Source organism: Frankia sp. KB5 (assembly GCF_002099325.1).
GTDB lineage: Bacteria > Actinomycetota > Actinomycetes > Frankiales > Frankiaceae > Frankia > Frankia casuarinae.
Map to the genome: position 1 here is coordinate 1 of NZ_MRUJ01000081.1, position 57,671 is coordinate 57,671.

Consider the following 57,671-nt stretch of genomic DNA (forward strand, 5'->3'; position numbering starts at 1 on the left):
CCGCGCCCCGAAGCCCGCCGGCCCACCCGGCCGGATCCAGCCCGGCGCGGCGTGACCGGAGCGGAACCGGGGGACGGGAGGCTGGTCGTCGGTGTCGGCGCACGGCCCGGGGTGACGGCGGCGGAGATCCTGGAGCTGGTCGAGGCGGCGCTGCACGACCTCGCGGCGCCGGCGAGCGCGGTGCGCCGGATGGCGACGGTCGAGGCCCGCCGGGACGAACCGGGCGTCGTCGCCGCCGCCCGCCACCACGGCTGGCCGCTGGTGGGCCATCCCGCCGCCCTGCTCGCCACCGTCGACGTGCCCCATCCCGGTGCCGCCGCCCACGCCGCGCTCGGCACCCCGAGYGTCGCCGAGGCCGCCTGTCTGATTCCCTTCGCTGTCCCCCCGTCCCCGGAAACGGCCACCCTGCCCCCGGCAACGGCCATGCCACAGCCGGTCCTGCTCGTACCCAAACGCGCCGGCCGGCGGGCGACGGTCGCGATCGCCCGGCATGRCACGCCGGATCGGGATGGYGGCGCTTCCGCGTGACCGCGGACCAGGTCGGCTGGGTGGCCGAGCGGACCACCTTTGATCAGCATCGGCTCGCGCCGCTGGTGTTGTTGACGTACTACGCGGTCACCCCACTGCCCCTTTTTGCCGCATCTCAGCGTGACCCCTATAGATCTATACACGCGGACAATGGTACGGACGGCCGGTGTTTTTCGGCGTGGTGAGCTGTTGTAATCTGGCTGTGGCCGGTGAACGGGCCGTGTCAGGACAACCGTTCAGAGCAGCTGTTCAGAGCAGCTGTTCAGAACGACATAGCGTTGAACCCAAAACATGGTGGGTCATCGTCGCGGGGGCACCGACAAGGAGTCGCATGGATCACGCGCTCTACCATGTCCTCGAACCAAGTCGCGAGTATGACGTCGAGCTGACCACAACTACCGGGCAGTGGCCGGCCGGCCTGCGCGGACACGCCTTCGTCGTCGGTCCGTCCCAGCCGACCGCGCTCGATTTCTTCCTGACCGGGCCGGGCATGCTCACCCGGGTCGACCTGGCCACCCAGCGCTGGCAGACGCGCCGGGTCGTCACTCCGGACCTGGCCATTCTCGGCGCGCTGCGCTCGGTGCTGCCGCCGGCGGAGCTGGCCGGGTTGCTGGTGGGCGCGCGACCGGCGGTGAGCCACACCGCGCCGCATTTCTTCGGCGACCGGCTGCTGTTGACCTCCGATCGGCAGCGGCCGGTGGAGTTCGATCCGGTCACCTTTGATTTCAAGAGTTTTCTCGGTGGCGTGGACGAATACCCGCAGGTCGGCGCGCACCCGCTGTTCCCGGGTGTGCAGACGACGTCCCATCCGGTCGTCGACCTGGACGACGGTTGCCTGTGGTGGTGCAACATCCACCTACGCCCCCGGGGAAATTCGACGGCCGATGTCGAGGGGCCGCTGTGGGTGGTGCGCTGGGACGGCAGCGGCGCGTTGGAAAGCTGGCATGTACCGGGCGCCCGCATCGTGCAGGGCACCCACGAGGTGACGGTGACCAGGGACTACGTCATCTTCACCGAAATCGGTTTCCGGCCCGAGCCGGGCAGCGTCGCCGGCCGGAACCGGACCAGGCCGCACCAGCCGTTCACCGATATCTATCTGGTGGCGAAGAGGGATCTGACCACCAGGCGGGTGGGGGGCGCTGTCCCCGTGGCGCACGCCCGGGTGCCCTACGAGTCGTTCCACGAGTTCGCCGACTACGCCCAGGACGGCGACGACATCACCCTGTACGTCGCCCACTCGAACGGCTGGGACATCAACTACGCGATCACCGACACCGACACCGTCTGGGGGTCCGGGAAGCACTTCCCGGCCAGCCTGCGCGGATTTCTCCCGACGCCGGTCGACGCCTCACCGGTGGGTCGGTACGTCATCGCCGGACGCACCGGCGAGGTACGCGCCACCCGGTACTTCCTCGAGCCCCGGCGGCACTGGGGCACCCTGCTCTACGCCAGGGACCTGCGACGCCCGGCCCTGGAACGCGGCCGGTACCTGTGGCAGGCGTATTGGGGAGCACCGCCGGACAGCCTGGTCAGCCGGGTCGTCGAGATGTACCGCGACCACCCGCACCGGGTCGTGCCGGTGGATCAGCTGCCGGCCGGCGGGACTGCCTCGTCGGTGGTGTGCATCGACCTCGAGACGATGACGGAGAAGTGCTCGTGGTCGTTTCCGACCGGCACCATCGGCGAGTCGCCGGTGTACGTGCCGGTCACCGGCGACGGCGACGTCGCGCCCGGCGGAGAGAACGGCGATGGTAGCGGGGACGGATGGCTGCTGGTCTTCCTCAAGCACGCCGACCGCACCGAGATCCAGGTCTTCGACGCGCTCGCGCTCGATGCCGGCCCCGTCGCCGTCGCCACCGCGCCCGGGCTGAAGATTCCGGTTCTGTTCCATTCCGGGTATGCGGCGAGCATCCGGTCCGTCGACACCGGATATCGCCGGTTCTTCGCGGACGACCTCGGTACCGCCTGGAGAAGTCTCGGGCCGACCGTGCGCAGGGTCGTCGCCGACGTCCTGGACCGGCTCGGCTGACCGGTGGACGGGGCTGACCGGCACGGGTGTGCGACGCTCGTTCAGAAGGGTTGACTGGATGTACGACGCAATTGTGGTGGGTGCCCGGTGCGCCGGTTCCCCGCTGGCCATGCTGCTGGCCCGGCGCGGCCACCGGGTGCTGCTGGTCGACCGCGCGACCTTTCCGGCGGACACGCTGTCCACCCACTATCTGCCCCAGGCCGGGGCACACCAGCTGGCCGGTTGGGGGCTGCTTGACCGACTTGTCCGAACCGGGTGTCCGCCGATCACCGAGATGACGCTGTCCTGGGAGGACAGCGTCATCACCGGCGGCGTCGATCCGGTGGACGGCATCAGCGCGGCCTACGCACCCCGGCGCACCGTGCTGGACGCGATGCTGCTGGACGCCGCGCTCGACGCCGGCGTCGAGGTCCGCCTGGGCTACCCGGTGACCGACGTACTGGTAGCCGACGGCCGCGCGGTGGGTATCCGCGGTGGCACCCGGCGCTCCGGCGGCGCCGCGGCCGAGGATCGGGCCGCCATTGTCATCGGCGCGGACGGCCCCCGCTCCACGATCGCGGCGACGATGAACGCCGCCTTCTACAACGTCGTACCGGCCGCCAGCTTCATCTACTACTCGTACTGGAGCGGCCTCGACCGGCAGCACAGCGCCCGCTTCCGCAACGGGGCCCAGATCGGCTGCTGGCCGACTAACGACGGCCTGACCGTGGTTGCGGTTATGCGGCGGCGGGAGCGCCTGGCCGAGTTCCGGGCCGACGTGCCGGGAAACTTCCTCGGTGTCGTGCGTGCCGTCTTCCCCGAGTTGGCCGACGAGCTGGCCACCCGCGGCCGGCGCGAGGAACGCTTCCACGGCTCCCTCTACCCCGACAACTACTACCGCGCAGGCCACGGGCCGGGCTGGGCGCTGGTCGGCGACGCCGGTTACCACCGCGATCCCGTGACCGCCCAGGGCATGCTCGACGCCTTCACCCAGGCGGACCTGCTGGCGGCCGCGGTGGACCGCGGCCTGTCCGGGCAGCAGCCGATGAACGCCGCCCTGGCGGATTTCCAGCGGCATCGCGACGAGGCGACCGCCGCGTCCTACCGGCTTGCCTGCACGGTAGGCGAACTGGCGTTCCCCCCCGAACTGGCCGCGCTGCTGGTGGCCGCGGCGAACAGTCCAGAAACCCGGAAAAAGTTTCTCGGTATGGTTGCCGGCTTCGTTCCGCTGGYGGAGTTCTTCGCCCCGGCGCACCTGACCGAACCGAAATGCTCTCCAACGAATCCTGACCCTGAACCCTGAACCAACCCCCGCCCCCAGCCGGCAGGAATCGAGATCATCCAGTGCTCGACACCACGCTCGAAGTCAGCCTGCACATTCCACTGTCCGCAGCGGAGATTTACGCCTTCATGGCAACTCCCGACAACTGGGTCGGCACCTTCGCTGCGACGAAGGCGGTCCGCGGGGAGAACACCGACCGCCCGGTGCCGGTGGGGGCACGATTCGTCGACGTCATCGAGGTCGCCCCGGACACAACCGTCGAGGTCGAGTGGACGGTCACCCGCGACGAGCCCGGAGCCATCTGGCAGATGACCACCGACCCCGCCATAAGCGCCGACCCGGCCGACGGCACTGTCCACATCGTCATCACCTACACCTTCGCCGGCGGCACAGAAACGGAGCTCGCCGCCGACACCGTAGCCGCCGCGGCCGGCTCTGCCGGTGCCGGTGCCGGGACGCTGGTCACCCGTGCCCTACGCGCCACCTACCTCGGCAACTCGCCCATTCCCCTGGCCTACCGCGACAGCTGGACAGACCAGGCCGGCCCAGCCCACTTCCTGCAGACAGTCCGGGAAACTCTGCTCAATACCAGGTCCACCGGCCGGCGGCCTTGACGTCTCATCAGCTTTGACCTACCAGCGCCGGGGATCGCGTGTTCTCCGGGTGATACGCCCCGCGCCCACGGTCGTGCCGTGCGGCTCCCCGCCACCGGTAATCTTCAGCGACTCAGCCGAACGGAGGACAAACACGAATCTTTCTTCCCGAGGTTTCTCAGCCCCATGCGACGCCAGACGGGATCGCCGCATCGGCGCAGGCGTCGGCGATCAGGTCCAGGGACAGGCCGAGGACCCGCGCCAGCGCGGCGACGGTGAAGAACGCCGGGGTCGCGATCCGGCCCGTCTCGATCTTGCGCAGCGTCTCCGCCGACAGCCCGGCCGCCGCGGCGACCTCGACCATGCTGCGGTCCCCCCGGGCGGTGCGCAGCAGGGCGCCCAACCGCTCCCCGCGTTCGCGTTCCAGCCGGGTCAACGGCGTCCGCACCATGGCCATGATGGTAGTACCGGCATGCCCCTACCCGACTCCGCACCACAACCGTGATACTAATAACGGTATAAGAATTGGTCACGGGTGCGGGTCCGAGYCCGCCGGCCGAGCAGGGGCGGGTGAGGCCTGCGGTGGGGTCTGGGCCTCGTCGTGGAGAACCTGCTGATCCGACCGGTGAAACCGGCCCTTTTCCAGCTATCCTGTCGGGGTGGTGGTGCAGCTACGGCTGGAGCGGGACGCGCGGGCGTTGACCGAGGTCGTCACTCGACTTCGGCGGGTGCTGCGGACGAGTATCCGCAGCGACTACCCGTGGGAGGCCCTGCCGATGGCCCAGGTGGAGTTGTTGCAATGCCTGCAGGAACGCGATGGCGCGCGGGTGGGCGAGCTCGCCGGCCTGCTCCACCTGGCCCCGAATACGGTGAGCACCCTGGTGCAACAGATGTCGGACGCGGATCTTCTGCGGCGGGTCACCGACCCGGCCGACCGGCGCGCGGCCCGGGTGTCGTTGACCGAGACCGGTACCCGCCATCTGCAGGGGTGGCGCGAGGCCCACGAACGCAGGCTCGGCGACGCACTGGGCCGGCTCGCCGCCGCCGACCAGGCCGTTATTGTCGAAGCCTTGCCGGCCCTGTCACGCCTGGTCGAACAGCTCGATGACCGCCGCCCGGCCGACCCGTCCTCCGTCGCCACCGGCGGACCCTGACCGCAGGTTCCTCGGGAGGCGTGCCGAACCGGTTGCCGCCGCTGCGGGATCACGCCCGCCGGCTTCGCGGACGCCGCCGCGCCCGGGCTGGTGCTGGCGCAGGCGATCGGACGGTGGGTAACTACTTTCAGGACCTCGGCGTGCTGCTGCTCGCCGCCGACCGGCGCTGGGCCTTTCGCCGGGGAAGGCTGTTCGCCCTGTACGTCGCGGCCTACACCGCCGGCTGCCAACGCCGCGTGCCCACCTCCAGCGGCCGGCCTGGCATCCGCCCCCGCACCGGCCTACTCTGTCTGAAACAGAGTTTATCTGTCACAGACAGAGCTGGGGAGCCGCGCCCTGCCGTGAGCGGCTTCCGCTGGAGGAGCAGGTAGCCATGGACCCGGGCGTGCGTACCTCCGCATCCCGCAACACCCTGATGTCGCTGCTGGCCCACGAGCGGGCCCGCCCTCGCGCGGTCCGCGACCTGCCGGGCGGCTGGTGGCTGGCGGTCGCCACCGTGTGCTTCGGCGCGTTCATGGGCCAACTCGACGCCAGCATCGTCACCCTGGCCTACGGGCCGCTGTGCGCACAGTTCCACGCCCCGCTCGCTGCAGTCACCTGGGTCTCCCTGGCCTACCTGCTCACCCTGGTCGCCCTGCTGGTGCCCGTCGGCCGGCTCGCCGACGCCCACGGYCGCAAACAGTTCTACCTCTACGGACTCCTCGTCTTCACCGCCACCTCGGCCGCCTGTGGCCTGGCTCCCAGCCTCGCCGCTTTGATCGGTTCCCGCGTCGCGCAGGCCGTCGGCGCCGCGATGCTGCAGGCCAACAGCGTCGCCCTTGTCGCCACCAGCGCACCCCGCCCGAGGATGCGCGCCGCCCTGGGCGTCCAGGCCGCCGCCCAGGCCCTCGGCCTCGCTCTCGGCCCCACCCTCGGCGGAGCCCTGGTCACCACCCTCGGCTGGCRCTGGGTGTTCGCCATCAACGTCCCCGTCGGGACAATCGCTCTCATCGCCGGCTACTACCTGCTACCCCGCACCCGCCAGCGCACCGACCCTGCCCCCTTCGACTGGCCGGGCCTGGCCCTCCTCGCCACCGCCACCACCACCCTGCTGCTGGCCATCTCGGCCGTCTCCGGCCTGAACCTGCCCTCCGCGGCCACCGCCATCCTCGCCATCCTCGCCCCGCTCGCCGGCTACGGCCTCGTCCAACGGGAACGCCGCGCGCCGGCACCCCTGATCGACCTGCGCCTCCTTCGCATCCCTGCCCTCGCGGGGGGACTCGTCGGCGCGCTGTGCGGCTACCTCGTCCTGTTCGGCCCGCTCGTCCTGGTCCCCGTCGTCCTCACCGACCGCGGCACCTCCCCCCTGCACGCCGGGCTGGTCCTCACCGCCCTGCCCGGAGGCTTCGCGCTCGCCGCCAGCGGCGCCGGGGCGGTCCTACCCGACCGGTGGAGCGACCGCCGCCGCTACGCGCTCGGCGCCGTCACCTGCACGATGGCACTCGCCGCCGCACTCGCCGTGCCACTGTCCGCACCCTGGCTGATCCCCCCGATGGCCATGCTCGGCCTCGGCCTCGGCGTCTACACCCCCACCAACAACACCACGATCATGAGTGCGATCCCGGCCCACGCGTCGGGTACCGGCGGCGGACTGGTCAACATGACCCGCGGCCTGRGCACCGCCCTCGGCGTGGCCATGGTCACCCTCGCCGTCCACCTCGCCGCCGGCGCCACCGGACCCCGCCTGGCAATCGTCGGCCTCACCGCGGCATCCCTCCTCCTGTTCACCCCCCTCCTCACCCCTAGCCGGGGCATGAGGAACATCGGAACGGAAAACAGCGCCAGGTGCTGATCTAGTACTCCCGTGACAGTTCTAGTACTCCCGTGACAGTGATCCTTACGTGGTCGCGGCCCGGTGAGTCCGGGCTGAGCGGCTACCTGACCCGGATGCCGTACTGGGCGATCCGCCGGTAGAGCGTGGACCGGCTCAGGCCGACCCGCTCGGCTGCCTCGGCCATGGTGAGGGACGGGTCGTTCAGAGCCCGCACGATCTCGTCCCGCTCGAACGTCTCCAGTCGCGTCAGCCGGTGGCGGCCGTGCGAGAGCACCTCGGCCGGGAGGTGTCCGACGTCGATCGGGTCGTGGCGGCGAGCCAGTTTCTTGACGACCTGCATCAGCTGCTCGACGTTGCCCGGCCAACGATGGTCGGACAGGGCGCGTTCGGCCGCCGGGGTCAGATCCACCTCGCGGCCCCGTGCCCGCAGGGCCGCCACCCGCGCCAACGGCCCGATGTCCTCGGGCCGTTGGCGCAGCGGTGCGACCGGGACGATCCCGTCAACGATCGCGCGCAGTGCGGCCGGGATATCCTCGAACCGCTCCACCGTGATCACGAAGGGTAGGCAGCCCGCCGGGTCGGCTGCGCCCGATCGCGCCTCGACCCGGGCCCTGAGCACCCGGTCCCGCACCTGTTCGGCCACCCACAGGGGGAGCAGGTCGACGTCGCGCACGATGACCGCCGTGCTCGCCTTCGTCAGCTCCGGGGTCCACAGGGACAGCCACGGCTCGACGTCCGCCGCTGCCGGGTTGCTCGCGGCCAGGATGCGGTAGCGCGGAAAGGCCCGGCGCAGGGCCTGCGCGAGCGCCGTCGTACGGCCACTGCCCGGCTCGCCGACACAGGCCACGACCCGCCCGTCGCGCAGGCCCGCCTCTGCCAGTGACACCGCACGGCGCCAGGAGCCGGAGAGGTCGTGCAGACTGCCGGCCCCGGGCTCCGCGCGCGGGCTTTCCACCCGGAACACCTCGCCGCGTGGGCGCGGGCGGCCACCCGTGACGCCCCCGGACCGCAACCGCATCAGGTCCGTCGTGTGCTGCGCGGCGGACTCAGCCAGCGCGAGCAGCAGGTTGCTCGACGACTCCGACCAGGTCGTCAGGTTGACCGAGCCCTCGAGGCGTCCGGTCCCTGGGTGGAGCACCGGCGCCGCGGCGCAGGTGTAGCAGCACAGCCCGACGGCGTAGTGCTCCTCGGCCCGCACCAGGGACGGGGCGCGGTCCGCCAGCGCGAGCCCGAGTCCCGTCGTACCCACCACCCGCTCGGCGTAGGAGAAGCCCGGCGCGAGGTGGACCCGGTCCAGCGCGCGCAGGAGGCTGGTGTCCCCGCTGAGACGGTTGAGCACCAAGCCGTCCGCGTCGGTCAACATCAGGCTGACGGGCTCCGCGGCCAGCGTCCGGTGGAGGCTGGCCAGCACCTCGCGGCCGCTGTCGTAGAACAGCGAGCTCTGGTCGATCGTGCCGGAGAAGACCGGGTCGACGTCGTCGAGGGAGACGCCGTACTCCTCGCTGCGCTGCCAGGAGGCCATCAGCCGGCAGGAGACGTCCGACCGGGTGTGGTCGCGCCCCGCGCGCGCCTCGGCCGCGAACCCGCGGGCACGTGCCGGGATGACGTCGTCGGGCATGACACTCCCTGAAAGCCCCGCTGTGATCCAGGTCATAAGCGTAGGCGCCAGCCTCGTCCCTGGCACGGCCGCGCGTGTCTCAGTTTGGGACATTCGGTCATCCCACAATGAGACATCGACCCCGGGACCTCTCCCCCCACGTGGGCACTAGCCTCCCGACAGGCCCGCGATGGCCGTGGGCCGGAGGAGGACCAGGATGTACGCCAAGGACGGTGAGAACTACTTCATCGTGGACGCCCACATCGCGTTGTGGGACGGGCGCCCGGAGAACCAGCGCAACGTCCACGGCAAGCAGTTCATCGACTGCTTCTACGCCTACCACACGAGCTTTACCCCGGCGTCGGAGATGTGGGAGTACGACGAGTACCTCTACCAGGGCGGCGAGCGGCTGATGAAGGATGTGTTCGAGACCGGGTACGTCGACCACGCCATCTTCCAACCCGCCTACCTCGGGGAGTTCTACACCAACGGGTTCGGGCAGACCGAAGAGGCGTTCGCGCTCACCCAGGCCCACCCCGACAAGCTGACCTACAACCACAACTGGGATCCGCGCAACGGCGAGGCCGGCCTCGACCAGCTCCGCGCCGACGCCGAGAGGTTCGGTCTCAAGGGGGYCAAGCTCTACACCGCGGAGTGGAAAGGCGGCTCGCGCGGATGGAAGCTGACCGATCCCTGGRCTTATCGGTACCTGGAGGCCTGCCAGGAGTTAGGCATCAAGAACATCCACGTCCACAAGGGACCGACCATCAAGCCGCTGGACCGCGACGCGTTCGACGTCGCCGACATCGACCACGTCGCAAGCGATTTCGAAGACCTGAACTTCATTGTGGAGCACGTGGGGATGYCCCGGCTGGAGGACTTCTGCTGGATCGCGACCCAGGAGACCAACGTATACGGCGGACTCGCGGTGGTCATGCACTTCATGTACTCGAAGCCGCGCTACTTCGCCCAGGTCATGGGCGAACTTCTCTACTGGATCGGCGAGGACAAGATCCAGTTCTCCTCCGACTACGCGATCTGGACGCCCAAGTGGCTCATCGAGAGTTTCGTCGACTGGCAGTTCCCCGAGGACATGGGGTACGCACCCATCACCACGGAGCAGAAGAAGAAGATCCTCGGGCTCAACGCCGCCAAGATGTACGACCTCCCGGTGCCGGCCGAGCTGCGGCTGGCAGGCGCGTGATGACCGTCGCGTCAGCCGTCCTGACCGAGGCCGACGTACGACGGCAGCTGGACCAGGTCGTCGACCCGGAGCTGGGATCCGGATCAGCGCCCGCCGCGGCAGCAGCCRCCCACCCCGGGCCAGCAGCGCGTTGCGCCGGGTGATCTCGGCGGCGTTCGCGCGCAACCGGTCCTCGCCGCRCGCGACGAGCACGAGGTTGACGAGCACGAGGTCGGCGCCCCGGGCGGCGAACTCGCGGGCGAAGACGGCGCCGATGCCCGTCGACGCACCGATGATCAGTGCGGTCTGCCCGCGGAGATCCACTGCCTCTCCCTACCACAGTCTCTCCCTACCACAGTTCTCCCTATCGGCAGGGTGGCCCGGCCACGGGGAGGCGAGGCTTGCCCTGGCAGGTGAGTTGTCCGCCTGTGAGTTATCCGACGGATCGCGGATTGGCGGCGACGGCGGGGCGTCGAGGGAACAGGATCTGGACCGATGGCTCGACGACCGGGAACACCGCACCCCCCGACCTGCCTGACCTGCGCCGCGACCACCTCACCGGCGGGGGCGGGCACGGCGGGGACGGACCCCGAGCTCGATCATCGGGAACGTCCGAGCTGTCCGGGGCAGACCAGGAGCAGACTCTGATCAATCTGTCAAACCGCTGTACACAACCCCCCTCTTGCGCGGTAGCTTGCGACTGGTCACAGTGTTTGCCGGATCAGCTACGCACTGGGGTGAACCGTGCGGGTTCATCAGCATCATCGGCGTACGGCCGGCCGTGCCGACCGGCGGCGGCCCCAGYCACGGGACGACGCAACGAAGCATGGTCCCCGCCCGGTCGGACATCCGTCGCCGGGCTGTGACCGGTGYGCCACGAGGCGCCGGTGCGGAACGTGAGGGGATGGTCATGAACGGCCTGGAACTGTCGCCCACCCGGGCCTCGGACCGGCTCGGTCTGGCGTCCGCCGGACGGGCCGCGGCGGTACTCTCCCGGGAGATCACCTTCGCCGATCCCGATCCGGTGACGCTCACCGAACTCGACGACCGGCTGCACCGGTACGCCACGACCCTGTTCTCCGCCCCACACACGACGCTGGTGGGCCCGGTCATCGCCGACTGGCGGCGGGTCCAGGCCGCCCTGGGACGGCGGCTGTCCCCGACGGTGCACGCCGAACTGACCCGGGTCGCCGGCTACTTGTCGTTCTCCCTCGGGATGCTGGCCGTCGACACCGGCGACGACACCTCGGCGCGGCGGTTCGCGACCCTCACCGAGCAGTTCGCCGCCCAGCTCGACGACCGGCTGCTCACCGGCACCGCGCACAGCCTGGACGCGGCGATCGCCTTCGTCACCGGACGCTACGCCGCCGCCGGCAACGCCGCGGCCAAGGCGGCCGCCGTCGACCATCCCTACCTGCACGGCTGGGCGGCGGCGGTGCAGGTCACCGTCGCCGCGGCCACCGGCGACGAGGCAGCCCTCGACGCCGCCCTGAACCGACTGCGCCACCGGCCGACCGTGCTCGGCCTGCGCCATCCCGGCTGGCCCCCCTTCGACGAGGTCCGGGAGGCCTGCGTCGTCGCCGACGCGATGGCCCGCCTCGGGATGCCCGGGGCGCGGTCCGCCGCCTACACCGCGATCGACCTGACCACCCCGGCGACCCTCGACCGCGGCTGGGCGCTGGCGTCGCTCGCCGCCACCACGCTGCGCCGCGATCCCGCGGTGGCCCAAGCCGCCCTCCTCGAGGTGGAGGACATCCTCGACAAGCACCCGTCGCGGGTGCTCACCCTGAGGATGAACGAGATCCTGATGCTCACCTCGGCGCACGCCGAGCGCGCCTCGCGGCGGGCCGGCGCCGCCTGAGCCGAGCCCGGGGGAGCAGGTCACCGGGCCGGGCGGCCGGCCGCGGCGCGCAGCCGCGCACCGCGGCGCACGAGCAGCCGTTCGGCCAGCGCGTCGGCGCGTTCGATGTCCTCGAGGGTGGCCCGCGTGCGCCGCTCGACCTCCAGGATCGCCGCCAGCAGCTCGGCGGACAGCCGGGTGCGGGCGGCGACCCGGGCGACGCTGGGAGGCAGCGCGGGCGCGCTGCCCGGCACGGCGGGCACGGCGGGCCGGGCGGTGGTGGTCGGACGAGAAGTCAGATGCGCCAGAGCCATACTCCAGTGATATCGCGGCCGGTACGCACCGCAACATCTTGACTTCTCGGCGAATCCGGGATCAGCATCGCCCCACAGGACATCCACAGGGTCGCGGCAGGTTACCCACCGGCTTGTCGACAGGTTTATCCACATAACGATCTTTGTGTGGTGAATGTCACATTCCTGAAGGTTGGGGATGCCGATCGCGGTTCCGGTATTCCGGTCCATTCACGTAACCGGATGATCCTGTTACAGTGTGCACCGACAAGATCGGGGGTCACATGACAAGGTGGGACGATCCGCACCGGCAACCGCAGCAGCCCGGGCCGGCCGGATACTACGAGCCGTACGGACAGCCGCCGCCTCACGGCCAGGCCGGYGGGCCGGGTCCGACGCCGTATCCGATCGGCCCGCCGCAACCCTTCCCGGGTCCCGRCCCGGGCCAGGGCTACCCGCCGGTACCGCCGAAGTCGGTCGCGGTCGCGCTGCTGCTGACCTTCCTGTGGCTGGGCGTGGGCCACATCTACGCCGGCAAGACCACCACGGGTGTCGTGCTTCTGATCGCCGACCTGTTCCTGTGGATGTTCTCCTTCTTCATCATCACACTGATCATCACCGTTCCGGTGTGGTTCATCGTGTGGGTGATCRCCATGGTCAGCTCCGCCTCGGCGGTCCAGGAGTACAACACCCGGCTCGGCTACCCGCGCGGCTGACCACCGCCGCGGGCGAGTAGGGCGTCCACCAACCGGCGGGCGTCGGCGAGATCGACCGGGTCGGCGACGAACAGGATGCGGTACATCATCGGCGCCATGACTCCCTCGACGATCTCACCAACCCCGGGGGTGGGTTCACCGCGACGCGCGGCCCGTTCGACGATGACCCCGATCTGCTCGCGGATGTACAGGTCACAGCGGCACGCCGGCCGGTCGTCGCCGCAGGAAGCGACCAGGTCGCGCAGGAACGCCCGGCCCGCGGGGGAGGACATCTCCTCCAGGTACTGCTCGCAGTAGGCGGCGAGATCGCCGCGCAGCGACCCGGTGTCCACCGGCGGGGTCTCCGGGCGCAGCCGCTCGGCGGCGACGTCGGCGAGCAGCTCGGTCAGATCCCCCCAGCGCCGGTAGACGGTGGAGGCGGTCACCCCCGCCCGGGCGGCGACCAGCGGCACCGTGATCTCGTGCCGACCCCGCTCGGCCTGCAGCGCGCGCGCCGCGGCATGCACGGACTGCTGGACCCGCGCGCTACGCCCCCCGGGCCGCGGACCCTCGGACGGACTCACGCATCCAGCCTAACGCACATCCTTTGCGTTAACGTCGGGCCGAGGGTACCGTCGGGCGCTAACGCAAAATCTTAGCTTTAGCTGTCCGGTGAAGGGAAACCCGATGTCCTCCCAACCCATCGCCACCGGCCTTCCCGCCGACCAGACCGGCCAGACCGGCGCCGCCGGTTACGGGACCCCGTCCTCGGCCACCGCCCCGGTACCGGCGGTGGCCCTGCCGCGGCAGGCCGCGGCCCGCGACGCCCCGTCCGACCCGGGCGCGGCGCCCCACCGGGGCAGGCTGTCCCCGCGCGCCGGATTCCTCCTGCAGACGTCGATGATCGGCTCGTTCCTCGCCGCGTCCTCGGCCCCCACCCCCCTCTACCCGGTCTACCAGGCCCGCTGGGGGTTCTCCCCGATCACCGTGACCGTCGTGTTCGCCGTGTACGCCCTGGCCGTCCTCGCTGCGCTGCTCACCGTCGGAGCCCTCTCCGACCACATCGGGCGCCGTCCGGTGCTGCTCGCCTCCTCGCTGCTGCTCGCCGCCGCCCTGGCGGTGTTCGCCACCGCCGGCGGGGTGGGGGAACTGACCGTCGGCCGCGTTCTGCAGGGCCTGGCGACCGGCGCCGCCAGTGGCGCCCTCGGCGCCGGCCTGCTCGACCTCGACCGGGCCCGCGGCACCCTGGCCAACGGAGTCGGCCCGTTCACCGGCCTGGCCCTGGGCGCCCTCGGGTCCAGTCTGCTCGTGGCCTACCTGCCCGCTCCCACCCGTCTGGTCTACCTGGTGCTGTGCGCGATCGTGCTCGCCCAGGCGGTCGGGGTCGCGGCGATGCCCGAGACCGCACCGCGCATCCCCGGAGCGCTCGCGTCGCTGCGCCCGACCATCGGCGTACCCGCCGCCGCCCGCCGCGACCTGCTGATCGCCGCGCCCTGCCTGGTCGCATCCTGGGCCCTGAGCGGGTTCTACCTCTCCCTCGGCCCGAGCCTGGCCCGTCTCGTCGTCGACTCCCGCTGGGTCGTGCTGGGAGGTCTCGCGGTCTTCGCCCTCACCGTGACCGCGGCCCTGACGGTGCTGCTCCTGCGCGACACCGCTGCCCGTACCGTGATGTTCCTCGGTGCCCTGGGCCTGCTCGTCGGCGTCGGTGTCACCCTGCTCGGCGCGGACCTTCCCTCCACCCCGACGTTCTTCGTCGGCACCACGCTGGCCGGTATCGGTCTCGGCGCTGGTTTCCAGGGCGGCCTGCGCGTCCTGATCCCCCTGGTCGCCCCGCACGAACGCGCCGGCCTGCTCTCGACCGTCTACGTGCTGTGCTACCTCGCCTTCGGCGTCCCCGCGGTCGTCGCCGGCTACCTGGTCACCCACCACGGGCTGCTGCCCACCGCCCGCGGGTACGGCCTGGTCGTCATGGCCCTCGCCGCGCTGGCGCTTCTCGGCCTGCTCACCCGCGCCCGGCGCCCGGCGCCCGGCGCCTGACGGTCCGGCGGATCAGCCGCCGGTCTTCGGCCAGCGTCCCGACTACTGGGGATACGCCAGCAGCGTGAAGTGCGGGATGCGGCATGCAGGAGGCATGGGCGCGGCCCGAGGTTGCTGGTCCGGGTGAGCTGTTTGCGGTGGAGGGCAGGACCGCTGTGGTCACCGGTGCTGCCGGTGCGTGCCGGTGATCGGCGATCTGTCGACGGAGCGGGGTGTCGATGTTGGAGTGGCTGGGGCGCGTTGGCCGAGGTCGAGCTCAGGGCCGGTCGGTGGCGGYGGTTGTCCCTGACCGGTCGGGGATGAAGATCTCCTCGATGGCCAGGCTGAAGATGTCGGCGAGGGTGAATGCCAGGAGAAGACTGGGGTCGTACCGTTCGGTCTCGATCGCGTTGATGGTCTGCCGGGACACCCGGCATCGGTCGGCCAGGTAGGCCTGGCTCCACCGGCGTTCCGCCCGCAGCACGCGCAGCCGGTTCTTCATCGGCGTAGACGGGTGCGCAGGTCTGCGATCAGCAGCCACATCGCCACGCCGCCGATGGTGATTATCTGGGTGAGCTGGCGTAGCTGGACGATGCCGGCGGCGTCGAGCAGGGCGGCTAGCTGAAGCCCTACCAGGACTGCCGCGAAGGTAATCGCCATGCTCTCCACTTGGATCTTGCGCTGGTACTCGTCGGCGCGGCGGAAGGCGCGCAGCAGTACCCATGCCACGGCGAGCGTGAACGCGCCGCTGGCCCCCAGCCACCAGGCCTTCTGGGCGGCGGTCTGGTCGGGGCCGCTGCCCAGGGCCAGAGCGATCCCGCCGAGGGTGGCGACGGGGAGACCGTCCAGGAAGATCGCCCTGCGGGCGGCGCGTGTCACGTTGTCCCGCCGCGTCTCATCGGTCATGTCATCGGTCATGGCATGAATGTAAAGTCGACTTTCCATAAAGTCAAGTTTGCTTGTCATAGGCGGCCCTGGGCGTCAACGTAGGAGGAGTGAGAGGAGACCGGCGTGGTGTCCCCGCGCGCCTACCTGGCCCATCTCGCGCAGACCGGCCCCGCGCTCTGGCCATCCTCGACCTCGCCGGGCCAAGCCGCGGCCCGGTTCTAACGCCGCCAGGGGGAACGCGACCCGGGGCGCGGCGCCGGCTCGGTCGCCGCCCAGATCCGCCGCCACCGCGCCGTCGGGGTGTTCGGGGCGCCACGCAGCCGCGCGGAGACCGCCGCCGACCCCGCGGCCCCACCCGTCCCACCCGTCCCACCCGGTCGGGGGACCGCCCGCGGGCTGGTCCGACCGGGGAAGCCCCCACCACCGGCCGCACCGCCGGGGTCCCCGGCGGTGCGGCCCGCCGGCTCGGACCCCGCCGGGGTCGCTGCGACGTCCGGGGCCGAGCGCGCCGCCGGCACCTGCGCCGCATCCCCGACCCGCGCCTCCTCAGCCGTCCCAGCCGTATCGGGCAGACCAGCCGCACCGGGCAGACCCGAGGCGAAGGCCGCCCGCGTCGCCTCCCACCAGGAGGTCGCGTCCTCGGCGCAGAGCCGATCGACCTCGGCGGCCAGCCGCGCGGTGAACGCCCGCACATCCTCACCCGGCGCGGGGCGCATCGGCCGGCCGAACCGCACCGACACCGGCGGACGGCCCGCCACCGGCCAGGACCGTCCCCGCGGCATCGCCGCGTACGCACCCCGCAGCCCCACCGGAACCACCGGCACCCCCGCGTTGATCGCCAGATAGGCGGCCCCCAACCGGAACCGGCCCCGCGCCCCGTCCCGCGACCGCGTCCCCTCCGGGAAGATCACCAGGTTCCAGCCGTCCCCCAGCAGGTTCATCGGCGTCGCCGACGGCGCCCCACCGTGCCGTTCGATCGGCACCGTCGCGAACGCGAACGCACTCGACGCCCCCCGCCAGGCACTGTCGAAGAAATAGTCCGCCGCCGCCGTCACCACCGTACGCGCCCGCACCCACCCGGGCACCGTGCACAACAGCAGCGGGGCGTCCAGATGACTGCTGTGATTCGACACGATGATCACCGGGGTGTCGCGGACCCCGTCGAACGCCTCCGCACCGTGCACCGCCACCGTCAGCGTCGTCCGCAGCAGCGGGCGCATCACCCCACGCAGAAACACCCCCCGGGCGGCCCGCGCCGCCGGGCGACGCGCCCACGCGGTCGGGAACTCCCGCGGCACCTCGGGGACCCGATGCGCCTCGGCGCTGCCCGGGACCGGCCCGCGGCCCCCCGGCCGCCACCCGGCCAGCACCGCCCGCAGCCCCACACCCCGTCGCGGCCTACCCGCCATCCCGTTCACCTCTGCCCCTGCCGATCCGGTCCACCGCTGGCACCTGTGCTCCGCCGCGCATGGCCACCGCGTCCCAGCCGGCGACCGCACGATCCGTGACCCGCATCTCCCGCGGTCACCGTACTTCGGCGATCAGATGGGGTGGGGAGTGCAGATAGGTGATAGACGGATCACGGCCCACCGATCCCGACACCATCTCCAACGCATCCGCCAACGTCGACGCCGCCCGGAACCCCAGCCGCGCGCACGCCGCCCGATCACCGCCCACCCACACCACATCCCCCACATGGGCCATCGCCGGCGCCRCCTCATACCAGCGGTGGAACGGATGCACCCCGTGATGAGCAAGCGACGTCCGATACAGCGACGCATACCAGGGATCGGTGGCGTACTGCCGTTCGAACTTCGCCTCCACCGTCGCAGCCTCGGTCGACTCGGCGAGCACCTCCTCGTAGAAGTCCACGTAGGAGGGGTGATGCAGCTGGGAGAACCGTGGCGTCAGCGGATGGTAGACGATCAACGCCCCGTTCTCGCGGACCACCGGCCGCCCCCGGTACCGGCCGAAAACCTCCCCGAGCGCGCCGTGCGCCGCCAGCACCGGGTTGACCACCGCAYCCGCGTCGAACGGCCCGAACGGGCCCAGCCCGACGACAACGACGTCGCTTTGCCCATCGACGGTGACCCGCTGCTGGGCGTCGACCGCCGCCGCCGCGACCGCCGCGACCGCCGTAGGATCCCCCGCGCTCACCGAGGTGACCGCATAGTCGGCGGCGAAGTCACGCAGCAGCCGGCGGCGCGCCCGCGACCCCACCAGCTCCAGGCCACGGCCCAGCCCGACCGCCATCGCCTGATCGGCCAGCGACCACTCCCACTCCCGGCGGGTCAGGAACGGATAGTGCACCGGCGCCGTCGCGGCGTTCACCGTCACCGCGACGGCGAACACCCGCACCGCCTCGCACAGCAGCCGACCCATCCGCGCCGCCGGACCCGGCGGCGCACCAACCCCCCCATCCCCGACGCCGCCAGCRCCGTCCCCGGGCAGGCCGACGCGGCGGACCGCCGCGGCGACGCTGTGCACGTGACGCAGCGTCGCATACGACGACAGGCCGGTCACGAGCCCGCCCGCACCGACCGCCGCCGGGCTCTGCACGACCCCGACGTGCACCAGCAGGTCGGCGGTGGCGACCCGGCGGGAAACCTCCACCTGCTCGTCGGCGTCRGTCACCCCCACGACGGTGAGATTGTCAGGATCCTCCGCGTCATGGCTGCGCAACTGCCCGGGCCAGAACGAGCGGAACACCCGCTCCCCGACGATCCGCTCCACCTCGCCGGCGCTCAACCGCCGGTTCAACCCGTTCGCCACGACCAGCGCCACATCGTCGACACCGGCCGCCGCCGCCGCCGTCAGCACCGCCTCGATGATCCGCCCCCGCACATCCGGGCGACGCATCCGCGGCAACGGCGTCGACAGATCGTCAAAACTGATCGTCAGCCGCATCCCCGGACGCAGCAACGCCGCCAGCGGCTCGCTGCCCACCGGCGCCGCCAACGCCGCGGCGATCGCCGCATCGACGTCACCGACCCCGGGCAGCGACTCGGGCGGATACACCACCCGTGTCCCGAGCGGGAACTGCTCGAGCAGCACGCCCTCACCCTGGTGCACCAGCAGCGGGGGAGTCCGCTCGTCAACCTCGAGCACGAACCCCGGTCTCACCAGCATGATCCCTTCCACGTCCGGCACGAAGGGACAACCCCTCCGTGTTGGCGCCCCGCCCGGCGGCGCAGCCTCGCCATGACCCCACCCGCCCCGGCCCTCGGCCCGATCCCGGCACGCCCGCTCACAGCGCCACCGTCGGATCGAACGCAATCCGCACCGCACCGAGCCGACCCGCGCACAACGCGTGCTCCAACGCCTCCCGCCAGCGGGTCAGCGGATACGTCGCCGCGACCACCCCGTCCAACGGGGCGCCGGCGGCCAACGCGAACGCCCGGGCCAGCACCGAAGGCGCCGCGCCGCGCCGCGCCGCCCCCACCAACTCCAACCCCCGCGCCCACAGCGGCGTCAGATCCACCCGGCCCGTGGGCACACCCGAAAGCACCACCCGCCCCCCCGCCCGGGTCGTGCGCAGCGCCGTGGACAACGACGACGCCCGCCCCGCCGCGTCGAACGCGACATCCACCCCGCCGAGCAGGAACGCCCCACCCGCCCGCGGCGACACCCGCATCGCATGCGTGGCCCGACGCACCCCGGCGACCGCCCCGTCTGGGTCGAACACCACGTCCGCCCCGAACCGGCGCGCCAGCTCCGCCTGGCGGGGATACTTCGCCACCACCGCCACCTGCCCCGCCTCGGTATGGGCCCGCAACGCAAGCACCGTGCACAACCCGGCCGCCCCCGCCCCGACGACGAGGACCCGCTGCCCGGCGCCGACCCGCGCCCGGTCCACGGCATGCACCGCGGCGGCCAGCGGGTCGACGAGCACCGCCCGGGCATCCGGCAACGTCGCGGGCACCGGGCACAGCTGCCCACGGTGGGCGAGCATCACCCGGCTCCACCCACCGCCGCCCACCCCCCGCGCCCACCCGCCGTCACCGGCTCTGCCGTCACCGGCTCTGCCGTCACCGGTCCCGGGACCGCTGCCCGGCGCCGGATCGACAACGACCCGGTCCCCGGCCGCCAGCACCCGCCCGTCGTCCAACGTCACCGACTCCTGCACCTCGGCGACGACCTCCTGACCCGGCACGAACGGCAGACCCACCATCGCCGTCAGATAGGCCGACACCCGACCCGTCACCAACGCCAGATCCGACCCGCTGATCCCCGCCAGCCGCGGCCGCACCGTCACCCACCCCGGACCCGGCACCACCGGATCACCATGCTCGACATAGCGCAGCGGCGCCGCCACCCCGGCCAGCCCCGACCACCCCGACGGCCCCGCCCCGACCAGCCGCGACGCCGCCTGCCGCGACACCGACGCATACAGCTCCAACCCGCGGGTCACCGCCCACCCCCCGACACCACGACCCCCGCCGGCCCCGTGCCCGGGCCTGGCCTTGAGCTCAAGGCCGCCGCCCCCGCCCGCGCCGCCGCGGCCCGCAGGCCACGCTCCCGACGGTCCCCGACGACCAGACGCGGCTCCCCGGCCGCCGACGCCCACTCCTCGATCGGCCACCCCGCCCCCCGCGCCACCTGATGCAACGCGAGATCCGGGTTCACCGCCACCGGGTTACCGACCGCCCGCAGCAACGGCAGATCCGACTGGCTGTCCGCATACGCCCACGACACCCCCAGATCCGCCCCCAACACCCGCGCATGATGATCAATGAACGCCGCCCGCGCATCCCCGACCAGCGGCGAGGACTCCAACCGGCCGGTCAGCAGACCATCCGCACCCACCTCCAGCCGCGCGGCGACCACATCGTCGAACAACGGCGCGAACGGCCGCGTCAACACCTCCACCGCCCCGGTCAGCAGCACCGTGCGATGCCCCGCCGCCCGATGCTCACGCACCCGACGGATCCCCGCCGGTTTCACCCGCCGCAGCAGAATGTCCCCGGCGACCTCCACCACCAGCCGTTCCAACTCCGCCGGATCCACCCCCGCGTAGCGCGCGTACACCGACCGCATCAGATGCCCCCGGTCACGACGCTCCGCACGCACATACCGCGGCAACGCCACCGCCAGCGACGCAAGCTCCCGCACCCGCCGCGGCGCCGAGGCGTCCGCCAACCGCATCCACAGATACGACTCGATCACCGTCGCCGACGCCACCGCCCCATCCAGGTCGAACACCGCCAGCACCCCGTCACCGGCGGCCAGATGCCCCGACAGCCGCCGCGGCGGCGCGGGATCACGCGGCCGGCGCAGCACCGCCGTCACCGCCGGGCAGTGCACGTCCTGCAGATAGTGCCGCCAGTCGAAACACGCCGGATCAAACCCGAACTCCGCCTGATCGGCCGGATCCATCGCCGCGTGCAACGCACCCGTGGCGTCGTCGACATAGACCAGCTCCGCCTTCGTGTACGCCCGGTACACATCCGAGTAGCGGCGCAGAAACCCCACCCGGCTCTCCGCCCGCTCCAGCTCCCCGGCAAACCGGCGCACCCGATCCGAGGGCGGGGCATGCTCCAACGCCCGGCCCGCCAACCCCACCAGCCGCTCCGAGCGACGCAGCTTCGCCTCCACCGCCGCCGCCCCCGCGAACGGCCACTCCGGCACCGCGAACGTCCCCCGACCGCGCCGCGGCAACGGATCGGCCTGGAAATAGTCCCGCACATAGGCGTACAGATCCCGAAACAGCAACGGATTACGAAAACCCGAACACACCGTGTAATAGGCCGGGGTGTCCGCCGGCGGCACCACCGCCGCCGCCGCCAGGATCGCGTTGACAACCAGATCCACCGGGATGATGTCCACCACCGCGTCCGGGGAGGCGGGGAAGTCCGGCAGCTCACCGCGGCCATAGGCCAGGATCAGCGGCTCGGCCATCTTGAACCCCTCGATCCACCCCGGGAACGGCCGGCGCAGCGCACTCTCGATGATCGAGGGACGGACGACCGTCAACGGCAGATCCCCGTGATGATCCTCCAGATACCGCTCACCCAACGCCTTGGTGAACGTGTACGCATCCGTCCACCCCAGCACCTGCGCCCGCTCACCCCCGGCCGTCACCATCCGCCGCGCCACCCACGCCCGGCGCAGCCGCTCCGCCTCCGCCGACACCGTTTGCGCCCCGGCGGCGGCGAACCGCCGCGACGCCTGCGCCCGAAACCGCGCCGAACACTCCGGCGCCCGCGAGGCGTCCTCGGTCTGCTGGCGCACCCGCGACGCCGCATCCCACTCGACCCGCCAGTCCACGTCATGGGCCAGCGGCCCCTCGGCGATGTGCCCCGAACGCAACCCCGCCACATACGCCGTCGACACATGCACCAGATGAGGCCTGGCCCCCCCGGCCGCAAGCGCCCGCAGCAGCTCCGCCACCCCACCGACGTTCGTGGTGAACGCCTCGTCGACCGGCGGGTCGAACGACACCTCCCCGGCACAGTGGATGACCACGTCGAGGTCGGCGGGCAGATCCGGCATCGACGCCAGATCCCCCTCGATCACCTCCACCCGCTCGGCGAGCAGCGCCGCCACCCCCGCCGCACCCAACGCCTCCCGCAACCCGCGAAACGCCGRCTTCCGCATCATCCGCRCCAGYCGCGCCGCCCCGCTGTGACTGCCCCGCGGCCGCACCAGCGCCACCACCGCCGTGTCGGGGAAGTCCGACAGCAACCGTTCCAGCAGCGCCTCCCCGACGAACCCGGTCACCCCGGTCACCAGGACCCGCCTACCCGCGAGCCGCTCACGCAGCCCCACCCTGACCTCCGCTGCCGTCACCTGCACCGCCACCTGCTCGTCCGGTGAGCATCCGCTGCACCGCTGCGCCGCCTGGGCCCTGCTCGTCCGGGTGGGCACCCGCCCACCCGAAGCTCACCCGGAGGGCAACAGTAGGCGACGATCCGCCCCCGCGACGTCAACCGGCGCACCGCCTGCGTGTGCCCACGCCGAGGTACGCAGGGAAACCTACCGTCACCAGGGCAGCGCCATGACGGGCAGCCCCACCACCCACCCGCCGAGATGACCCTGCGCGTCACTGCGACAGCCGGACGAACACGCCCGCTCAAGCGGCAACCGGACGAACACGCCGGCTGAGGCCGTCCACGGCCTCAGCCACCCGCGGCCTCGGCCAGCGCCCGCACCAGCCGCGTGCACGAACCGGTCAGCCCCCACCGTTCGGCGAGCGCCCCCACCGCCGCCGGATCGACCGGCGCCGCCGGCAGCAGATCAGCGAAGGCACCCACCGGCACGTCCCGCACCACCGCCACCACCCCCACCGCGGCACGCACATAGTCCCGGGCGCCCCGCAACCGACGCCGCGCCCCGGCCGGCAGACCCGCGCCGCCGTCGGCGTCAACCGCGGCGAGCACCGCCGCGAGYGACCCGAACCGGGTCAGCAGCGCCGCGGCGGTCTTCGCCCCGATCCCCGCCACCCCCGGCAACCCGTCACTGGGATCACCGCGCAGCACCGCGAAATCGGCATAGGCCCGCCCCGGAACGCCGTAGCGTGCCGTCACCGCCGCCTCGTCCACCACCGCGAACTTCTCCACCGCGTACCGCACCCGCACCCCGGCCGCGTCGTCGACGAGCTGGAACAGGTCCCGGTCACCGGTCAGAATGTCCACCTCCCCCCGGTGACGGGTCGCCAGCGTCGCGATCACGTCGTCAGCCTCGAACCCGGCGGCCTCCGCCCGGGCGATCCCGAACGCGTCGAGGACCTCGTCGATGATCGGGAGTTGGGCGAGCAGGTCGCCGTCCACCCGCTCGACCTGCCCGCCCCCGCCGGCCTCGCCGGCCCCGACGTCGGCGACCCGGTGCGCCTTGTAGGACGCCAGCAGCGCCACCCGGAACGCCGGCCGCCAGTCGGCGTCGAAACACGCCACGACCCGCTTCGGGCGCACCTCGCCGATCTGCCGGGCCAGCACGTCGAGCAGTCCCCGCACCGCGTTCACCGGCGTGCCGTCGGGAGCCCGCACCGAACGCGGCACCCCGAAAAACGACCGGAAGTACAGCGACGGGGTGTCGACAAGCATCAGCCGACCGTCCGCCCCCGCCCGCTCACCCACAAACACCGTCCCACCCTCCCCGCACACAGCCGGTACCCATCCCAGCGGCTATCCCCACGGGACCAGACCACGGACCAGAAACATCCACATCATCCCCCGTCCTCCTGCATACGCTCCGAACGTGCTGGAAGATCTCGACCGTCAAATCGTGCAGATGCTGTGCCGAGATGGGCGTATGAGCTTCACCGACCTCGGCCGAGCCACCGGCCTGTCGGTCTCCGCCGTCCATCAGCGCGTCCGACGCCTGGAACAGCGTGGAGTGATCACCTCCTACACGGCGCTCGTCGACCCCGCCCAGGTCGGCCTGCCCCTGACCGCCTTCATCTCGATCACACCGATCGACCCGAGCCAACCCGACGACGCCGCCGACCGGCTCGCCCACATCGTCGAGATCGAGGCCTGCCACAGCGTCGCCGGCGACGAGAGCTACCTGCTCAAGGTGCGAGTCGCCACCCCCGGCGACCTCGAGACGCTGCTGCAGCAGATCCGCGCCGCCGCGAACGTCTCCACCCGCACCATGGTCGTGCTCTCCACCCCCTACGAAGGACGCCCCCCCGCCCTGTGAACACCCGCCGGACCAACCCCCGCCCCGGACCGCCCCCGGACCGGAGCGCCGCTCACCGCACCAGGGCACGGCCACCGCCCGGATCGAACAGATGGATCCGCGTCACGTCCAGGGCGGCAGACTCACCACCGTGACCGACGACGCCCCCCGACCCGCCCGCACCATCCTGTACCGGGGCGGGCGCATCCACACCCCGGCCGACCCGTTCGCCACCGCGATGCTCACCGACGGCGACACCATCGCCTGGGTCGGCTGCGACGCCGCCGCCACCCATCTCGACGCCGACACCGTCATCGACCTCGACGACGCCCTGATCACCCCCGCCTTCGTCGACGCCCACGTCCACACCACCGCCACCGGCCTGGCCCTGTCCGGCCTCGACCTCACCGGCACCCCCACCCGCGCCGCCGCCCTGTGCGCCCTCACCGCACACGCCCACCGCCACCCCACCACCACCCTGTTCGCCACCGGCTGGGACGAGACCACCTGGACCGACGACCCACGCCCACCCACCGCCACCGACCTCGACCGCGCCGCTGGCGGCGCGGTCGTCTACCTCGCCCGCGTCGACGGCCACAGCGCGGTGATCTCCTCCGCGCTCGCCGCCGCATCCGGCGCCCCCCACCACCCCGGCTGGCACCCCGACGGCACCGTCACCGGCCACGCCCACCACCTCGCCCGCCGGACCGCCGACGCCACCCTGACCCCCACCGGGCGCCGCGACGCCTGGAACACCACCCGCACCCGCGCCGCCGCCCTCGGCATCGTCGCCCTGCACGAGATGGCCGGACCCGACATCTCCTCCGCCGACGACCTCGCCGGCCTGCTCGCCCACGCCCGCGCCGTCCCCGGACCCGACATCGTCGGCTACTGGGCCGGGGACATCGCCACCGCCGTCGAACTCGGCACCGCCTGGGGCGGCGACGCCTTCGTCGACGGCTCCCTCGGCTCCCACACCGCCGCCCTGCACACCCCCTACGCCGACACCCCCCACATCCGCGCCACCACCCACCTCGACGCCGACACCATCCGCGACGCCGTCCTCGACTGCGCCGACGCCGGCCTACAGGCCGGCTTCCACGCCATCGGCGACGCCGCCATCACCACCGTGCTGGACGGCCTCGAAGCCGCCGCCACCACCCTCGGCCACAACCAGATCACCGCCGCCCGCCACCGCCTCGAACACGCCGAAATGACCACCCCCGACCACCTGCCCCGCATCGCCGCCCTCGGCCTCGTCGCCAGCGTCCAACCCGCCTTCGACGCCCGCTGGGGCGGCGAGAACGGCATGTACGCCACCCGCCTGGGCCCCACCCGTGCCGCCRCCATGAACCCCTTCGCCGCCATGAACCGCGCCGGCATCCCCCTGGCGTTCTCCTCCGACGCCCCCGTCACCCCCCTGGACCCCTGGGGCGCCATACGCGCCGCCGTCACCCACCACACCCCCACCGCCCGCCTCTCCGCCCGCGCCGCGTTCACCGCCGCGACCCGAGGCGGCTGGCGCGCCGCCCGCGCCGACACCGACGGCCACGGCACCCTCGCCCCCGGCGCCCCCGCCACCTACGCCGTCTGGGCCGTGCCCGGCGAACTCGTCGCCCAGGTCCCCGACGACCGCATCGCCGCCTGGTCCACCGACCCCCGCGGCGCCGTCGCCGCCCTGCCCGACCTGTCCGCGCCCGCCCCGACCTGCCTACGCACCGTCCTGCGCGGCCGCATCCTGCACGACACCCTCACCTGAACACCGGCCCCGCCCGACCTGCCCACGCACCGTCCTGCGCGGCCGCGTCCCCCTCGGCTTCGAGTCAGCTTCGAGCGTCAGGGCCGCCACACGCCCGCCGACCAGGACCGGCGTGCTCAGCACGACCCGTGTGACCGAAACTGGTCCAGTGACCCCACCGCCCGCCCGCCCGCCCCACCAAGCGGCCGGTGACACGGCCCCCATCCCACCAGCCGTCCCCGAACCGCGCGTGAACGGCGAACCACCCGTGAACGGCGAACCAGGCATGGGCCCGCGGCCAGACCCGGCGGACCCGCAACCCACCCTGAGATCCACCTTGAGATCCACCCTGATCCGCCACACCCGACGCCCACTCGCCGCGCTCCTCGGCGGCGCCCTGCTCTACCTCGCCACCCCACCGGTCGGCTGCTGGCCCCTGGCCCCCGTCGCGGTCACCCTGCTCACCCTCGCCGTCCGCAACCGGCGTCTGCGCGCCTCCTACGGCCTGGGACTGCTGTTCTCCCTCGCCTTCTGCATCCCCCTCCTGCGCTTCGTCTCCTTCGTCGGCRCAGACGGATGGCTCGTGCTCTCCCTCGCCGAAGCCGCCATCCTCGCCCTCGTCGCCCCCGCCACCACCCTCGTCTGGCGGCTACCCGGCGCCTGGCTGTGGACCGCCGCCGTCTGGGTCGCCCAGGAAGCGCTGCGCAGCCGAGCGCCCTTCGGCGGCTTCCCCTGGGGACGACTCGCCTTCACCCAGCCCGACAGCCCCTTCACCGCCCTGGCCGCCCTCGGCGGCGCCCCCGCCGTCACCGCCGCCGTCGCCGCCACCGGCGCCCTGACCGCCCTCACCATCGTCAGGATCACCACCCCCGCCCGCGGCACACCCACCCCCCGCACCCTCCCAACAGCCGCCACGGCCCGCCGCCTCGCCGCCCCCATCCTCGGCACTGCCGCCCTCACCCTCACCGGCCTGCTCGTACCCCTGCCCATCGCCCCCGAGCACGGCACCCTCACCGTCGCCGCCATCCAGGGAAACGTCCCCGCCGACGGCGGCTACCGCGCCCTCGGCCGCGCCTTCCAGGTCACCGCCAACCACGTCACCGTCACCAGGCACCTCGCCACCGACGTCACCACCGGAACACACCCACAACCCGACCTCGTCCTGTGGCCGGAGAACTCCTCCGACCTCGACCCCCTCACCAACCCCGCCGTCGCCACCGCCCTGCGCGCCGCCGCCCGCACCGCCGGCGCCCCCCTCCTCGTCGGCGCCGTCCTGGGYGGCCCCGGACCAGGCCACCTCCGCAACGCCGGCATGATCTGGACCGCTGACGGCTTCACCGGCCAGATGTACGTCAAACGCCACCCCGTCCCCTTCGCCGAATACCTCCCCGGCCGCGCCCTACTCGAAAAACTCATCCACCGCTTCGCCGACGAGATGCCCAGCGACTTCCTCGCCGGCACCACCCCCGGCGCGCTCCACGCCGCCGGCACCACCATCGGAGACATCATCTGCTTCGAAGTCGCCTACGACGGCCTCGTCCGCGACACCGTCAACCACGGCGCCGATATCCTCGTCATCCAGACAAACAACGCATCCTTCGGTCGCAAAGGTGAAAGCCAACAGCAACTCGCCATGTCACGTCTGCGCGCAGTCGAACACGGCCGGGCCACCGTCCAGGTCTCCACCAGCGGTGAAAGCGCCCTCATCACTCCCGACGGCACCCTGCTCGCCAAAACCGGCCTCTACGAAGCAGGCATCCTCACCGCCGCGCTACCCCGACGCACCACCCGCACCCTCGCCGACCAGGCCGGGATCCTCCCGGAGGCGGTTCTCATCGCCCTCGGCCTGACCGCCATGATGGCAGGGGTGATCCACGCCCGGCGAACCCGTCCCACGGCCCGGACCGTGACACCGCCAACACCGACATGACCGCCAACACCGACATGACCGCCACCCCGTAGCCGGCACACCACCAAACCCCATGACCCCGCGAAACGACACCGACAGCGCCACCCACCGTGACGCCACCCGGGCAGACACCACCGCGGACATGGTCCCTGACCAGGAGAGGAAGCGCGTGGATCCCAACCGCGTTGTCGTCTGCGTCCCGACCTACAACGAACGGGACAACCTACCGGACACCGCCCGCCGCCTGCGGACGGCCAACCCGACGGTCGACCTGCTCGTCATCGACGACGCCAGCCCCGACGGCACCGGGAAGATCGCCGACGAACTCGCCGCCTCCGACGACCACATCCACGTCCTGCACCGCGAAGGCAAATCCGGCCTCGGCACCGCCTACGTCGCCGGGTTCTCCTGGGCACTACACCACGGCTACACCGTCATCGTCGAAATGGACGCCGACGGCTCCCACCAACCCGAGCAGCTACCCCGCCTGCTCGCCGCCCTCGACCACGCCGACCTCGTCATCGGATCCCGCTGGATACCCGGGGGAGAGGTCCGCAACTGGCCGCGGCGCCGCTTCCTGCTCTCCCGCGGCGCCAACCTCTACGTCCGCGCCGCCCTCGGCATACCCCTACGCGACGCCACCGCCGGCTTCCGCGCCTACCGCGCCGACGTCCTCCGCGACCGCGACCTGCACCGCGTCACCTCCCAGGGCTACTGCTTCCAGGTCGACCTCGCCTGGCAGGCCTGGCGCCGCGGCTTCCGCGTCCGCGAAGTCCCCATCACCTTCGTCGAACGCGAACGCGGCACCTCCAAGATGAGCAACGCCGTCGTCGCCGAAGCCCTCTGGCGCGTCGCCTGGTGGGCCGCCACCACCCGACGCCACCGCCCCACCCCGAAGACAACCACCGACACCACACCCCACGAGCCCCTCCACACCCCCCAGGACCGCAACGTCACCCAGGACCGCAACGTCACCTCCGGCCACGCCTGAATCCGACGCCCACCGGCCGAACCGGCCCCCCACCACCGCCCAACACCCGACCGCCCAACACCCGACCCGAGGCCGCACGCAACCAGTCGGCACAACACGATGCGACACCCGGCCGGACCCGACGCGGCCACCACGGCCGCCCGGGCACGGCTCAACCCGCCCCGTGCCCGGCAGCCCACCCCACGAACACGACACAACGAACCGACCGCGGACACGGCGAAAGGTCGGACACGGCAACCACCCCGCGCCCGACCCCTACCGCACAACCACCCAAACGATCAGGCCGATCAGGCTGAACGCCTGTCCGTACCGGCACCCCGCAGAACGGCCAACCGCTCCGCCAGGACCTCTTCAAGGTCATCCGTCGTCCGACGCTCCATCAGCATGTCCCAGTGCGTACGCGGCGGCTTCGCCTTCTTCGGCTCAGGCCGCTCACCATCGACGATGACCGACGCCCCACCACAAACCCTGCACTCCCACACCGACGGCACCTCGGCCTCAGCCGCGAAGGGCATGGTGAACTGGTGGCCGTTCGGACAGTCGTAGGACGCGGACTGCCGTGGGGCAAGCTCGGTGCTGCGGTCAGTCTCGTAGGACACAGCACCGAGACGGCTTCCCCGCAGGATGCGCTCGCCCATATAACTCCTCCGAGCGTCGAGACGTGTGCAACTACCCCTCGATAACGTTCCAGCCAGCCCAGGCGTTCCCACCGACGAAGGACCACCAACACAACCATGAACACCCAACGCTCCCACTCCACCACAAAATACCGCACCGCCCACTCCCGAACCCTGCACACCACCACCCTCGGCATCACCCGCGCCACCATCGGCATCCTCRCCCTCAGCCGCCCCGTCGACATCATCCGCCTCACCGGCGTCGACCGCGTCACAGCCGGCAGACTCGCCTGGCTCGCCCGACTCGCCGGCATCCGCGACCTCGCCCTCGGCACCGGCCTCCTCCACGCCCTGATCACCCGCCGCGACACCACCACCTGGCTGTGGACCGGAATGATCGCCGACGCCGCGGACGTTGCCGTCCTTGCAACCGCCACCACCCGCGGCGAACTCCCACCCATGATCGGCACCGCCATGACCACCGCCGCCCTCGGCGGCGTCACCGCCGCCGTCCCCCTCGCCCTGCCCCGACACCACCCGAACACCGACCCACCACCGACCATCGACACCGGGGGAGAGCACCACCACCCCGCCCCACCCACTCCCACCCGCAGAAAGGCAGCCACGACACCATGACCGACCCCCACGACACCACCGGACCCGACAAAATCGTCAAGACCGACGAGCAGTGGCGCGCCGAACTCGACCCCGAGCGCTACGCCATCCTCCGCCGCGCCGCCACCGAACCCCCCTTCACCGGCGCCTACACCTACAGCAAAGAAAACGGCACCTACCGCTGCGGCGGCTGCGGCGCCGCCCTGTTCACCTCCGACACCAAATACGACTCCGGCTCCGGCTGGCCCAGCTTCACCCAACCTGCCGTCGCCGACGCCCTCGAACTCGTCGAAGACCACTCCCACGGCATGATCCGCACCGAAGTCCGCTGCGCCCGCTGCGGCGGACACCTCGGCCATGTCTTCGACGACGGACCCGGCCCCACCGGCCAGCGCTACTGCATGAACAGCCTCGCCCTCGACCTCGACCCCCACTGAAGCCGCCTCCAGGTAAACCGTTTCCCCCGCAGCCCGGGCTGCCAGGCACAGGGAAGCAGGGCCCACACCTCGGCGGGTTCACGCCGGGCCCTCCCCCACCCACCAAAAACGCCGATAATGAGCATTATGTCAAGTAGAGCTGGTCGCAGGGCCTCCCCTCCTCGGCCCCGGGCCGCTCAGCCGCAGTTGATTCACCGGCCCGGCTGAACGTGACACACCTCGACCGGTGGCGTCCCCGGCCAGCGATGTCCCCCATCCGGATGCCGCCGGTCAAACCCGGCCGTCACCGGCCATACGAGGCTTCCATGCCTACCAATGATCAACTTGGCTTGATCTGCCTTTACTCCCCCGGTGCTGGTTGGTGTTTTTGTTTTTGATCATGGCATGTGAGATGTCGTCAACACTGTTGATTATCTTGAAGTGAATGTGGGGGACCTGGGCACGGTCCGCGGTCCCCCAGCGGACCGTCACCGCCCATGCCTTGAACAGCTCGGCAGCCGCGCCCTGGATGACGGCGTTACGGGCGAACCTGCCCCGGGCCGCCTCCGGGACGGCGACGTTCGCCGCCGCGTCGGGATCGTCGGGATCGTCGGGCGGGTCGGCAGCGGATGCTGCGGCGACCTGGCGCTCCGAGCTACGAGCTGCTGATCGACGAGGCCGCGGTCCGGCGACCGTCCGCGCCGCCGCCGGTGATGCGCGAGCAGCTCGCGCATCTGGCGGCTCGGGCCGACGAGGAGAACGTCACGGTGCGGGTGCTGCCGATCGAGGCGGTGGTCCGCGACTACCAGACGTTGCCGGGAGCGCTGTCGCTCTACACCTATCCCGATCCGGGCGACCCGGTGGTGGCGGCGATCGAGTCCATCACCACCGACGTCATCGTGACGGATTCCGCGCAGGTCGCACGGTACGCCGAGCGGTACGACCTGCTGGCCGAGGTGGCGCTGTCCCCCGGCGACAGCGTCGAGTTCATCAGCCAGGCCGCGACGAAGCTGCCTGACCGTTAGGAAGCGACCACCATGAACAGTGCCGTGAGCACCCCCGCCTTCGCCTCCCTCGTCACCGCCTGGCGCAAGTCCAGCCGCAGCGAGCCGACCGCCAACTGTGTTCAGGTGGCCGCGGCCGGGGCTGGCGCGGCCCGCCGGATAGGCGTCCGCGACTCCAAATTCCCGTCAGGCCCTGATTTGTGGTTCACCCCGGCCGTCTGGGCGGCCTTCGTCGACCAGACCAGGCGGCAGCCCGGCGCGCAGATCCGGGACGGCGGCGTCATCACCGGGCACATTCCGGCCGAGCAGGTCCCAGCGGACTTCCACAGGGACGACAAGGTCTTCGAGCCGGGACGGCCGGCGATCACGATGCGCGGTACCGCCGGTTTGGATGGCCCGGTCCTCTACTTCACCGAGGTCGAGTGGGAGGCCTTCGTCGCCGGCGTGACGGCCGGCGAGTTCGACGACCTGCCCGGCGGCCTGGCGGAGGAGCCAGGGCGCCCCAGCCGGTAGCGTCACCGACGTCCCAGCCGTCAGGGGCCGCAGCCATTCAGAGGGCTGCGGCCCCTGACGCGTTCTCGCGTCCTTTCGCCCCGCCGCGCGGCGCCGAAACCCGTTGGGGCTTGTCACATTCGGTCCGAACTCGGATACTGCCCTCACGATGTGCGTTGCTGCACTGTGCAGAGCTGTGCGCAGTGATACGCACTGGCAGTCCGGGGAGGCCTGGCGTAAGCGGGCGTCACCGTCGTGGCAGAGGCCGCGTTCCAGGACCGGCTCTGGACCCCCATCTGGAACCGCTCACCGCCCACGCCGACGTGCGAATCATCCGCTGCACCGTCGACGCCGCCGTCGCCCACCAGCGGATCACCACCCGCGCCGGGCTCGATCCCCACCGCACTGCCCACGGCGACCGCGACCTCCTCGACGACATCGCCGCCGGCCGCCACTCTCTGGATGGCTTCGTCGACATCAGCCTGGACCTCCCGCGGCTCCCCGTCGACACCAGCGACGGCTACCGCCCCGGTCTCGACACCATCGCGGCGTTCCTCACCGAGTCCGTCCCGTGAGCGCTGAGCCGTCGGACGGGTCTGGCAGGCCGTGTCGACTCAGCCCGCGGCAGCTGCCGTCTCGGTGGCGCGCAGGTAGCTGTACACCGTCTCGCGGCTGACGCCGAACTCGCGGGCCAGATCGGACTTCTGCTCGCCGGCGGCGGCGCGCGCGACCAGATCCCGGGCCTGGCCCGGGGTCAGGGCGGGCTTGCGGCCGGTGTAGGCGCCGCGCTGCTTCGCGGCGGCGATGCCCTCGCGCCGGCGTTCGAGGATCAGTGCGCGCTCGAACTCGGCGAACGCGCCCATGACGGACAGCAGCAGGGTCGCCATCGGCGAGTCCTCGCCGATGAAGGTCAGGCCCTCCTTGACGAACTCGACCCGCACGCCCTTGGCCGTGAGGGTCCGCACGATGCGGCGCAGATCGTCAAGGTTGCGGGCGAGGCGGTCCATCGAGTGCACGAGCACGGTGTCGCCCTCGCGGACAAACGCGAGCATCTCGTCGAGCTTCGGCCGATCGGCATCCTTCCCGGACGCCTTGTCCGTGAACAGCCGCTCGGCCTCGACCCCGTCTAGGCGAGCGGCACGCGCGTCGCGGACCGCGCCGACCACCAGACCCAGCGGGGTGCCAGCAACGCCTCGATCCCGGCGAGCACCCGCGCGGCCTGGCCGGCCCCGGCCAGGGGAACCGCGAGCCGCACCACGCCCGGCGCCACCGCACCGCCCGCCCCACGCGGGCCGTCCCTACCCTTCAGACCCTCCGGGCTGTCCGCACCCTCCCGACCGTCCGTGTCCTCCCGACCGGTGCCACCGCTCACCGTGGGCGCGGACGCGGCCCGGGGCCGGTAGGCCACCCCGAGGCCGGCTCCGCCCAGCGGGACCAGGGCGAGCAGATCCCGGCGGACGAACCCGTCGGCCCGCAGCCGGGCGAGCAGGCCCGACTCCGGGTAGGACGGGGATGCCGACGTCACTGGTCGATTCTCACCGGCGGGTCCGACAGTTCGCGCCCCTCCGGGACGGTGCTCACGGCTGTCGGGCCAGTACTCACGGTCGCGGTGCCAGGGTCCACGGCACCCCCGGCGGCCAGTGGCAGCCCGGTGACGCGACGCGCCCGAAGAGCTAGAAAGCCGAAATGCCCACGTTGGAAACGTTGAGCGGCAAGAATCCGACGACGGGAGATCGGAACCTTCGCGGGAAGAGGCGGTTTCATGGCAGGACGGGACAGCGAGTACGAACGCCCCATCCTGCTCAGCTGCGGCGGCTGCGACGTGCGCTGGACGGCGCTGACCGCGGCGCACTGCCCGTCCTGCCACGAGACCTTCGCCGGCACCACCACCGGCTTCGACGCGCATCGGGTGAAGGGGGCCTGTCTTTCCCCGGAACGGGCCGGGTTACGCCGCGACCGCGGATACTGGCTCAGCGGAGACGAACAGCCGCCCGGCCGCATCCTGCGGGTCTCCGACCGGCAAGGCGGTTCGGCCGGCCCCGCGGGCGCCCGCGGTGGCGCCGGAGGCGGGGCCCGAGGTGGCGCCGGCACGGTACGGATGGCCGGCTGACCGAGCCCTCCCCCTTGTGTTCCCCGGCTGCGGTCCCGCAGCACCCGGACGCCGTCGCAGACCGCTCTCCCCCGTCCAGGGACGCTTCCGTTGGGGTAAAGGGGCCCGGCAGTGAAGATTCGACCGAGATGGCACGCTTAAAGCCCATGCCGGTTTTTTCCGGCCAAGCTATGACGTTCGACGTCGTTTCTCAACGCCCCGCGCCGGCGTCCACTCGGCGGGCGGCGATCCGTTTGGCGGTGGGCCACCGCACGTCGTGCGCCCAGCCGAGCTTCTCGAACAGGCGGATGAGTGCGGCGCTGGGATCGATCTGGCCGGGCAGGACGCCGTGGCGGGCGCTGGTGGGGTCGGCGTGGTGCAGGTTGTGCCACGACTYCCCCAGCGAGGGTATGGCCAGCCACCACACGTTGCTGGAGCGGTCCCGGGCCGCGAACGGTCGGGTGYCGATCGTGTGGCAGATCGAGTTGATGGAGAAGGTGACGTGGTGCAGCAGCGCGATACGGACCAGCGCTCCCCAGAACAACGCGGTCGCGGCCCCGGCCCAGGACATGCTCCACAGGCCGCCGACCAGCGGYGGCAGCAGCACCGAGGCGGCGACGAGCCAGGGGAAGCGGGCCGAGATCGCCGCGATGTCCCGATCGGCGAGCAGATCCGGGCAGAACGTCTCCGGCGCGGTCCGTTCCGGGTGGAAAAGCCATCCGACATGGGCGTGCAGGAACCCTTTCGCCAGGCCCCTGCCATGATGACCGAAACGCCACGGTGAATGCGGATCAGCTGCCTGGTCGGAGTATTTGTGATGCCGCCGGTGGGCCGCGACCCAGTCGGTCACCCCCATTTCGATGGCGAGGCTCCCGGCGACGGCGAGGATTATCCGCAGCGGCCGACCGGTCCGGAAGGAACCATGCGTGAACAGCCGGTGGTAGCCCACGGTGACACCGAATCCGGTGATCAGGTACATGACGGCACCGATGACCAGGTCGTGCCAGCCCAGCCCCCACCCCCAGGCCAGCGGGACCGCGGCGAGCAGGGCAAGCAGGGGCACGACGATGAAGAACGCGAGCAGAACCTGCTCGCCGAGGGTCTTCGACTGGTCCGCCACGTCGGGACGGGTCGACCGCCTCGGCCCGGTGGCCCTGGCCGGGAGCGGCGGCCCCGACGGCAGGGTCGGGTCGGGGCGGGACCGGCCCGGCGGACACCCGTCGTAGTCACCGGGCCGGGATGCTGCGACGCGCGCCGCGGCAGAACCGAGGGTGCCCGATCCGAGGGTGCCCGATCCGAGGGTGCCCGATCCGAGGGTGCCCGATCCGAGGGTGCCCGATCCGAGGGTGCCCGATCCGAGGGTGGTCGTGGGGATGGATTTGGCCGTACCGGACGTGGTAGCCGTACCGGACGTGGTGACGGTAGATTTTATGATAACGGAATCGGTGCTGCCGGATACAGCGGCAGAGGCGGCGATGGCCGACTGCAGTTCGGATTCACGGGACACGTGTTTCCCTCCGTGTCTGGGGGATTGTCAGTGCTACCTGTGGTCGGTTTTCCGGATCGGGGCGTTGGTGCTACCCGCCAGAACCGGGTTGGGTGTACCCCCGCATCGAGGCGCGGAAAGCGGACTTCACGAACACCGTCCGTCCCGGGTAGCAGAGCGTCACGGGCCGCCCACCCGAGAGCCGTGGGCGGCGTTCGTCAGGCACGATCGAACGACCATGACACTCACCGACCACCTTCCCCCGACTTCCGGCACCGGCCATGACGGCGAACGGGCCGCCCACCCGAAGGACCCCCACCCGAAGGACCCCGACTCGAAGAACCCGGACCTGACCGGCCCCGACGACGGGCCCGGCGGCGGGCCCGATCCCGACGCACTCTATGACGCGTTCACCAGGTGGGTCGCAGAGCAGGGGCTGGAGCTGTACCCGGCGCAGTCCGAGGCGCTGATCGAGATCGTCTCGGGGTCGAACGTGATCCTGGCGACGCCGACCGGGTCGGGCAAGAGCCTGGTCGCGGCGGGGGCGCACTTCGCGGCGCTGGCGGCGCGGCGGCGTACCTTCTACACCGCGCCGATCAAGGCGCTGGTGTCGGAGAAGTTCTTCGCGTTGTGCGCGATGTTCGGCGCGGCGCAGGTCGGGATGATGACCGGGGACGCCAGCGTGAACGACACGGCGCCGATCATCTGCTGCACGGCGGAGGTACTGGCGAACATCGCGCTGCGCGACGGGGTCGCCGCCGACGTCGGTCAGGTCGTCATGGACGAGTTCCACTACTACGCCGACCCCGACCGCGGCTGGGCCTGGCAGGTGCCGCTGCTGGAACTGCCGCACACCCAGTTCATCCTGATGTCGGCGACGCTCGGTGACGTGTCGCTGTTCGAGGCGGACCTGACGCGGCGCACCGGGCGCGAGACCACGGTGGTGCGCTCCGCGCAGCGTCCGGTGCCGCTGTTCTACCGGTTCGTCACCACGCCGATGCACGAGACGATCGGTGAGCTGCTGGAGACCCACCAGGCTCCCGTCTACGTCGTGCACTTCACCCAGGCGCAGGCGTTGGAACGGGCGCAGGCGCTGATGAGCGTGAACGTGTCGACCCGGGCGGAGAAGGACGCGATCGCGAGGACGATCGGGAACTTCCGGTTCACCGCCGGGTTCGGCAAGGTGCTGTCCCGGCTGGTCCGCCACGGCATCGGGGTGCATCACGCCGGAATGCTGCCGAAGTACCGCCGGCTGGTGGAGCAGCTCGCCCAGGCGGGGCTACTGAAAGTCATCTGCGGCACGGACACCCTGGGGGTGGGGATCAATGTGCCGATCCGCACGGTGGTGTTCACCTCCCTGTCGAAGTACGACGGGAGCAGGGTGCGGCTGCTGTCGGCACGGGAGTTCCATCAGATCGCCGGGCGGGCCGGGCGGGCCGGCTACGACCCGGTCGGCAACGTCGTCGTGCAGGCCCCCGAGCATGTGATCGAAAACGAACGCGCGTTGGCGAAGGCCGGGGACGATCCGAAGAAGCGGCGCAAGGTGGTCCGCAAGAAGCCCCCCGAGGGCAGCGTCGGGTACGGCCTGGCGACGTTCGAACGGCTCATCGCGGCCGAACCCGAGCCGTTGACCTCCCAGTTCACCGTGAACCACGCGATGCTGCTCAACGTGATCAACCGGCCGGGGGACGCGTTCGCGTCGATGCGCCACCTGCTCACCGACAACCATTCGGATCGCGCCACTCAGCGCCGGCTGATCCACCGGGCGATCGCGATCTACCGGGCGCTGCTGGCGGCCGGGGTGGTGGAGCGCCTCGACACCCCCGACGAGCTTGGCCGCGGCGTGCGGGTGACGGTGGACCTGCAGCTCKACTTCGCGCTCAATCAGCCGCTGTCCCCGTTCGCGCTGGCCGCGCTGGAGCTGCTCGACCCGGCCTCCCCCTCCTATGCGCTGGATGTGCTTTCGGTGCTGGAGGCGACCCTGGACAATCCCCGGCAGGTGCTGCACGCCCAGCTGTCGAAGGCGAAGGGGGAGGCGGTCGCGGCGATGAAGGCCGAGGGCGTCGACTACGACCGGCGGATGGAGCTGCTGGAGGAGGTCAGCTATCCCCAGCCGCTGGCGGAGCTGCTGGGCGCGGCGTTCGGCCTGTACCGGCGGGGGCATCCCTGGGTCGACGACTACGAGCTGGCGCCGAAGTCGGTGGCGCGGGAGCTCTACGAGCGGGCGATGACGTTCGCCGAGTACGTGGCGTTCTACGGGCTGGCCCGCTCCGAGGGGCTGCTGCTGCGCTACCTGGCCGACGCCTACAAGGCGCTGCGCCAGACGGTGCCCGAGGACGCCCGCACCGAGGAGGTCGTCGACCTGACCGAGTGGCTGGGGGAACTGGTCCGCCAGACCGACTCCAGCCTCCTCGACGAGTGGGAGCGGCTGAGCAACCCGGCCGGGGACGGCGCGGGCGCCACGGCGGGCACCACGGCGAGCGGTGGTGGCGTCGACGAGCGGCCACCGGCGGTCACGGGCAACATCCGGGCATTTCGGGTGTTGGTGCGCAACGCGCTGTTCCGCCGGGTCGAGCTTGMCGCGCTGCGCCGCTACGACACGCTCGGCGAGCTCGACGGCGGGTATGACGGCGGGTTCGACGCCGACGGGTGGCGGGCGGCGTTGGAGCCGTACTTCGCCGAGCATGGCGAGATCGGCACCGGTCCGGACGCGCGGGGGCCGGGTCTGCTCATCCTCGACGAGAAGCCGGGGACGCCGGGGACGTGGACGGCGCGACAGATCTTCGACGACCCGGCCGGGGACCATGACTGGGGCTTCAGCGCGGAGATCGACCTGACCGCCTCGGACGAGGCGGGGGTCGCGGTGGTCCGGGTCACCGCCGTCGACCGATTCTGACGCCCGTAAAGGAACACGAAATCCGCCCCCACTAGGGTATTTGGTAAGGATCGTCCAATTACCAAGGGGCTGATTGCGGTGACGAGCGCGGACCGACACGACCCAGAGGTCGGGCAGTGGTGGAAGAGCCTTGCGGAGGAACGCAGCCCGGTCGACCTCAGGACCGACCAGCCGCACGCGGCCCGGATGTACGACTACTTCCTGGGTGGCAAGGACAACTTCCCCGTTGATCGGGAGGCGGCCGAGCAGGCACGGGCCGCCTTCCCGGGCGCCAGCATCGCCGCGGTGGAGAACCGGGCGTTCCTGCGCCGGGCGACCCGGTTCCTGGCCACCGAGGTCGGGATCCGCCAGTTCCTCGACATCGGCACCGGCATCCCCACGTCCCCGAACCTGCACGAGGTCGCCCAGGGCATCGCCCCCGACGCCCGGATCGTCTACACCGACAACGACCCGATCGTGCTCGCCCACGCCCGGGCCCTGCTCGCCAGCACCCCCGAGGGCCGCACCGCCTACCTCGACGCGGATCTGCGCGACCCGGAGCGCATTCTGGCCGCCCCGGAACTGCGCGACACCCTCGACCTGACTCAGCCGGTCGCCCTGTCCATGATCGCGATCTTCCATTTCATCCCCGACGCGGATGACCCCTACGGCATCCTCGGCCGGCTGCTGGCGGCCCTGCCATCGGGCAGTTATCTGGCGCTCACCCACGCCACCGCCGACGTCAACCCCAGCATGGAGCAGCTCTTCATCACGTACCGCTCCCGGGGCATCCCCGGGCAGCAGCGCACCCGGGCCGAAGTGGAACGGTTCTTCGCCGGCCTGGAGCTCATCGATCCCGGGGTGGAGATGGTCCATCGGTGGCGGCCGGAGGAGCCCGCCGCCGAGGGCGAGGGGCCGACCGATGCCGAGGTCAGTGTCTACGGCGGCGTCGCCCGCCTCGGGTAACCATCTCGGGTAGCCGCCGGCTCTCACCGGTTGTGCGGTCGCCAGCCGCTGCGGGCCCCAGGCCGGGGGCGGTGCGCTCACGCGGGCGGGTTCACCCGGGTGAGCCGGACGGCTCGAACGGGCCCGCAACGGGCCCGCCCGCACCCGCGCACCCTCCCGGCACCATGCCGAACCGGTTCGGGCGACGACCATGGACGGTATCGTCGGCACCGTGAGTATCGTCGGCACCGTGAGCACCGTACGGGTCTTCCTCCTGGACGATCATGAGATCGTCCGGCGTGGCATCCGCGAGATGCTCTCCGAGAACGGTGACATCGAGGTCGTCGGAGAGGCGTCCACCGCGGCGGAGGCACTGCGCCGGATCCCGGCGACGAGGCCGGACGTGGCCGTGCTCGACGCCCGCCTCGAGGACGGCAACGGTATCGACGTCTGCCGGGATCTGCGCTCGGCGCACCCCGAGATCGGCTGCCTGATCCTCACCTCCTACGACGACGATGACGCCCTGTTCGCCGCCATCATGGCCGGGGCCGCCGGCTACCTGCTCAAGCAGATCAGGGGCACGGACCTGGTCGGGGCCATCCGGACGATCGCCGCGGGCCGTTCCCTGCTCGACCCGGCCGTCACCCAGCGGGTCCTCACCCGGTTGCGGGAGGGCCCGGCCGAGGACCGCAAGCTTGCCACCCTCGGCGAGCGGGAACGCCAGATCCTCGTCCTCATCGCGGAGGGGCTGACCAACCGGCAGATCGCCGGGCGGATCCACCTGTCCGAGAAGACGGTGAAGAACTACGTCTCGGCCATCCTGGAGAAGCTGGAGCTGTCCAGCCGCACCCAGGCCGCCGTGTACGCCACCCGCATCGAGAAGTGACGGCGCCCGGAGACGCGACGGCACCGCGCGGGGATGGTCGCGCCGGACCCGCCGAGCGACGTCAGTCGAGGTGGGCGAGGACCGTCTGCAGGGCCTCGGCGACCGGGACGGCGGTGCGTACCACCGTCGCCGACGGCCAGGGGTCGGCACGGGCAGCCATCGCCCGGTGGATGGCCATCGTCGCCTCCGACGGGTCGGTGCCCGCGGCGGCGCGGCGCCCGATCCGGGCGGCCGCCACCTCCGGTGCCGTCACGCAGTGCAGCTCCACCAGGTCGGCGCAGACGCTTGCGGCGAGCTCGGCGGCGGCCCGGCGGTGACGCGCGCTCGACCAGGATGCGTCCAGCACCACCCGTTCCCCGCGGGCGAGAGCCGCCTCGGCGCGGCGCAGCATCTCGGCGTACGTCGCGTCGGTGATCTCGGGGGCGTAGCGCCCGGTGCCGAACCGCGGGTCGGAGGTCGCGGGGTCGCCGTCCGCGGGGTCGGAGGTCGCGGGGTCGGAGGTCGCGGCCGCGCCGGTACCGGCGTCGCGGCGGGCCCCGGTTCTCGTGGCGGTGCCGCTGGCGTTGCGCAGGGCACTGGCATACCCGCCGGCGGTGGTGTCCGCGGCCGGCCCGCCCTCACGCAGGGGCATCCCGGTCAGCTCCTGGCGGATCACGTCGGAGCGCAGCAGCACCCAGCCGTCACCGACCCCGGCCAGCCGGCCGGCCAGGGTCGTCTTGCCCGTCCCGGGCAGCCCGCCGACCACGACGAGCTGGACCCGGCCAGCCCGCAGATGACGGTGGGCGACGGCCAGCAGCCGGCGGGCCTCCTCGGCCGCGTCGGGATCACCCTGCCCGCCCCGGATACAGGTCACCTTCGCCCGGACGAACGCCCGGTAGGCGACGTAGAGATGCTGCAACGACCGCGGGTGCACCTCGCCGCTGAACTCTCGGTAGGCGTCGAGGAACTCGGCGGCCTCCTCCGGCGCGCCGAGGCGTTCCAGATCCATCGCCAGGAACGCGACGTCGCCGAGGACGTCACCGAAGCGCAGCCGCGGGTCGAACTCGATGCAGTCGAGGATACGGGGTCCGTCGCCGAGGCAGTAGATGTCGTCGGCGAGCAGGTCGCCGTGCCCGTCGCGGATCCACCCGGCGCGCACCCGATCGCCGAGCAGGGTCTCCCGGCCGGCCAGGTAGCGCAGCGCCAGTTCGCCGATCTCGTCGACCACCGCCGCGTCCAGCAGGGTGCCGCGGTAGGGGGAGATGCCTTCCAGGCCCTCCCGCCACAGCCCCTCCAGGGTCGCCCGCTGCCCCGCCACCGCGATCTCCGGTGAGGTCTCGCACCGCTGGTGGAACACCGCCAGCGCCCGGGCGACCGTGCGCAGTGCCGGGCCGACCCGGCTGCGCCGGCGGACGAGGGTGGACAGCCGCCGGCTCGCCGGCATCCGCCGCATCACGACCAGGTGGTCGATCACCTCACCGGTGTCGTCGAGGAGATCGGCGACACCCAGGTAGACGTCGGGGGCCAGCCGGCGGTTGAGCGCGACCTCCGACCGGCAGACCGACTCCCGGGTGCGGCGGTCGGTGAAGTCGAGGAAGCCCAGGTTCACCGGCTTCTTGCGCTTGTACACGCGATCGGCGGCCAGGTGCAGCGTGGCGCTGTGCGTCTCGTAGGTCTCGAACGTCTCCAGCTCGGACAGGTACAGGGCGCGCAGCCGGGGCTGGGCCGGGGTTGAGGCGGGGGACGGCGGGTTCGTCGGGGACAACATCCCTCCGGCCGCGTGATGGTCGTCCGCCCCGGTGGAGGGCGTCGCATCCCGCACGTACTGGATGGTCATGGCCCCTCCAGGGGGTCGCGTGGCAGGTCTGGCGGGTCGGGACACGGCGGTCGACGCTCGTCGCACCGCGTCGGACGGTCGGACGGGTGACGCCGGCGGTGTGGACAGATGAACGCCGACGTCCGATGGCTCCGAACATCATCGTCGCCGCCGGCGAGCATCCTCGCGACCGCCAGAGGTTGCCTACCCGGGGGCCCTTCGGACCATTCGTGGTGGACGTCCGACCCGACCCGGGCCGCACCCGCCAGCGGGTCACCGGCCCGGTCTAGCCGGCCAGCTCGGAAACCCCGGTCACCGCACCCCCGCCCGGTACCGGCCCGGTCTAGCCGGCCAGCTCGGGAACCCCGGTCACCGCGGCCAGCTCGGCCAGCGTGTCCGCGACGCTGCGGTGATGGATCGCCGTCCAGCCGCGCCGGCGCGCTGCCTCACAGTTCGCGGCGGCGTCGTCGATGAGGACGCAGCCCGGGCCGGGCTGGCCGAACGTGCGTTCGGCGAGGTCGTAGACGGCCGGGTCGGGCTTGCCGATCCCGATCTCATGGGAGTTGATGATGGACTCGAAGACCGACCAGTCGGGCAGCAGCGCGCGGCGCAGCGGCTCCCACTCGGCCACGCTGTTGGTCAGCAGTCCCACCCGCAGGCCGGCGGCGCGGGCGCGCAGCAGCCCATCGACCATCACCGACTCCAGGGTGCGACCGGCATACCAATGGTCCCCGAACCGGGACAGGTCAATGCGCGGCGGGTGGGCTGTCCCGAGGGCGTCCGTGACGAGGATCCCCCAGTCGTGCTGGCTGACCACGCCCCGTTCGAGGGGGCCCAACGTGCGCAGGCCCCACGTCGCCGCCACCTGGTCGAACGCCCGGCGCAACTCGTGGGCGGGTACGCCCACGGCGGCGACCAGGTCGCGGAACGCCACAGCGATCGACGACGTCAGCACTCCGCCGAAATCGCACCAGATCGCCCACGGCGCCGCGCCGGCCGCCCGGGGCGCGGCCTCCCCTGGGGGCGCGGTCTCCCCCACGGGGGCGGGACGTCCCGCGGGCAGCGGTTCGGTCATGTCGGCTCGGCGTCGTGGGCGATCTCGTCGACGCGCTGCCCACTGACCGGGTCGAACAGGTGCAGTCGGCACGCGGGAACCCGGACCCGCAGCGGGGTGCCGACGGCCGGGACGCCGGCCTGGGCCGGGACGGTCACCGCCCACCGGGCCGGGCCGACCTCGTCCGGGCCGGCCTCGTCCGGGCCGGCGTCCCACTCGCCGGTCTCCCCCGCCGCGGCGGCCCCGCTCACGCAGTGGACGACGACCACGTCCCCGGTGAACTCGACCACGTCGACCAGCCCCTCCATGACCAGGCCGGCACCGGCCAGGCCCGCACCGGCCAGGCCGCCCGCTGCCGCGGCCCGATCGGGCCCGGCCTCGATGACGCCGTCCCCCGGCCGCCAGCCGAGCCAGGCCCGGGGCAGCGTCAGCGGTCCGGCCAGCCGCGCGGACAGCCCCGGTGCCGCGAGCGCCCCACCGCCGTTCGTCACCTCGACCAGGTGCAGGTTCATCGCCGGACTGCCGACGAACGCGGCGACGAAGACGTCGGCCGGCCGGCGGTAGACCTGCTCGGGCGTGCCGGCCTGCGCCACCCGTCCGCCGTTCATGACCACCAGATGGGTGCCCATGGACAGCGCCTCGAGCTGATCGTGGGTGACGAGAACGACGGTGTTGCCCAGCTCGCGGTGCAGGCGCACGAGTTCGGCCCGGGCCTGCTGGCGTAGCTGGGCGTCGAGCGCGGAGAGGGGCTCGTCGAGCAGGAGCACACTCGGGCGGCGCACGATCGCGCGGGCGAGGCCGACGCGCTGGCGCTCACCCCCGGAGAGCTGCCCAGGTCGGCGGTGCCGCAGGTCGGCGAGCCCCAGCAGGACGCAGGCCTCGGTGACCCGGCGGGAGATCTCGCCACGGCTCGGGCCCGCCCCGCCCGCCCCCCGGCGCAGAAATCCGAGGCGGCCGCGGTTGTGCTTCGCCTCGAGCCGCAGGCTGAAGGCGATGTTCTGCTCGACGGTGAGATGTGGGTAGAGCGCGAAGTCCTGGAAGACCATCGAGACCCCGCGCGCGCCCGGTGGCGTCGCCGTGACGTCCACCCCGTTGATCGTCAACCGGCCTTCGTCGGGGGTCTCCAGCCCGGTGATGACCCGCAGCGCGGTCGACTTCCCGCATCCCGACGGCCCGACGATCACCGTGAAGGACCGGTGCGGAAGATGCAGGTCGGCGACGTCGAGCGCGGGCCGCCCGGTGCCGCCGTACCGGCGCATGATCCCACGGAAGTGCACCCCCCCGCTGGGGGCGGGGAGCTCCGGCGGTGGGGCCTCGCCGAGGATCGGCCGGCTGGTCACGGTGGTGTCGGTCATCCGGTGCTCATCTCAGGCCAGCTTGGAGGAAAGCGTCGGTGATGCGGCGGGAGGCGAAGAGGTAGACGATGGTCACCGGGATCGAGGCGAGCATGGCCCCGGCGAGCAACGGGCCGTACTCCGGGCCCTCCTGGGTCTCGAACATCTGCAGGCCCGGCTGGATGGTCGTCGTGTCCCGGTGGGGCGCGACGAGGGTGGGCCAGAGATACTCGTTCCACGTCGTGATGAACACGACGACGGCCACCGCCGCGAGCGCGGGGCGCAGCAGCGGCAGGACGATGTGGCGCAGCGTCTCGGCGTGGCTGGCGCCATCGAGGGTCGCGGCGCCGAGCAGGGTCGGCGGGATGCCGCGGATGTGCTCGCGCAGCAGCAGCACCGCCAGCGAGCAGGTGGCCAGCTGCGGCACGATCAGCCCGGCGAAGGTGTTGCGCCAGCCCAGCCGGGAGACCAGCAGGAACTGTGGGATCATCAGGGCCTGCGGCGGGACGACGAGGGCGATGACCACCAGCGCGGAGACGAGCCGCTGCCCGGCGTGGGAGAAACGGACGAACGACCAGGCTGCGAGTACCCCGGCGACGAGGTGCAGGATGGTCACACCCGTCGCCATGACGAAGGTGTTCAGCAGCAGTCGGCCGATGGGGAACCCGTCGATGGCGTTGCGGTAGTTGCTCAGGCTGGCCGGGATGGGCAGCGGGTTGGCGCCGTAGATGTCCGCGGGCGGCTTGAACGAGGTGGTCAGCGCCCACAGCATCGGGAAGAGCATCGCGACGACCGCCACGGCGAGTACCACGTGCCGGCCGGCGGCGCGGGTGGCCTGGACATCAGAGCGCGGCACGGCGCCTCCTGGTCAGCGCGGTCAGCGGGGCGGCGAGGGCAGCCGCGAGCCGGGTGGTCGGCCGGTCCCGGTCCGGGGCGCCGAACGTGCCGGCGACGCGGCGGGCCAGCGTCGACAGGCCGAACAGGGCGCACAGGACCACCACGATCGTCAGCGCCGCCGCCGCGCCCGTCCCGGCGTCGAAGTAGGTGAACGCGTAGGTGTACAGACGGTAGTAGACGTTGTCGGTGGTGTTGTCGGGGCCGCCCTGGGTGAGCACGGCGATGTTGGTGAACGTCCACTGCCCGGCGAACACCGCGCACAGGAACGACAGCAGGATCGTGGTGCCACGCAGTTGGGGGACCACGAGACGGCGGGTGATCTCCCATTCGGTGGCGCCGTCGACGCGGGCGGCGTCGAGGCAGCGCCGGTCGATCGCGGCCAGTGCCGCGCCGTAGAGCAGCATGTTGAGCGCGACGAACCGGGCCGCGGTGACGAGCGAGATGGCGGCGAGGGCGGTCGAGGGATCACCGAGCCAGTCCCGCTCGCCCAGGCCCAGCCCGCCGGTGACGACGTTGACGATCCCGCCGAGCGGGTCGAGGACGAACCGCCAGGACAGCGCGTTCGCGACAGGGGCGAGCATCACCGGCAGGAACAGCAGGGCCCGGTAGATGTCGCTGGTCCGACCGGGTCGCTTCCACAACATGATCGCCAGCGCCATCGGGACGACCGTCGCGAAGGGCAACATCACCAGGACGTAGAGGCCGGTGCGGCTCAGCGCCCGGGGGAACTCTTCGCCCCCGAACAGGCCGCGGAAGTTGGCAAGCCCCACGAAGTCCTGGTCGGGTTTGATCAGGTCCCAGTTCGTCAGGCTCAGGTACGCCTCGAAGAGCAGCGGCCCGTAGACGAAGACCGCCAGCGACACCAGCACCGGCGTCTGGTAGAGCCACGGCACGGCGCGGCGTGCCACCGTGGCCGGGAGGACCCCGCGCGGGCGTGCCGCGCGGGGCCGGGTGCCGATCATCAGGAGGAGAGTGCGCGGATCTTCTCGGCGGCCTTGCTCAGGGTCGCCTGGGGATCGGCCCCGCGCAGGACGATCGGTTCGACGCCCTCGTCCTGCAGCACGACGACGGCCTGGTTGGCCTTCGCCCCGCGGAACGAGGTGTAGGGGGTGACGGTGTCGAGCTGGTCGAGGGCCGGTTCCAGCAGCTTCACGATCGGGGTGCCGGCGAGCTTCGTCGCCACRCTCTGTCGCAGCGGCAGGTAACCGATCTTCGAGGTGATGATCTCGAAGCCCTCGTCGGAGGTGAGGAACTTGATGAACTCCCAGGCGGCGCGCTGCTTGGCCGGGTCCTTGGCCAGCACCGCGAGCCCGGCGCCGGAGTAGGTCGGGCGGGCGGGTTTGGTGCCGAAGGACGGCAGACCCGCGGTGCGCAGCTCGAACTTGCCCGCCGCCGCCTTCTGGGCGCTGGCGAGCAGCGCCGTGCTGGTGACGAACATGCCGAGGTCACCCTTGGTGAACGCGGCCAGGGCCGCTTCGGCCTTGACTCCGGGCTGGGCACCCGAGGCGGTCAGGTCGGCGATCGTGGCCAGAGCCTCGACGGCCGGCTGCTTGTCGAGGGTGACGCCGCCGTTCTTGTCCACCAGCGAGCCGCCGTTGGAGTTGACGACCGACTGGGTCAGGTAGTCCGACTTCCCGCTGTCGACGACGCTGATGTAGACGCCCTGCTTACCGGTCGCCTTGATCTTCAAAGCGGCGGCCTTGACGTCGGCGAGGGTCGTCGGCGGGTGTTGCGGGTCCAGGCCGGCGGCGCGGAACAGGTCGGCGTTGTAGTACATGACCGGGATCGACATCGTGAACGGCATCGCCGCGACGACGCCGTTGGTGGAGACGGCCGACAGGATGCTCTTCGAGATGCCGGCGGTGGCCGACTCCCACTCGCTGCCGGCGACCTTCTGGACCGGGGTGATAGGCAGGGCGTCGACCGCCTCGGCCATCTTGCTCCAGCCGATCTGGGCGACGTCGGGCGGATCACCGGCGGCGGTGTCGGTGCGCAGCCGGGTGAGGACGTCCTTCACCGCGACGCCCTGCGGCTTGACCGTGATCTTCGGGTGCGCCTTGGCGAAGGCGTCGAGCAGTGCCTGGGTTCCCGTACCACCGAGACCCGGGGTGCCGTAGTTGTAGGACAGGAAGGTGATGGTCGCCGGGGTGTCACCTTGCGGTGTCGCGGCCGGGGTACCGGAGGCGGTGTCGCCGTCCGAGCCGCAGGCCGCCACGGCGAGCAGGCCGACCGCGGCGGACAACGCCGTGACGACCAGCCGGGCCCGGTGCCGCCGCGGACGGCGGCCCGGGCGTTCCTGTCCTGCGTCCCGTTCTTGTCCTGCGTCCCGTTCATGTCCAGCAGCATCGTCGTGCCGGGAAACGGCTGTCACACCAGTCGCCTTTCACGCGTCGGAGCGATTGCGTCACCCGAGGGGTGATCGCGTCCCGGGAACAGGTCGCAGCCCGGGAACAGGGTGCCCCCCAAGGGGGGCAGGACGTCGGCGGAGGTCATGCGACGTCGAACTTGCGGGCCGGGGCGGCCAGGTGCACCGGCCCGTCGAACACCCGCTCGGCCTCGGCGCGCCGCGCGGCCAGCCACTCGGGGTCGTCGGTGACGAAGTGGGTGAGCACGAGCTGACCCACCCCGGCGAGCCGGGCCGCCTCGGCCGCGTCGAGGGCGCTGAGGTGGCCGTGGTCGCTGTCGTCGGTCAGCTCGAGGGTGGCCTCGGCGAGAAAGAGATCGACGCCGCGGGCGAGGTCGACGAGGGCGTCGGTCACTCCGGTGTCGCCGGTGTAGGCGAGGCTGGCGTCCGCCGTCTCGATGCGGATCCCGCAGTTCGGTACCGCGTGGCGCAGCCCGTGCAGGCTGACCAGGCAGTCGCCGATCTTGAAGGTCTCCCCCGGGTCGTACTCGCGGACGTCGAAGGCGACCTCGAACGCCTTGTCCAGCAACGGGATCGTCGCGACCGGAAATAGTCCGGCCAATGTCCGGAAGGTGTCCAGGCCGCCCCGTGGAAGGTAAAGCGGAATCGGTTCGCTGCGCGTCGGAATGTCGCGTGCCGGCAGCGTCGGGAATCGCATGGGATACCGGGTCCGGCTGGCCAGCAATGCCTTCCCCACCGGCAGGAGATCATAGCAGTGATCGGAATGCAGATGACTGATCACAATACCGTCGAGCACCGCGGGATGCCCCAGCGCGCTCAGCGCCGTCGCGGCGCCGGGGCCGCAGTCCAGCAGCATCTTCGTCTCCGCGGTGCAGACGAGGTAGCTGGAGCTGCACTGACCGCCGGTCGGCATTCCCGACCGGCAGCCCAGGACGGTCAACCGCATACGTTCATCCGTTCATCTTGATGTTCCGCTCTTGGTGTTCCGTTGGGAACATTCCGTTGGGAACATGTGGAACATTCGGCGCCGGGGTGCGCGAGGATTTCCGCTGTCATCCGCGATGCTGCTGGGTGGCGCCGTCGCCGGCAATACGGAACTTTCGAACGGACGATTGCCCCAGCCAATCGTCATCTACACGCGCCGCCGTCGCCGAACGGCCCGTGACGAAGAACATCGGGTCGGTCCGGCGGCGGGGGCCCGAAGGTGCCGGGGGGTGCGGGCTCAACCACCGGAAGCCGGCTGCCCGTCGTGGGCGAGGACCGGCACCTGCGGCGCGGCAGGCGCGGGGACGGCGTCCTCCCCGAAGGGACCCGCGTTGTCCAAGCTGCGCAGGAACGCCTCGACGACGGGCGGCGGGTCGGGGTGCCAGACCACCTGCACCCCGACGGTGGGCACCGGCTCGACGAGCCGCACGGCCGCCAGGCCCTTGCCGGGCACGAAACCACTGCGGACGGACGAGGCGAATCCCACGACCGACTTCGTCGTGACGATGATCCCCGTGGCACCCGAGTCGTCGACCTCGTCGGCGACCGTCAGGCTGATGCCCGCCCGGCCGGCCGCGGCGAGGATCGCGTCGTGCATGGCGGGGCTCTGTTCCCGCCGGAACAACACACACCGTTGACGCGCGAGCTCCCGGAACGACGCCTGCTGGCGGTCGGCCCACGGATGGTGGTGGCCGACGATGGCGACCAGCGGCAGGGTGAGAATCCGTCGCGACTGCAGCCCGACGGCCGGCGCCCCGCCGAACACGAGCGCCACGTCCACCTTGCGGTCGTGCAGGGCGGCGAGCGTCGGTCCGCTGCGGGCCTCCCAGAGAACCGTGGAGATGCCAGGGTAGTCGGCGCCCAACCGGACGAGGGTCGGCTGGAGCACCCGCTGCCCGGCGGGGAAGTTGAAGCCGATGGTCAGCACGCCCACGCGGCCCGAGGCCGCCTCCCGGGCCGCCGACACGGCCCGGCGCGCGGTGTCGAGGACCCGCCGGGCCTCGACCTCGAACGCGCGGCCGGCCGCGGTGAGCCGCACCTCGTGGGAGGTCCGGCTAACCAGTTCGACACCGACCTCCCGTTCGAGGCGCTGGAGCTGCTGACTCAGCGACGGCTGGGCCAGGTGCAGCCGGGCCGCCGCCCGCCCGAAGTGCAGTTCCTCGGCGATTGCGAGGAACGAGACGAGATAGCGGAACTCCATGCGGGTCTCCACGGCACCTCCCCGCAGAAAAATATCGTTCCGGAATACCGGCGGCGAAATATAAAAAAAACGGACGGTGAAATTCCCGTGTTGATTGGCCGCCCAGCCGATCATGGATGATGGCCGCGGATCATCGCCAGCGGGCTGGGGCCATGGGTTACCGGCCCACCGGGCCCGCCGGACCCACCGATCTTTTGTTGATCATGATAGCCGAGTGGGCGTCAACACCGTTGATTATCTTGCTCGGGGTGAGGGAGGACCGGCCGGGCACCAGACGGCTGGCTCGGAATCGAACCGCCCGCGGCGGACTCTCCCCCGCCCGCCGCGGACCGCGTCACCGCCGGGGACGGGGACGCCGGCACCCCCGCGGGCGACCTCCTAGACCGCTGGTCCGGCTGCCCGAGAAGGTCTGCTGCCATGGGATGAGCGTGCGGCCCGCCGGGTTCATCGCGGTTTCACGGCAGTTTCAGGTGCCGGGTCCGTCCCGGCAATCGCCGGGGCGCCGCGTCTGGYAGCCTGGCGGTGTGTGGTCACCGTGGGGCGGGCTGCGCTCCATGGGCCGCTCCATGGGCCGGTCCGTGGAGCGGTCCGTGGRCCGGCTCGTCGACTCCACCCCGCCGTCCCGGGCGCGCGACGTCGACTTCCTGCGCCTGGCGAGCGTCTGTGTCGTGGTGCTGTGGCACTGGGCCCTGTCCATCGACCACTTTCGCGGGGGCGTCCTCGTGATGCCCAATCCGATCGCGCGGATACCGTTCGCCTGGCTCGCGACCTGGCTGCTCCAGGTGATGCCGGTGTTCTTCGTCATCGGTGGCTTCGCCCACCTGGCGGCCTGGGACGCGGCCGGTCGCGCCACGGGGTCCCCGCGCGATGATCCCGCGCGTCCCTGGGGCCCGCGGGCACGGCGCTTCCTGCGGGGGCGGCTGCGCCGCCTGTTGCCCCCGATGGCGGTGTTCGCCGTCGTCTGGGCGGCGGTCGACGCCGTCCTGCTGCTCGCGGTCCCCGACTACCCGGGTCTGCTGCGCTATGGACGGGCCGTGCTGGTGCCGCTGTGGTTTCTCGCGGCGTACCTGGGGGTCATCCTGGTCGTGCCGGTGACCGCGGCGGTCCATCGGCGGTTCGGCCGCCGGTTCATCCTGCTGTTGGGCGCGGTCGTGGCGCTCGTCGACCTGGCGCGGTTCGGCACCGGCAGCACGGTGTTCGGCTATGTCAACACCGGTCTCGTCTGGATTTTCGCCCACCAGCTCGGGTATTTCTGGCGGGACGGCGTCCTGCGCGGGCCGCGGCGGGCGCTGCTGACGGCGCTCTGCGGGCTGGCGGGGCTGGTGACGACGCTCGACGAGTATCCGCGATCGATGGTCGCCACCGAGGGAGCCAGACGCGGCAACATGTTCCCGACGACCGCTGCGATCGCCGTGCTCGCCGTCTTCCAGCTCGGTCTGATCCTGCTCGCCGCACCCGCCCTGAACCGGATGCTGGCCCGGCGCCGGCCGTGGACGGCGGTCGTCACGGGCAACGCCGTGATCATGACCGTGTTCCTGTGGCACATGACGGCCCTGCTGCTCGCGATGGTCACGATGCGGGCGGTCGGGCTGCCGATGCCCGACGAACCGACCGCGACCTGGTGGGCCGGGCGACCGCTGTGGGTGATCCTGCCCGCGCTCTTCCTGGCGCCGTTGATCGTCCTGTTCGCGCCGGTGGAGCGCGGGGCCGCGGCCCCGCGTGGACCGGCGCGCACCGGGCCGGACGACTGAAAACCTGGGTTAGCCAGTATTAACCAGGCGGGCACCGGCTGTCCCGGAAGGCGGTAATGTGCCGACCGTGTCCTTCAGCCTCGAAAAACCGCCGCCAGCAGGATCGCGCCGGGAGCGTATCCTCGCCGCCGCGGCCCGGTTGATGGCCGAGCGCGGGTACCACGGGGTGAGCATCAACGACATTGGCCGGGCCGCGGGCGTCTCCGGGCCGGCGTTGTACAAGCATTTCCCGAGTAAGCAGGCGATCCTCGGCGAACTGCTGATCGGCATCAGTGAACGCCTGCTCGCCGAGGGCACCCGTCGCGCGGCCGCGGCGCCCAGTCCGGACGGCACGCCCAGTCCGGACGGCACGCCCAGTCCGGACGGCACGCTGGACGCGCTCGTGCGCTGGCACGTCTCCTTCGCTCTCGACTCACCCGAACTGATCCGTATTCATGATCGCGACCTGACCAGTATGAACCCGGCCGACGCGCGCACCGTGCGCCGGCTGCAACGCGGCTACGTCGAGCTCTGGGTCGCCCAGCTGCGCGCCCGCAGCCCCGAACTCGCCGAGGGCACCRCCCGCGCCGCCGTCCACGCCACCTTCGGCCTGCTGAACTCCACCCCCTACAGCGCGGTGACGATGAGTCGGCCGCAGCTGGCGGACCTGCTGCACCGGCTCGGCCTGGCCGCCCTGCTCGCCGCGGGAGCGCGGCGCCCGGCACCCGGGCCGGCCGCCACCCGCTGATGATCTTTCGCGGGGTGCCGGCGGTGTTCTCGCGAGCCTCGTGACCTACAGACCCAGTTCGCGCGCGATCAGCATCTTCTGGACCTCGCTGGTGCCCTCGCCGATCTCCAGGATCTTGGCGTCCCGCCAGTGCCGGGCGACCGGGTATTCGTTCATGAACCCGTAGCCGCCGTGGATCTGCGTGGCCTCGCGGGCATTCGTCACCGCCGCCTCCGAGGAGAACAGCTTCGCCATCGCCGCCTCCTTCTTGACGGGCAGGCCGGCGAGCATCCGGGAGGCCGCGTCGTAGTAGGCGGCACGGGCCACGTACGTCCGCGCCTCCATCTCGGCAATCTTGAAGGCGATTGCCTGGTTGCGGCCGATCGGCGCGCCGAATGCCTCCCGCTGCTTCGCGTATTTCACGCTCTCGTCCACGCAGGCCTGCGCCAGCCCGACGGCCAGCGCGGAAATCGCGATCCGGCCCTCGTCCAGGATCTGCAGGAAGTTCGCAAAGCCGCGGCCGCGCGCACCGAGCAGATTCTCCGCGGGCACCCGCACGTCGTCGAAGGTCAGCGGATGGGTGTCGGAGGCATGCCAGCCGACCTTCGAATAGGCCGGACCGGCGGTGAAGCCGGGGGTGGGCACCGGCACCAGGACGGACGAGATCTCCTTGTGTCCGGCCGGGGTCCGCCCCGTGACAGCGGTGACGGTGACGAGCCGGGTGATGTCGGTACCCGAGTTGGTGATGAAGGCCTTCGAGCCGTTGATAATCCAGTCGCCGCCGTCGAGCCGGGCGGTGGTGCGGGTGCCGCCAGCGTCGCTGCCCGCGTCTGGTTCGGTCAGCCCGAACGCGGCCAACGCCCGCCCGCTGGCGAGCGACGGCAGCCACTCCTCCCGCTGCGCCGGCGTGCCGAACCGGTAGATCGGCATCGCGCCGAGGCCAACCCCGGCCTCCAGCGTGATCGCCACCGCTGAGTCGACCCGGGCCAGCTCCTCGATGGCCAGGCAGAGGGCGAAGAAGTCGGCGCCCTGCCCGCCGTACTCCGCCGGGAACGGCAGACCGAACAGGCCCATGTCGGCCATCTGCGCGACGACCTCGTACGGGAACGTCTTCTCCTCGTCGTGCCGCGCCGCCCCGGGGGCGACCACCTCGCGGGCGAACGCCTCCACGGCCTTGCGCAGGGCTTCCTGCTCCTCGCTGAGCCGGGTGTCAGGCATCGCTGTCCTCCCCGTCGTGGAAGCGGCACCCGCTACCAGGGCGTTCAGGGCCACCAGGGCATTCAGGCCAGGATCCGGCGCCGGCGGGCCTCCGAGACCGATTCCCCGCGCCGAGCGACCCCGAGCTTGGTGTAGATGCTCTTGAGATACCACTTGACGGTGTTGATGGTCAGACCGAGGTTACGCGCGATTTCCTTGTTCGACAGTCCGCGGTCCAGCAGACGGAGGATGTCGATCTCGCGGGCGTTGAGCGGCTCTTCGGGAGCGGGGTTCCGCTCGGCCGGGCGATCGATGATGGGGATCGCCGCCCGTTCCGCGTCCGCGTGGGCCGTGGCGAGCAGCTTGGACAGGTAGTCGGAGGGCACGGTGGGCAACTCCACCGGCCACCGGCGGCACCGGCTCGCGTCCCGCAGCTCGCCAATGATCTTCAGGAGTTCCGGGCCGGCGTCGGTAACGGTGCGCACCAGACCGCAGCGGGCCCCGGCGACGACGGCGGGCACGAGGGTGCGCAGCGCGGTGTCGGTGTCGCCGGTCAGCGAGTGCACCACCGCGAGGTCGATACGCGTGGCCGTTTCGGCGTACCGCCAGGCCACGGAGCTGCTCTCCTGGTGCATCTGGGACAGCAGCCGCAGGGCACCGTCGTAGTCGGCCTGGGCGGCCATGACCCGCGCGCGCATCGCGAGCTGGTAGTGGCGGGTGGCCATGGCGATGCCGTCGCCGCCGCGGGCGACGTCGTCGCTTTGGCGGGCGAGCACGTTCTGGGCGCGCCCGAGGTCCCCACGGGCCAGGTGCAGCCGCAGGCGTTCGTGATCGACGGCGGCCGACAACCGAGGCAGGACGAGCTGGCTCGCCGCCTCGCTGCCCTCGTCGAGCAGGTGCCAGACGTCCTCGATCTCACCGCGCAGGGTCTTGATGCGGGCCAGCGTGGAGTAGGTGGCGATCATGAGATCGGCGACGCCGCTTTCGGCACCGAGCTCGTGGCACTCCTCCAGCAGCCGCTCGGCGGCGTCGATGTCGCCCCGCTCGTAGTACAGCCGGCCCAGCAGCGCGCCGGCCAGCCGGGCGGCGTGCGAGCGCGGCCCGGCGGCTTCGCGGGCGAGGGCCACGGCTTCCCGGTACAGGCGTTCGGCGGTCACCAGGTCAAGCTGGGCGAACGCCGCGAGTCCGGCGAAGCAGCGCCCGTACACGCCGGCGAAAGGCCCGCGGGTGGTGTCGTGGAAGGCATTGGCCCACCGCTGCCGCGCCTGCGCGGTGTCGTAGGCGAAGGTGTGGATGTCGACGAAGGTCCGGATGTTGGACGACACTGCGACCAGCCACGGCCGGTAGCCGGAGTTCTTCGCAATGTAGGGGGCGATCAGGTCAGCGGCGCGGTAGATCCGGTCACCATAGACGTCGATGCAGGCCTGGACGACATCGGCCTCGCCGAGGATGTCCTTACCGGTGTCGCTGGTGTCGTCGGGTGTCAGGGCGGCACGCACGTGGTCGAGCGCGACCTGCGCGGGCTGYGCCCGTTGCAGCAGACAGTTGGCCCAGGCGATCGCGATCTGCAGCCGCGACCGGCCGGGCAGCAGCGCCGACGGCAACTTGTTGACCAGGCTGAGCAGGACGGCCATCCGGCTGTGCTCCACCAGGTGCATGGCCTGCCGCTCCACCAGGTCCACCGCCCCGGCGTCGTTACCGGCGGCCAGGGCATGGGTGAYCGCCTCACCGAGCAGACCGTGATCAGCGAACCAGGCCGACGCGGTCCGGTGCAGGGTCACCACCCGATCCGCATGATCACGCTCCAGGCGGCGGCGCAGGTAACCCACGAACAGATGGTGGTAGCGAAACCACTCCCGATTGTCGTCGAGCGGCCGCAGGAACAAGTCCCGCCGTTCCAGCTCCTCCAACAGCGCCTGCCCCCGCCGCTGCCCACTCACCGCCGCCGCCAGATCACCGCAGAGCCGATCACAGACGGAAGTCGTGAGCAGGAAGTCGAGCAGATCCGCGGGCAGCGCATCGAACACGTTCTCGGCGAGATAGTCACCCAGGGAGTGATGCCGCCCGGAGAAACCGCGGATCAACGCCGACGGGTCGGCGCTGTCACGCAGCGACAGGGTCGCCAGCTGCAACGCGGCGACCCAGCCATCGGTACTCGACCACAGCCGATGCACGTCCGTGCTGTCGAGATCCAACTCGTTGAGCTCAAGCAGGAAGGCCGCGGATTCCCGATGGTCGAACCGCAGCTGCGTGGCGTCGATCTCCGTCACCTGGTTACGCACCTTCAACCGGCCCACGGCCGGCGACCGGGTCCGGCTGGTGACGATCAGATGCAGGTTGGCCGGACCCGCTTCCAGCAGGAACTCCAACGCGGCAACAGCCTGCGGGGCGTCGATGAGATGCCAGTCGTCGAGCACGATCGCCAATGGCCGCCGATGCTCGGCAAGCTGGTTGACCAGCTCGGTGAGCACATACCGCTGCGCGTCGTCGGAATGCCCCTCCAGCACCTCGACCAGGTCACCGCCCAGGGTCGGTTCGACCCGGCGCACCGCTTCGATGAGATGGCTGAGGAACCACACCGCGTCGTTGTCGTCCCGGTCGAGGCTCAGCCACGCCACCGGCACCCCCTCGGCGCGCAGCACCCGCTGCCACTGCACCGCCAGCGTGGTCTTCCCGAACCCGGCCGGCGCGTGGATCAAAGCCAGCCGCCGGGCCCGGCCATCTCGCAACACGTCGAGAAGCCGGTCCCGGCCGACCAGCTGGGTGTCATAGGTGGGTGCCTGAAACTTCGTGGACACGGCCAGCGTGGGACGTGCCTTGGTGTCCATCCAGCTCGCCTCGCTTCCGAGGGCTCCCCGCCCGGCTCCCCTGCCACGCGTTCGTGACGATACTCACACACCCTCGGGCTGATTTTCGCACTGGCCGCCCAGGCCGCAACACTTTGGGCGTCACCAACCGGGCCAGCCGGCCCGCAGCGCCTTCTTGTCCAGCTTGCCGTACACGGTGGTCGGCAGGGCCTCRACGACCCGCACGGCCTTGGGCTGCTTGTACCGGGCAAGCTCGACCCGACAGTGCGCCAGCAGCTTGGCCTCGTCGAACGCACCGGTATCATCGGGCAYGACGAACGCCACGACCGCCTCACCCCAGTCCGGATGCGGCACCCCGACGACCGCGACCTGCCCAACCCCAGGACAGGCCGCCGCCGCGTTCTCCACCTCCGTGCTGTACACGTTCATCCCACCGGTGATGATCATATCGTTCTTGCGGTCCAGCAGATAGACGTACCCCTCGGCATCCATCCGCCCGATATCCCCAGTATGCAACCACCCGTCCCGCAGCGCCTTGGCGGTCTGCTCGGGCCGGCCCCGATACCCCACCATCGTGTACGGCGTGGCGGCGACGATCTCCCCGACCTGACCGCGGGGCAGCTCCCGGCCAGCCTCGTCGACCACCCTGACCGTGGCCATGACGACCGGCTGACCACAGCTGGCCAGCCGATGCTCCCCGTCAGGATCAAGACGATGATCCTCACGGCGAAGACGGGTGATGAAGTTCGGCGCCTCCGACTGCCCGTACAGCTGCATGAACACCGGGCCGAGCACCTCCAGGCCCTGCTCCAGCCGCTCCCGGGTGATCGGCGCGGCACCGTACAGGATGGTCCGCAGCGAGCTGAGGTCCAACGCGCGGCCCGCCGCCCGGTCAAGCACCCGGTAGATCATGGTAGGCACCATGAACGTGAAGGTCACCCGGTCGGCGGTGATCCGCTCAAGCACCAGCTCCGGGTCGAACCTGGTCTCCAGGAAGTGCCGGGCCCC

49 protein-coding genes and 3 pseudogenes (1 of these 52 running past the window's edge) are annotated in these 57,671 nt (G+C 71.6%); 26 read left to right on the forward strand and 26 right to left on the reverse strand.

Annotated elements, in window-relative coordinates:
• The 4 genes from KBI5_RS09215 to KBI5_RS09230 all read left to right on the forward strand — a co-directional run.
• On the forward strand, positions 1-528 hold a 528-nt coding region (locus KBI5_RS09215; RefSeq protein WP_347272489.1), incomplete at its 5' end, for a cobalamin biosynthesis protein.
• 331 nt (positions 529-859) lie between these two features.
• Positions 860-2,557, forward strand: coding sequence for a carotenoid oxygenase family protein (locus tag KBI5_RS09220; RefSeq protein WP_085015010.1), 1,698 nt, complete (start codon positions 860-862; stop codon positions 2,555-2,557).
• Positions 2,558-2,615: 58 nt separating this feature from the next.
• A complete protein-coding gene (locus KBI5_RS09225) occupies positions 2,616-3,839 on the forward strand; it encodes an NAD(P)/FAD-dependent oxidoreductase (RefSeq protein WP_085015011.1) in 1,224 nt (407 codons plus the stop codon).
• Positions 3,840-3,880: 41 nt separating this feature from the next.
• Entirely contained in the window at positions 3,881-4,432 is a 552-nt protein-coding gene (locus KBI5_RS09230; RefSeq protein ID WP_011436707.1) for a hypothetical protein, read from the forward strand.
• Between the two features lie 157 nt (positions 4,433-4,589).
• Here KBI5_RS09230 and KBI5_RS09235 read toward each other — a convergent pair whose 3' ends face one another.
• Positions 4,590-4,862, reverse strand: coding sequence for a helix-turn-helix transcriptional regulator (locus KBI5_RS09235; RefSeq protein ID WP_035941703.1), 273 nt, complete (start codon positions 4,860-4,862; stop codon positions 4,590-4,592).
• Between the two features lie 208 nt (positions 4,863-5,070).
• On the opposite strand from KBI5_RS09235, the gene KBI5_RS09240 reads away from it, so the two are divergent.
• The 3 genes and pseudogenes from KBI5_RS09240 (at position 5,071) to KBI5_RS09250 (ending at position 7,396) form a co-directional block, all read left to right on the forward strand.
• Positions 5,071-5,565 carry a MarR family transcriptional regulator gene (locus tag KBI5_RS09240; RefSeq protein WP_023841338.1) on the forward strand — a complete coding sequence of 165 codons (495 nt, stop codon included), beginning with the start codon at positions 5,071-5,073 and terminating at the stop codon, positions 5,563-5,565.
• 30 nt (positions 5,566-5,595) lie between these two features.
• A pseudogene (locus KBI5_RS27725) lies at positions 5,596-5,789 on the forward strand (prolipoprotein diacylglyceryl transferase); the annotation flags it as partial.
• 149 nt (positions 5,790-5,938) lie between these two features.
• Complete coding sequence (locus KBI5_RS09250; RefSeq protein WP_116289880.1) at positions 5,939-7,396, forward strand: MFS transporter; 1,458 nt, start codon at positions 5,939-5,941, stop codon at positions 7,394-7,396.
• Between the two features lie 82 nt (positions 7,397-7,478).
• Here the strand turns inward: KBI5_RS09250 and KBI5_RS09255 are convergent, their stop codons facing one another.
• Complete coding sequence (locus tag KBI5_RS09255) at positions 7,479-8,996, reverse strand: helix-turn-helix domain-containing protein (RefSeq protein WP_023841336.1); 1,518 nt, start codon at positions 8,994-8,996, stop codon at positions 7,479-7,481.
• Between the two features lie 196 nt (positions 8,997-9,192).
• Here KBI5_RS09255 and KBI5_RS09260 point away from each other — a divergent pair, with 196 nt between their 5' ends.
• Together KBI5_RS09260 and KBI5_RS09270 are read left to right on the forward strand one after the other, a co-directional pair.
• Positions 9,193-10,179 (forward strand): amidohydrolase family protein, encoded by a 987-nt coding sequence (locus KBI5_RS09260; RefSeq protein WP_085015012.1) that lies wholly within the window; start codon positions 9,193-9,195, stop codon positions 10,177-10,179.
• Positions 10,180-11,068: 889 nt separating this feature from the next.
• On the forward strand, positions 11,069-12,019 hold the full coding sequence (locus tag KBI5_RS09270; RefSeq protein ID WP_011436700.1) for a hypothetical protein: 951 nt from the start codon (positions 11,069-11,071) through the stop codon (positions 12,017-12,019).
• Between the two features lie 20 nt (positions 12,020-12,039).
• Here KBI5_RS09270 and KBI5_RS09275 read toward each other — a convergent pair whose 3' ends face one another.
• The gene (locus tag KBI5_RS09275) at positions 12,040-12,312 is read right to left on the reverse strand and encodes a hypothetical protein (RefSeq protein ID WP_049760904.1); all 273 of its coding nucleotides are present in this window, start codon (positions 12,310-12,312) and stop codon (positions 12,040-12,042) included.
• Positions 12,313-12,575: 263 nt separating this feature from the next.
• Between KBI5_RS09275 and KBI5_RS09280 the strand changes: the two genes are divergently transcribed.
• Positions 12,576-13,007, forward strand: a complete 432-nt coding sequence (locus KBI5_RS09280) for a TM2 domain-containing protein (RefSeq protein ID WP_241882775.1) — start codon at positions 12,576-12,578, stop codon at positions 13,005-13,007.
• Here KBI5_RS09280 and KBI5_RS09285 read toward each other — a convergent pair.
• Positions 12,992-13,570, reverse strand: coding sequence for a TetR/AcrR family transcriptional regulator (locus KBI5_RS09285; protein WP_023841334.1), 579 nt, complete (start codon positions 13,568-13,570; stop codon positions 12,992-12,994). The two genes, KBI5_RS09280 and KBI5_RS09285, sit on opposite strands and share 16 nt — an antisense overlap.
• Before the next feature lie 103 nt (positions 13,571-13,673).
• Between KBI5_RS09285 and KBI5_RS09290 the strand changes: the two genes are divergently transcribed.
• Complete coding sequence (locus tag KBI5_RS09290) at positions 13,674-15,023, forward strand: MFS transporter (RefSeq protein ID WP_011436696.1); 1,350 nt, start codon at positions 13,674-13,676, stop codon at positions 15,021-15,023.
• 256 nt (positions 15,024-15,279) lie between these two features.
• Here KBI5_RS09290 and KBI5_RS09295 read toward each other — a convergent pair whose 3' ends face one another.
• The 7 genes from KBI5_RS09295 to KBI5_RS09325 all read right to left on the reverse strand — a co-directional run bounded on the left by KBI5_RS09295 (position 15,280) and on the right by KBI5_RS09325 (position 23,932).
• Positions 15,280-15,504, reverse strand: a complete 225-nt coding sequence (locus tag KBI5_RS09295) for a helix-turn-helix transcriptional regulator (protein WP_035911469.1) — start codon at positions 15,502-15,504, stop codon at positions 15,280-15,282.
• Positions 15,501-15,908, reverse strand: coding sequence for a hypothetical protein (locus KBI5_RS09300; protein WP_235463112.1), 408 nt, complete (start codon positions 15,906-15,908; stop codon positions 15,501-15,503). The genes KBI5_RS09295 and KBI5_RS09300 overlap by 4 nt, the downstream gene beginning before the upstream one ends.
• A 200-nt stretch (positions 15,909-16,108) precedes the next feature.
• Positions 16,109-17,299 (reverse strand): lysophospholipid acyltransferase family protein, encoded by a 1,191-nt coding sequence (locus KBI5_RS09305; protein ID WP_023841333.1) that lies wholly within the window; start codon positions 17,297-17,299, stop codon positions 16,109-16,111.
• 115 nt (positions 17,300-17,414) lie between these two features.
• On the reverse strand, positions 17,415-19,019 hold the full coding sequence (locus tag KBI5_RS09310; RefSeq protein WP_085015013.1) for a lactate racemase domain-containing protein: 1,605 nt from the start codon (positions 19,017-19,019) through the stop codon (positions 17,415-17,417).
• A 118-nt stretch (positions 19,020-19,137) separates the two neighbouring features.
• A complete protein-coding gene (locus tag KBI5_RS09315) occupies positions 19,138-20,301 on the reverse strand; it encodes a zinc-binding dehydrogenase (RefSeq protein WP_085015025.1) in 1,164 nt (387 codons plus the stop codon).
• The gene (locus tag KBI5_RS09320; RefSeq protein ID WP_085015024.1) at positions 20,298-22,658 is read right to left on the reverse strand and encodes an HAD-IB family phosphatase; all 2,361 of its coding nucleotides are present in this window, start codon (positions 22,656-22,658) and stop codon (positions 20,298-20,300) included. The genes KBI5_RS09315 and KBI5_RS09320 overlap by 4 nt, the downstream gene beginning before the upstream one ends.
• A gap of 350 nt (positions 22,659-23,008) precedes the next feature.
• The gene (locus tag KBI5_RS09325; protein ID WP_082456744.1) at positions 23,009-23,932 is read right to left on the reverse strand and encodes a 5'-3' exonuclease; all 924 of its coding nucleotides are present in this window, start codon (positions 23,930-23,932) and stop codon (positions 23,009-23,011) included.
• Between the two features lie 157 nt (positions 23,933-24,089).
• Between KBI5_RS09325 and KBI5_RS09330 the strand changes: the two genes are divergently transcribed.
• The 4 genes from KBI5_RS09330 (at position 24,090) to KBI5_RS09345 (ending at position 29,147) form a co-directional block, all read left to right on the forward strand.
• Positions 24,090-24,530, forward strand: a complete 441-nt coding sequence (locus tag KBI5_RS09330) for an Lrp/AsnC family transcriptional regulator (protein ID WP_193359376.1) — start codon at positions 24,090-24,092, stop codon at positions 24,528-24,530.
• 91 nt (positions 24,531-24,621) lie between these two features.
• Positions 24,622-26,268 (forward strand): amidohydrolase family protein, encoded by a 1,647-nt coding sequence (locus KBI5_RS09335; RefSeq protein ID WP_085015014.1) that lies wholly within the window; start codon positions 24,622-24,624, stop codon positions 26,266-26,268.
• A gap of 316 nt (positions 26,269-26,584) precedes the next feature.
• Complete coding sequence (gene lnt / locus KBI5_RS09340) at positions 26,585-28,177, forward strand: apolipoprotein N-acyltransferase (RefSeq protein ID WP_241882776.1); 1,593 nt, start codon at positions 26,585-26,587, stop codon at positions 28,175-28,177.
• A gap of 52 nt (positions 28,178-28,229) precedes the next feature.
• Positions 28,230-29,147 carry a polyprenol monophosphomannose synthase gene (locus KBI5_RS09345; RefSeq protein WP_011436685.1) on the forward strand — a complete coding sequence of 306 codons (918 nt, stop codon included), beginning with the start codon at positions 28,230-28,232 and terminating at the stop codon, positions 29,145-29,147.
• Positions 29,148-29,434: 287 nt separating this feature from the next.
• Here KBI5_RS09345 and KBI5_RS09350 read toward each other — a convergent pair whose 3' ends face one another.
• On the reverse strand, positions 29,435-29,785 hold the full coding sequence (locus KBI5_RS09350; protein WP_011436684.1) for an RNA polymerase-binding protein RbpA: 351 nt from the start codon (positions 29,783-29,785) through the stop codon (positions 29,435-29,437).
• 96 nt (positions 29,786-29,881) lie between these two features.
• Here KBI5_RS09350 and KBI5_RS09355 point away from each other — a divergent pair, with 96 nt between their 5' ends.
• The 5 genes and pseudogenes from KBI5_RS09355 (at position 29,882) to KBI5_RS09375 (ending at position 32,866) form a co-directional block, all read left to right on the forward strand.
• Positions 29,882-30,400 (forward strand): hypothetical protein, encoded by a 519-nt coding sequence (locus KBI5_RS09355; RefSeq protein WP_085015015.1) that lies wholly within the window; start codon positions 29,882-29,884, stop codon positions 30,398-30,400.
• Entirely contained in the window at positions 30,397-30,816 is a 420-nt protein-coding gene (msrB, locus tag KBI5_RS09360; RefSeq protein ID WP_011436682.1) for a peptide-methionine (R)-S-oxide reductase MsrB, read from the forward strand. Before KBI5_RS09355 ends, msrB begins: the two co-directional genes overlap by 4 nt.
• A 581-nt stretch (positions 30,817-31,397) precedes the next feature.
• A pseudogene (locus tag KBI5_RS09365) lies at positions 31,398-31,820 on the forward strand (DUF5753 domain-containing protein); the annotation flags it as partial.
• A gap of 12 nt (positions 31,821-31,832) precedes the next feature.
• Positions 31,833-32,051: pseudogene (locus KBI5_RS25175) on the forward strand (DUF397 domain-containing protein); the annotation flags it as partial.
• A 563-nt stretch (positions 32,052-32,614) separates the two neighbouring features.
• Positions 32,615-32,866, forward strand: a complete 252-nt coding sequence (locus KBI5_RS09375; RefSeq protein ID WP_023841324.1) for a hypothetical protein — start codon at positions 32,615-32,617, stop codon at positions 32,864-32,866.
• Between the two features lie 39 nt (positions 32,867-32,905).
• Here the strand turns inward: KBI5_RS09375 and KBI5_RS09380 are convergent, their stop codons facing one another.
• Positions 32,906-33,457 (reverse strand): recombinase family protein, encoded by a 552-nt coding sequence (locus tag KBI5_RS09380; protein ID WP_011436678.1) that lies wholly within the window; start codon positions 33,455-33,457, stop codon positions 32,906-32,908.
• Positions 33,418-33,816: a hypothetical protein gene (locus KBI5_RS09385; RefSeq protein WP_011436677.1), complete on the reverse strand. Its 399-nt coding sequence runs from the start codon at positions 33,814-33,816 to the stop codon at positions 33,418-33,420. The genes KBI5_RS09380 and KBI5_RS09385 overlap by 40 nt, the downstream gene beginning before the upstream one ends.
• A 237-nt stretch (positions 33,817-34,053) precedes the next feature.
• Between KBI5_RS09385 and KBI5_RS09390 the strand changes: the two genes are divergently transcribed.
• Entirely contained in the window at positions 34,054-34,401 is a 348-nt protein-coding gene (locus KBI5_RS09390) for a hypothetical protein (RefSeq protein WP_011436676.1), read from the forward strand.
• A 190-nt stretch (positions 34,402-34,591) separates the two neighbouring features.
• Here KBI5_RS09390 and KBI5_RS09395 read toward each other — a convergent pair whose 3' ends face one another.
• Complete coding sequence (locus KBI5_RS09395; RefSeq protein WP_116289882.1) at positions 34,592-35,500, reverse strand: acyl-CoA desaturase; 909 nt, start codon at positions 35,498-35,500, stop codon at positions 34,592-34,594.
• A gap of 604 nt (positions 35,501-36,104) precedes the next feature.
• On the opposite strand from KBI5_RS09395, the gene KBI5_RS09400 reads away from it, so the two are divergent.
• The 3 genes from KBI5_RS09400 (at position 36,105) to KBI5_RS09410 (ending at position 40,572) form a co-directional block, all read left to right on the forward strand.
• Positions 36,105-38,762 carry a DEAD/DEAH box helicase gene (locus tag KBI5_RS09400; RefSeq protein WP_085015016.1) on the forward strand — a complete coding sequence of 886 codons (2,658 nt, stop codon included), beginning with the start codon at positions 36,105-36,107 and terminating at the stop codon, positions 38,760-38,762.
• 78 nt (positions 38,763-38,840) lie between these two features.
• The gene (locus tag KBI5_RS09405; protein WP_011436673.1) at positions 38,841-39,707 is read left to right on the forward strand and encodes an SAM-dependent methyltransferase; all 867 of its coding nucleotides are present in this window, start codon (positions 38,841-38,843) and stop codon (positions 39,705-39,707) included.
• Positions 39,708-39,936: 229 nt separating this feature from the next.
• On the forward strand, positions 39,937-40,572 hold the full coding sequence (locus tag KBI5_RS09410) for a response regulator transcription factor (protein WP_035733062.1): 636 nt from the start codon (positions 39,937-39,939) through the stop codon (positions 40,570-40,572).
• 61 nt (positions 40,573-40,633) lie between these two features.
• On the opposite strand, the gene KBI5_RS09415 is transcribed toward KBI5_RS09410, so the two are convergent.
• The 8 genes from KBI5_RS09415 to KBI5_RS09450 form a co-directional block, all read right to left on the reverse strand.
• Positions 40,634-42,388, reverse strand: coding sequence for an AAA family ATPase (locus KBI5_RS09415; RefSeq protein ID WP_011436671.1), 1,755 nt, complete (start codon positions 42,386-42,388; stop codon positions 40,634-40,636).
• A 322-nt stretch (positions 42,389-42,710) separates the two neighbouring features.
• Positions 42,711-43,442: an HAD-IA family hydrolase gene (locus KBI5_RS09420; protein WP_241882777.1), complete on the reverse strand. Its 732-nt coding sequence runs from the start codon at positions 43,440-43,442 to the stop codon at positions 42,711-42,713.
• Entirely contained in the window at positions 43,439-44,776 is a 1,338-nt protein-coding gene (locus KBI5_RS09425; RefSeq protein ID WP_085015017.1) for an ABC transporter ATP-binding protein, read from the reverse strand. Before KBI5_RS09425 ends, KBI5_RS09420 begins: the two co-directional genes overlap by 4 nt.
• A gap of 7 nt (positions 44,777-44,783) precedes the next feature.
• Positions 44,784-45,611 carry a carbohydrate ABC transporter permease gene (locus KBI5_RS09430; RefSeq protein ID WP_011436668.1) on the reverse strand — a complete coding sequence of 276 codons (828 nt, stop codon included), beginning with the start codon at positions 45,609-45,611 and terminating at the stop codon, positions 44,784-44,786.
• Positions 45,598-46,614 carry a sugar ABC transporter permease gene (locus KBI5_RS09435; RefSeq protein ID WP_241882778.1) on the reverse strand — a complete coding sequence of 339 codons (1,017 nt, stop codon included), beginning with the start codon at positions 46,612-46,614 and terminating at the stop codon, positions 45,598-45,600. The genes KBI5_RS09430 and KBI5_RS09435 overlap by 14 nt, the downstream gene beginning before the upstream one ends.
• Complete coding sequence (locus KBI5_RS09440; RefSeq protein WP_085015018.1) at positions 46,614-48,023, reverse strand: ABC transporter substrate-binding protein; 1,410 nt, start codon at positions 48,021-48,023, stop codon at positions 46,614-46,616. The genes KBI5_RS09435 and KBI5_RS09440 overlap by 1 nt, the downstream gene beginning before the upstream one ends.
• A 118-nt stretch (positions 48,024-48,141) precedes the next feature.
• Positions 48,142-48,963 (reverse strand): MBL fold metallo-hydrolase, encoded by an 822-nt coding sequence (locus KBI5_RS09445; protein WP_011436665.1) that lies wholly within the window; start codon positions 48,961-48,963, stop codon positions 48,142-48,144.
• 276 nt (positions 48,964-49,239) lie between these two features.
• Positions 49,240-50,202 carry a LysR family transcriptional regulator gene (locus KBI5_RS09450; protein ID WP_011436664.1) on the reverse strand — a complete coding sequence of 321 codons (963 nt, stop codon included), beginning with the start codon at positions 50,200-50,202 and terminating at the stop codon, positions 49,240-49,242.
• 590 nt (positions 50,203-50,792) lie between these two features.
• Between KBI5_RS09450 and KBI5_RS09455 the strand changes: the two genes are divergently transcribed.
• Positions 50,793-51,953 carry an acyltransferase family protein gene (locus tag KBI5_RS09455; protein WP_157902477.1) on the forward strand — a complete coding sequence of 387 codons (1,161 nt, stop codon included), beginning with the start codon at positions 50,793-50,795 and terminating at the stop codon, positions 51,951-51,953.
• Between the two features lie 58 nt (positions 51,954-52,011).
• Positions 52,012-52,680, forward strand: a complete 669-nt coding sequence (locus KBI5_RS09460) for a TetR/AcrR family transcriptional regulator (RefSeq protein ID WP_085015020.1) — start codon at positions 52,012-52,014, stop codon at positions 52,678-52,680.
• Between the two features lie 45 nt (positions 52,681-52,725).
• On the opposite strand, the gene KBI5_RS09465 is transcribed toward KBI5_RS09460, so the two are convergent.
• The 3 genes from KBI5_RS09465 to KBI5_RS09475 all read right to left on the reverse strand — a co-directional run.
• Positions 52,726-53,877: an acyl-CoA dehydrogenase family protein gene (locus KBI5_RS09465; RefSeq protein WP_011436661.1), complete on the reverse strand. Its 1,152-nt coding sequence runs from the start codon at positions 53,875-53,877 to the stop codon at positions 52,726-52,728.
• A gap of 62 nt (positions 53,878-53,939) precedes the next feature.
• The gene (locus KBI5_RS09470) at positions 53,940-56,684 is read right to left on the reverse strand and encodes a LuxR C-terminal-related transcriptional regulator (protein WP_085015021.1); all 2,745 of its coding nucleotides are present in this window, start codon (positions 56,682-56,684) and stop codon (positions 53,940-53,942) included.
• 120 nt (positions 56,685-56,804) lie between these two features.
• On the reverse strand, positions 56,805-57,671 hold part of the coding region annotated (locus KBI5_RS09475) for an AMP-binding protein (protein ID WP_241882779.1) (this coding region is incomplete at its 5' end). 703 nt of the annotated region lie beyond the right edge of the window; 867 of 1,570 annotated nt are visible.

Bases quoted from the DNA above. Each gene is read 5' to 3' on its own strand.
- KBI5_RS09220 (WP_085015010.1), top strand. From the start codon at position 860: ATGGATCACGCGCTCTACCATGTCCTCGAACCAAGTCGCGAGTATGAC.
- KBI5_RS09235 (WP_035941703.1), bottom strand. From the start codon at position 4,862: ATGGTGCGGACGCCGTTGACCCGGCTGGAACGCGAACGCGGGGAGCGG.
- KBI5_RS09255 (WP_023841336.1), bottom strand. From the start codon at position 8,996: ATGCCCGACGACGTCATCCCGGCACGTGCCCGCGGGTTCGCGGCCGAG.
- KBI5_RS09270 (WP_011436700.1), top strand. From the start codon at position 11,069: ATGAACGGCCTGGAACTGTCGCCCACCCGGGCCTCGGACCGGCTCGGT.
- KBI5_RS09275 (WP_049760904.1), bottom strand. From the start codon at position 12,312: ATGGCTCTGGCGCATCTGACTTCTCGTCCGACCACCACCGCCCGGCCC.
- KBI5_RS09290 (WP_011436696.1), top strand. From the start codon at position 13,674: ATGTCCTCCCAACCCATCGCCACCGGCCTTCCCGCCGACCAGACCGGC.
- KBI5_RS09300 (WP_235463112.1), bottom strand. From the start codon at position 15,908: ATGACCGATGAGACGCGGCGGGACAACGTGACACGCGCCGCCCGCAGG.
- KBI5_RS09305 (WP_023841333.1), bottom strand. From the start codon at position 17,299: ATGGCGGGTAGGCCGCGACGGGGTGTGGGGCTGCGGGCGGTGCTGGCC.
- KBI5_RS09345 (WP_011436685.1), top strand. From the start codon at position 28,230: ATGACCCCGCGAAACGACACCGACAGCGCCACCCACCGTGACGCCACC.
- KBI5_RS09350 (WP_011436684.1), bottom strand. From the start codon at position 29,785: ATGGGCGAGCGCATCCTGCGGGGAAGCCGTCTCGGTGCTGTGTCCTAC.
- msrB (WP_011436682.1), top strand. From the start codon at position 30,397: ATGACCGACCCCCACGACACCACCGGACCCGACAAAATCGTCAAGACC.
- KBI5_RS09390 (WP_011436676.1), top strand. From the start codon at position 34,054: ATGGCAGGACGGGACAGCGAGTACGAACGCCCCATCCTGCTCAGCTGC.
- KBI5_RS09415 (WP_011436671.1), bottom strand. From the start codon at position 42,388: ATGACCATCCAGTACGTGCGGGATGCGACGCCCTCCACCGGGGCGGAC.
- KBI5_RS09420 (WP_241882777.1), bottom strand. From the start codon at position 43,442: ATGACCGAACCGCTGCCCGCGGGACGTCCCGCCCCCGTGGGGGAGACC.
- KBI5_RS09425 (WP_085015017.1), bottom strand. From the start codon at position 44,776: ATGACCGACACCACCGTGACCAGCCGGCCGATCCTCGGCGAGGCCCCA.
- KBI5_RS09435 (WP_241882778.1), bottom strand. From the start codon at position 46,614: ATGATCGGCACCCGGCCCCGCGCGGCACGCCCGCGCGGGGTCCTCCCG.
- KBI5_RS09445 (WP_011436665.1), bottom strand. From the start codon at position 48,963: ATGCGGTTGACCGTCCTGGGCTGCCGGTCGGGAATGCCGACCGGCGGT.
- KBI5_RS09450 (WP_011436664.1), bottom strand. From the start codon at position 50,202: ATGGAGTTCCGCTATCTCGTCTCGTTCCTCGCAATCGCCGAGGAACTG.
- KBI5_RS09465 (WP_011436661.1), bottom strand. From the start codon at position 53,877: ATGCCTGACACCCGGCTCAGCGAGGAGCAGGAAGCCCTGCGCAAGGCC.